Source organism: Butyrivibrio sp. WCD3002 (assembly GCF_000424265.1).
Taxonomy (GTDB): domain Bacteria; phylum Bacillota; class Clostridia; order Lachnospirales; family Lachnospiraceae; genus Butyrivibrio.
In genome coordinates, this window is record NZ_AUJO01000003.1 from 230,686 (window position 1) to 277,092 (window position 46,407).

Here is a 46,407-nt window from a genome sequence, read left to right on the forward strand (position 1 = left end):
TTCTTGCGCCCTCAAGGATTACCAGGGCCGGTGAAAGAGGAAGAAGTGCCTTGATCTTATCTCTCTCCATTCCTGCAAGGAGCATAGCCGTAAGTCCGCCCTGAGAATGACCTGCTACATAAATATCTGTCACAAAATCCAGAGTCTTTGCATAATCCATAACTGCCATTGCATTTGTAAGCCACTTATACAGTGTATGATTTTTGAATTCGCCGTCACTGTTACCATGTCCATACATTTCAACTCTGAGGGTAGCAAAGCCAACTTCATTCATAGCTTCCTGAGCTGCTATGATATGTCTCTCCTCCATGTGGCCTGTAAAGCCGTGAATTATGATGCAAAGCGGGCATTTCTCAGCGCCGTTTTTAGGCATATCGATTTTCGCATTAAGCCTTATTCCGTCGTCAGTAATATACATTTTCTGTCTCCTCCGTTTTAGTAAATTATTATCATGTGTATTTATAGCTTAAAGTCTTGCACACTCATAGGCTTCAAGTGGCTGCCCCATAAGTTCCATTATCTTCAGTTCATCCTCTGCATCCCTCACTGCGTTGTGGGTCTCGCAATAATTTGAGCCGTGGCCAAGCATCCTTAAAATCTCTTCCACGCCGTAGCCTCTCTTAAGTCTGCCTGTCTTGCAACACTCTGCGGTTGCAGGAATACTTTTATTATACTGCTTGTAAGCAGCAAGTCTCATAATGTCGAACCATTCAAAATCAGAAAGCTCCGGCATGTGACCATAGTCAAATCTGGCATTATAGGCAAAAATGGATCCTGCACCTTTTTCTCTAAGGTAATTGCCGATATCCCTCATCACCTTTTTCCTGTCACCCTTAAGCTGTGTGGCATCCTTGGCGATATAGAGGACACTGTCAAACATTCCTCCAACAAATATCTCAGGCTCTAGTATGTAATATCTTAGATCAATACACCTGAAGGTCTTTGCATCAGCAAGGGCAATTCCTATTGACATTACTTCATCATGCCAGTTGGTTTCTGTGTCGATAACTGCGATTACAGATGATGGTGTTTTCTTTTCTGCCTTTTTTGAAGACTTTGATGATGTATTTTTTATCATCTCCAGAAAATCCAGGGATTTGTTATAACTCATAAAACTCCTTAACAATAATTATTCAGTACATTTCATTTTAACACCTGCCGGGCATATTAGCATTTTTGCGCCAAATGGTATATTATATAACAATATTAAGTATATCCTTTCCGGGATAAAAATGGGGAGAATTTTAACATGATGGAAAAAAGAATTCGCGACAGATTAAAGAGGGTCGAAAAGCTCGAGACAGAACTTTTATCCGACGAAGAGATTCTTGCAGAGAAAAAAGAGATTCAAATGCTAATTGATGCCATTCATCAGGAACTGCTTAGAAGAATCATTATTATGGCAGCGCTCATTGTAGGACTTACGATATGTGTAGTTGGAATTCTGGCAAATCCTACACCGCTTAATCTGATTACGGTTCTGATCAGTATACTACTCCTTATTATCTCAATTCTTCAATACTGTCAGAAGTTCCATATACTTGGTGATTTGTTCAAAGCAGCAGACAAACTGAATGTGGAATAAAATGCATAAAAAGCTCTTGATATAATAAAATATCGTTGACAAAATGAAGCATAATAGATAGAATAACTATTGTTGTTTGCAGGAATGGCGGAATTGGCAGACGCGCACGGTTCAGGTCCGTGTGATAGCAATATCATGAGGGTTCAAGTCCCTTTTCCTGCATCAGTTTTCAACTAAAGCAACTGAACTTAATATGTTAAATGCGGAAGTGTCGGAATTGGCAGACGAGCAAGACTAAGGATCTTGTGATGTTTACATCGTGAGGGTTCAAGTCCCTTCTTCCGCACTGTAATACAAAAGATGGTCAGCATAAAGCTGACCATCTTTTGTATTACAGTGCGGAAGCGAACATTGAACCCTAGGTTCAATCTCCGCTTCGCTCCGGTCGTTGCTAAACGCGTGCCACAGGCACGCAGCAACCCATCTTCCGCTCTTGCAACGATTTAGCTAATATTGATTTTCCGCTGCTTCCCCCTATCCAATGAATTATTCACTTAATTCTGATCTTATCAGTTTTTTGATTGCATCATAGTTTTCTTCTGTTAGAGAGTGAAGAAATGCCATATTTTGCATTTTTTATATTCTACTACTTTCATTACGAAGGTATGACCACCCTGACATTTTGGTCTGTTGTGAAGCACTAATAGAGATATTTCAACAGGTTATGTAGCCCATTTTAGCCTGTTTGAAAGTTCTAATCGCACCATTTCAACAGATCAAATGCATTTTAGGTAACAAACCCCTAGAAAAATCAGGGGTTTTGAATCTGCAGCTTCCTGCGATTCGTCATTAGTCTTATTCATGAAAAGTTAAACTGCATGAAATTACCATTATGTTTAAATCCATATGATTCATACAACTTAACACCCATATCCGAAGCTGTGATATAGATTGTTCCGCAGCCATAGGCTTTTGCTTCATTTACAACTCTATCCAGGAGGTTTGTGGCAATTCCCACTCTCCTGTAATCGGGATCTGTATACATGCTTGATAAAATCCCCAGTTTACCTGATGGGCAGGCAAAGTATGGTGGTTTCTCTGCAAAAGACATTCCGCTTGTCCCAACAATTTTGTCCCCATCGAAGGCAAGCCATGAAACATAAGTGCCGGCAGCCATATTTCTTTTGTAAAAATCAAATAGAGCATCCTCAAGGTCTACGCCTTCCGGAACAGTCCTGCCCTGTGATGTGTATTCCTCCGTCAACTGGTCTATTCTCATTTTGACGATTCTGCTTAATTCGTTCTCAGTTAGTCTTTTATATACTATATCCCGTTCTGGCTTCATTGTGCTAATCTCCTTCTCATATTGAATATCTTTGAATCTGATTCGTTTCTTTACTATGATCAGCGTAAATTCACGTTTATCCGGATAACATCAAAATCTTGCCACCATCTCTTTAAAATGAAAGTGGCTCAATCATTCCTGCCGGTGCATGCTTCTGAACAGTCCTTGTAAGACTAAACAGCATGTATTTAGCATCACGTTCTGACATCTCATCTATAAACTTATGTAGCTTTTCATCATTCTTTTCCATCAAAATACTTGCAAACAATTCTGATCTGTTCATAGCTCTCCTCCACAAACTGCGATTATTATCTTACCTTTCATTCAATAATATCATCTCTGTGGAATTATGTGATATCCCACAAAAATAATGTTTAATCTTTTATTAAAAAAAATATAATAATATGCGTGGGATTTTTAATTAGTAATCATATATATATGTATGAAATAAAAAAGTTAACGGTTCAAAGTGCCGAATAATAAAATTTCAGGAGGATAAAATAATGCCTAAGCGTTATGCTGCAACAAATTTAGTAGAAGACATAGAGGAAGCAGACAGAAAGAAACTATGGGATACTGCCACATCAACCGATAAGGAAATACAGCGCGGCAATGGCTACCAAAACATAATCAAGGCCGGAAACCAATTATCTAAATACAAGGGCGAGATGTGTAGCCAGATGATCTATGACACCTTTGAGGGTGTGCCCGGAATGAGCGATGAGATTTCTGATCAGCTATCAACAAATATGCTGAATTATCTCCTTAAAAATGTGATCGTTGAGAAAGACGGCCAGAAGATGAATTATGCAGCCGCCTATGGAATACCTTTTGGAACTTCACGCGACTACAGTTATTTTGGTGACGGAAATGAGCAAAAATATATCAATTCAGTATTAGCACATATGGCTATCAATATGACAGATGGTGACCTGGCTCAAGGCAAGATCAAGATGTCTGTCATGATTAATAACGAAATGCATGAGATTATTCCGGCCACACCGGAGGTTATTAAGCAGAGAGAGCAAGAGCAGGCAGCCGCTGAAGCTGAGAAAGCTCAGAAGGAAAAAGAAGAAGCCATAAAGAGCGGCAAGATCAAAGAAGATCCCGCTGATAATCCGATGATCGAAGCCCTTGATCCTGATCAGAGATCTGCAGTTGCTGCTCTCAGGGATAGCCTTATGAAGAAAAAGAAGGCTCTCGAAGGTACCTATACAAACAGAAAAAGAGAGGACAACTCACCTGAGTACAATGCCATGAAGGACGCTCTTGACAATGCTGTCAAAGCCACAAACCTCAATAACGGCAATACCCTGAATGAACTTCTCTCAGCTTTATCAGAGGCTGACAGAACTGCCAAGGCCTATGAAAAAAAGGATAACATCACAAGAGGCTGGTCAATCGGTAATGGACACACCAGGCTTTCAAATTCCAGGAGTATACAGAAGGCTATCAGCTCCTTCAAGAAAAATCCTCATATTGGAGTAGTAAATGCCACTAATCTGGATGGTCTTATGAAACTTGAAGGTGTGGCAGATAAACATGAATCCAACAGGCACTCAAGAATCAGGCAGAACTCAACCAGCAAGCAGATTGCTACCGGAGAGAAAATCGAAGGTCCTGAAATAAAAAGCAGTAACATCATGAAATAATGAGCTAAGCAAAGAATTTGAGATTACATAATCATCAAGCTCTTTTTATCGATTCCTGTATCTGCTTTTTGTAAGATACAGGAATATCCTTAAGATCCTTTGGAATCGAGAGGATAATGCGAAGCATGATACTATTATGGAAAATATCTGCAGTGTTTCCGCCTCTTCTACAGCTTACTACTGACGCACCCACTTTCCTGTTTCGCTGCATTTTCCGCAGGAAATGCATCCTCGGATATCTTTTGTTCCCACTTGAATCAGCTCCGTCTCGATGCCTTCCTTCTCAAACACTTTGATCATTTCATCCAGTGCAGTCGCCGTACAACCGTGCTGGTGCGCGCTTCCATTCAGCAATAGTACCTTACTCATTTGGTCCACCTCCAATACTTTGTATATTACTTAATCTGACACTATCAAAAACCATTATTTGAGAAGGAACTTCTGCTGCTGTTAAAGCTTTTTCTTATGTCATCTTCCTTCATAGGATTAACTCTTTCTTTTGCATTGTCTTTTCGTTTGCTGCCGGTATTTTTATTCTGACTGACACCATGCTTATTTAGCATATCATTATAGGATAACGAATTAACAGGACCATCCTTTTTCATGCCTCTATCAATGATGATGGATCGTTCAAGACCAAGTTCTTTGCGCATATCAGCAAGGAGCTTTACAGAATCCTGCATTACGCCGATACGTCTCTTAGACTTCTCATCGGTTTTATTTGTAAATGCTCCATTCTCGGTCAGCTCCTTCCTATCCATCTTTCTGTTGAAATATGACTGAATATTCCGCTCCGCTTTTTCAATATCACTTCTCAATTGGTTCTTATCAATAACAAATCCTTCTTTGTGGAGCTCATAATTCTGTTTTAATTCTTTGATAGCAGTTACAGAATCATCATACTGTCCGCTTCCAAACCATACATTTTTCTGTGCTCCATCTGCTCTTCTGATAATGCTATCCAGCTCACTGATTCTTTCAGCCCCATTCTTAGAATCCGTTTTCTCTTCGCCTGCATTAGTAATGCCATTGATATTACCGGTATGCTCAATAATGCCATGCCTACTCAGACTGCTATAATCAATTTTGCTCTTGGTATCATTACTTATTTGACCCGGATTATTGACGGAATACTTTCTGTCAAGCTTTTCATGGAAACCTTGCTGACCGGGGCTTATCTTATTCGCTTCTTTATTCGAAATTAGTATACCCCTCTTTATTTCCGTCTGAAGATATAAATTGTTATCCAGCTCATCTACAAGAGACTCTCCATTATTGCCGGTCACTTCCATTAGTTTATTTATGGCCAGCATAATTTCACTTGAGCCTTTGATTCTTGCTTCAAGCCTACTGCTTTCAGACTCTTGATATTTAGGGTCTGTCTTTGCCTTTTCCGTTAAATATTGCTTAATGATATTTCTCTTCTCGGTAGCATTCAAGCCGGCAAAATCTTTATCTTTGATCTTGTTTCCTAATTCTTCTATTTTCTTCTGCCTATCGGCTTGTTCTTTTTCACGCTTTTCTGCTTCCCTTTTCCGGCGTTCTTCATTCTCTATCTTTTCGCGCTCTTCTCTCTCCTTACGTTCTTTTTCCCTGCGCTCTTCATTCTCCTTTAGTTCTTTTTCCCTAAGTTCTTCCCTCTCCTTGCGCTCTTTTTCCCTGCGCTCTTCTTCCAGGCGCTCTTTTTCCCTGCGCTCATTATCCTCTTTTTCCTTTTTATCACGCTGTGCTGCTTCTAACTTTTCGCGCTCTTCCTTTTCCTTCTTTTCGCGTTCCTCTCTCTCCTTACGCTCCGCTTCCCTCTTTTTTTCTTCTTCGGCTTCTTTTTTCTCCTGCTCTTCTCTCTCCTTGCGTGCTTCCTCTTCCTGCCTTTTTAGTTCTTCCTCTTCTTCTTTTCTTCTCTGTTCTTCTTTAATTCTGCGCTCTTCCCGCTCCTTTTCCTGCTGTTCTTCTCTTTTCCTGTTCTCAGCATCAGCTACTTCCTGCGCAGCTCTCTTATCGCGGGCAGCCTGAATTTTCTTTTGACGATTTTCACGCATCTGGGTGACCTGCCCCTTTTCAATGCCATCATCATATTCTCTGGCATTGATCTTACCCAAATCGATCATATCCTGAGTGCTTACTCTGTCTCTATAAGCCATCTTCATCCATATCGGATCCTGAAGCTCCTTAAGACATTCCTCACCTGATGTAACATACTGGGCAAGCCTGCGATATGAACTCCCAAGCATATGATGATTTATCTGTCTGTGCAAAGAAAAATCATCGCCTTGACCGATTATCTGAATTCCCTGAAAATACAGATAATCTGCAAATAGCTGCATCTTCTCATCAACTTTCATTTTTTCAAAAGCCGCCTGATCTTTCATTTTGCTTTCCAGCGACTCTAACATTTCGGTAGGATTTTTTCCCTGTACACTAGTAAAATTTGCCATATCCTTCTCCTCATAAAAAAACAATGTCAACAGTGAAAAATTCTATTTACCTTTATATATGAATTATGAAACAAAACACCATTCAATATCTATTAAGAAAGTATAAAAACTCCCGAACCCACATTTTTCTGTGAGTCAGGGAGTTTGAACCATCCTATTTATTTTCGCCGTAATACTTAAAGCACATCATCGTCATATCATCAAACTGAGAGGTTACACCGACGAATTCTTCCACATTCTTTTTAACATTTGTAAGTAGCTGTTTGGCGTCTGCATCAGGCTCGATATTAAGAGCATCAAGAAGTCTCTTAGTTCCATAGAGATCATCAGCTACATTTGTCGCTTCCACTACACCATCCGTATAGACGAATATTGAATCACCGGGCATAATCTGAAATTCATGCTCTTCAAACTTTGTCTCAGGAAATACCGCAACTGCCAGAGAGTGCTTGTATTCCTTAAAGCTGTATTGTCCGCCCTCATGCTTTATCGCCGGATGCTCATGACCTGCATTAGATGCAATTCCTTTTCCTGTGGACAGCTCAATGATACACAGCCACACAGTCACAAACATATCCGAATCGTTACCTTCACAGAGCTGATTGTTTACATCATACAGTATTTGGGCGGGAGACATCTTCTCATCCATCATACTTCTGTTTTTAATAAGGGTCTTCGCAATAACCATGAAAAGCGCTGCAGGTACACCTTTTCCGGATACATCCGCCATAACCATTGCTATATGATCATCATCTATAAGAAAAAAATCATAAAAGTCACCGCCCACTTCCTTGGCGGGAGACATTGTAGCATAGATATCAAAAGCATCTCTGTCGGGAAAAGGAGGAAAAATACTAGGCAGCATATCAGCCTGAATTCTTGTTGCCACGTTCAGCTCAGCTCCGATTCGCTCCCTCTCTGCGGTAATGCTCTTAATATCATCGATATAGTTGATGATCTCCTTTTCCATATCATGGACGGATTTTGCCAGATCCTCAATTTCATCACCGGACTTTATTTTATTAAGAGAATCATCTGCCTGTGCGCTGCCTTTAGCAAATTTCCCGACGCTGTCTCTTATCAGCATTATGGGATCAATAAAGTTTTTACGCATGACTATCCAGTTCAAGACGCAGAAAATCACAAGCAAAACAAGCGTAATAACCGTAATGTTAAAAACATATTTCAGAAGAGTGGATATGATCACATCCATATATGTATCAACAAATAAAAGAGCAGCCACCTGTCCGGTACTGTCCTTAACAGGAAGACAGCTCGATGTGAGATATCCGTATTTTTTGGATCTTCTAACAAGATAGCTTGATGGTCTCTCCCCCTCGGTATACGCAGTCCATATCTCTTCAAAGGATGCCGCGATTGGATCCATATCTCCGATAAAGGTATCAGAATCGTAGACATATCTCATGGTCTTATCTTCATAAGGAACAGCTATATAGATAAAAGCAGCACCCGAATATTCTTCTATTCTTCGAAGGTACTCTTCCATCCAATGGTAATAATCATCCGCCTCCCAGGTTCTGGTATACTCGGCAATCTTGTCATGATCGATTTCATTCAGGATAATATTTGCCAGCACATATCCCCTGTCGTTGTACATTTTCTCGATGGCCCTGTCAAAAATCCAGGTACCTGCTGTGCAGGTAAGAGCCCCAAAGAAAAGCGTAAAAACCACGATTCCGGCGATGGCCTTTTTATTAATATTCCATTTGATTTTCATTACGAATGCTACCCCTCAAAAGCTTTATAGATTTATAATATCAGACATTTATAGGTTTTGTTACGATTTTTTATTGACATACTACGACAGTCGTATTATATTTACTATGACAGTCGTAGTAACGATGGTCGTAGTAATACCAAATAGCAACATAAACCGCAAATAATCGCATTTCTACAAAAGGGATAGATCATGCAGGAAATCAGCAGTGATGTTATTCGCGGGTATAACGACACCATAATCTTATTTTTTCTGATAAAAGAACCATCTTATGGTTACGAAATATCCAAGAATATCAAAACTCTCTCCGACAACAAATATCTGATAAAAGAAACCACGCTCTATTCTGCTTTTACCAGGCTTGAGAAAAACGGATATATAACATCCTTCAGTCAGGAAGCTGAAAATGGCAAGCGAAGGACTTACTACAGGATAACGGATTCAGGGAAGAGTTATTACAAAGAAAAATGTGAAGAATGGCAATTGACCAAAGATGTAATCGAACGATTCATATCGGATGCACAATAGGGAAAGGGGTTCATATATATGGAGACAATAAAAAATTATTTAGAGACAATGTTTACAAATTTTCCTGACACCATGGAGATAAGGAAGGCTAAATCTGAGCTTTTATCTATGTCAGAGGATAAGTACAACGAACTCATATCAACGGGGATGCCCAAAAACGAGGTTATAGGAACAATAATAAGTGAACTTGGAACACCCGAAGAGCTGGCAGAGAGCCTCAGCCTTCGTACTACGAAGCAGCCGGAAAAGCCGGTAGGTATAGTGGAAACAAACACTGTATACAGACGTCTTGTATCTTTTGATGAAGCAGCTGACTACGTTGGTGACTGTGCCCTGTCCAAAATGATTCTGGCACTCGGAATACTGTTTTGCATAATATCACCTGCAGGCCCTGTTATTGGTGAGAGCTTCCGTTATATATTTGGAAACAACTCCTTCTCTGAGATGCTTGGAGGACTTGGCGTTGGATTTCTTTTCCTGTCAACCGCAATAGGCGTCGGACTTATCATTCTCTCCGGCCATAAAATGAAGGAATGGAAATTTCTTAAAAGAGAGCTTTGCGCAGTAGATGGAGAAACCGAGAACTTCCTTAAAAACAAGCTTGAACAGTCCCGCCTCAAAAAGACCTTTTCACTGGTTGTGGGAATCGGCCTTTGCATTATAAGTGTAGTACCTGTCAGCGTATTTGGTTCAATGTCCGCTCACTTATTCTTAACTGCAGGCCTTGGCCCCGCTATGATCTTCAACCTTACAGGTCTTGGAGTTTACTTTATTATAACTGCCGGAAGCAAAACCCATGCCTATGAGCACCTGCTTTCACTTAACAACAAAATGGCGGCATAACTGAAAAGTCAGTTTTCCGAAAAAACATCGCATATCATTTGATTTACACGGTTACTGGATGCTACGCCCTGCTCAGTGAACAAATCCTCTGAGTCAGGGGTACATTCGCCGCAAACATCAACCGCAAGTATTCTGCCCTCGAACCTGTTTTTCAGGTCTTCCAGGGCCTTTTTTAATTCATCTATGGTCATCTCGCCCTGATCCCAGTTGGTTGCAAGCTCATCCCGGGAAATCACATCCTTATCTACCGATATATAGACTTTCCTGACGGTCTCTTCATCTGCCCGGGAATCTGCACCGTTACCATCTGATGCCTCGTTATTATTTCCTCTGGCAGCCCAAAAAGACTCCATATCCCGCAAAAAGGTCACTCTGTTCTCATACTCCGGATGTTCATCCTGAACTTCTTTTATGAGTTTTTCATCAGCGCCTATGATATACACATTTCTGAGCGAACTGATATCCTTAAGGGCATTCAAAACCCAGCTTCCGCAGGATAAAATCTCACCATAGGATGTCCACTTCATATCCGGGTGGTGATCAAACATTACGAGGTCAAATTCCGGAAGCTTTTCCATTTCATTCATTACATCCATCAAAACCTTGGACATGTAATGATAATTCCCCGAGTCAAAAAAACGAATATATGGCAGCTTATCAAGCTCCACGAGTCTTTCCTTTATTTTTTCCCATGCAAAATCGTCACAGATACAGTTGGTCCCTGTGACATCATTTAAACGCAAAAGAGAACGAGGGTCTCCTTCTGCATGAAAAGTAAATCCCTCGTTCTCATAAATTCCTGTGAAATCAATTATCAGCATATCATATCTCTAAGGTGTAACAATGCATCCTCTTTGATAATGCATTTACCTGTCTCCTCAACATGTGTCTGTTCTGCAGAATTCATCACAAGATCGTCTGCATACTCAAGTCCGCTTCTTCTAAGATCATATACTGTATTCTCATTGTCAGGCTCAAGCACAAAGGTCAGATAGTAGGAATCATTCTCTTTGTAAAGCTTTGACGCTGTAATGGGCAGACTAAATGCAATTTTGGAAAAGCGTGCAGCAGAATTGATATCGGAAAACTTCGCCATGTAGCGCTCAGTATTAACGATGTGCTTAGCAATAGCCTCGATCTCAGGCTCCTGAACCTCATCCTGATCATAAATCTGCTCGATAAGCTCAGATACCTGGCCTATCATCTCATTAAGAGCCTGTCCCTTCTCCATACCGGTCTTACGCTTGATCGCATCAACTCTCTCCTGGGTCATCTCTCTGAGAATCGCCTCTGCCGAGCCGCGGATCCTGTCTGCGGATTTCTGGATATCTTCATTGGACATCTTAATTGCAAAAATGCGGACACTTCCGTCCATCATCATGTTCTTGCTCATCATTAGAACTTCTGTTTCGGGATTAAATCCCAGCTGTTCACCAACTTCCCTGTTCAGCTGTGCCATGAAAGGTACGGTTTTCTTCTCACCATTCATGATTGCTTCAGGGGTGAGGCCGATTTCACGAAGTTCTGATGCAGCAATACTGCATTCAACTGTAGTATTGTTCATTTTAACGATTACCATATAGCCTCATCTCCTTCCTGCGTATAGCTAAAAATGATATGCTAATGATTATATCCCCTTTTGTTAGCACTGTCTAGTACCGAGTGCTAATTGTCGCAATATTCACTTTTCCTATACTTATTGTACTATATATTTCGGTCTATGTCCCCTATTTTATTACACATTTTCTGTACGATTATTTATAAATATAAAACCCGAAATAAGGTTTTTTTGTTAAAAAAGATCTTATTCCGGGTTTATTATCAATGTTCAATTTTGCAGGTTTTATCAGCGTTTCAGCTGTCTAAGCTCATCGAGCAGAGTGTCTGTGACAGTAATAACGCGACTGTTTGCCTGGAAACCACGCTGGGTGGTGATCATATCCGTAAACTCTGTGGAAAGATCCACATTACTCATCTCAAGGGTTCCGGATGTCATGTATCCGCCGTCATCTGTGACGAACATGAGCTGTGCGGCACCTGAGTTTCCGGTTGCGGAATAGAGGTTTTCACCTTCCTTCGCAAGACCTGTAACGTTGGCAAACTCTGCAACTACTATCTTACCTGCAAATCTGGTCTGTCCATTACTGTAATATCTTGTGATAGTACCATCCTGACCTATTGAAAAGTTCTTCATCATTCCTTCAGGATAGCCCTCGTAGTTACCTTCAATATCACCTCTGTGAGCTTCAAGACTTGAGCTTGTTGCTCCGTTTAACGGTGCATAATTGGTTGTACCTGAAAAGTCCAGTGTGATGGTTCCTGCTGCCGCTGCATCGCCAAGGAAGGTGAGCTCAACCTGTCCGTTGGCTGCACCGTTTGCTGATACAAACTTTCCTGTTGCAGGATCATAGTTAAGGGCAACACTCATATCTTCAGGAATACCGCCTTCTATACGTTTGTGGTTTTCATCATAGATAGCAGTAAGATTAGCCTGATATGTAGTATCATTGTCATCTCCCGCATTGGTAAACTGGAATCTTGCAGTATAGGTCTTGCCGTCAGTTCCATAGAACTCAAGATTCAGTGTACGTCCGTTTTCTGAAGCAAGCAGATTATCTGTTCTGCTTATATTTCCTGTAATTCTTGCATAGGTCGTAGCCTGTCCTGCAAGATTTATGAGATTTCCGTCATCATCAAGAGGAAGCACCTGTATTCTTTCAGTATTTGTGGCGTCTCCGCCTTCCTGTGTGATGCCTCTTACATAATATCCATTGGATCTTGTAACCAGATATCCGTTGGCATCAACGGAAAATGAACCATCTCTTGTGTAGTTCATCTGTCCGCTGGCATTTTCTACCATAAAGAAGGAATCGCCGGTGATACTTACATCCAGTGCATTATCTGTGGTCTGGATTGATCCCTGTTTTCCTACATTTGTCATTATGGCACCGGTTCTTACACCAAGACCTACCTGTCTTGCATTGGTTCCGCCTCTTACAGCTGAAGCGCCGTTTGCTCTTCTGCTTGTCTGATATAACAGATCACCAAAGGTGGTCTGCTGCGATTTATAAGATGTAGTATTTACGTTAGCAACATTGTTACCTATTACGTCCATCTTCTGCTGATGTGTCTTAAGTCCTGCTACTCCTGACCATAATGATCTAACCATATACTCACCGCTTTCCATGAAAAAAGAATATAGTTTTACCTACATCTATATTATCGGTAAGCGTGTTTAGATACTTTAGTATAAAAAAGAACTTCGCCCATAATTTATTTAATGAGCGAAGTTCGTTATTATAATTCAAGTTCCTGTTTTTTCATGCTGACGCGGGACCCGGGTTCGATTGAATATGTGATGAAAGCATTGGAGCCTACCACACTGTCGTGACCAATCACGGTCTCACCGCCAAGTATTGAAGCACCAGCATAAATCGTTACATTATCCTCGATGGTGGGGTGTCTCTTTGCTCCCTTAAGGGACTGACCACCTCTTGTGGAAAGCGCACCTATGGTAACACCCTGATAGATTTTTACATGCTCTCCGATGATCGAGGTTTCACCAACAACTATGCCTGTACCATGATCGATCATGAAATATTTTCCAATGGTTGCACCGGGATGAATGTCGATTCCCGTCTTTGAATGAGCATACTCTGTCATGATCCTAGGAATAAGCGGAACCTCCAGAAGATAAAGCTCATGGGCCATTCTGTTAATGGTACTTGCCAGTAGTCCCGGATATGAAAGTATTATTTCCTCCTTGCTGTAAGCAGCAGGATCGCCATCATAGGATGCCTGCAGATCTGTATCAACAAGCTCTCTTATATGTGGGATTTTCTTGAAAAACTCAAGGGTTATGCATCTTGCGCCGCAGCTAAGTGTGTCGTCTGTTGCATTCTCATAGTCTTTAGCATGTCTGAAGGCAATGGCAATCTGCTTCTGAAGATTGTAGATGACATCTTCAATGATGATACCCATTCTGTTGTTATCGCTATAGCTCCTGTAGACCTTATCCCTATAATATCCCGGGAAAAGAATACGAAGAAGCTTATTAACAATATCGATTACCGCATCTCTGTCAGGCTGATTAAAAACATCAATCTGATCCACATCTCTGCCCTTTTTATAGTCATCCAGAATAAGTCCAACTATGTTCTCTATTTCATTCCTTAAATTCTGGTTTTCCACTATATCCATTTCTTCCTCCTGCCTGCGTATCAACCTAGCGTGTCTTAACCTTTATCACATCTGACTTTTTGCCATATACATAAGTATCGTGAGATATTCTGTATGGCACGACGTAATAGTAATACTTCTTTTTAGAAGATAACTTTTTATCAGTATACGTCAGTTTGTCCTGTTTGCCGATACGTTTTATAAATTTGTACCCTGTTTTTTTCTTTTCGGAGCGATATATTTCGTAGCCCTGCGCGCCCACAGATCTAGTAAAAGAAAGCGTTACCTTCTTCTTTGCAGGCTCTGCAGCCACTATCTGCGATTTTGTCGGAGGATAATCCTTATATTTTACAAGTATGGGCTTAAGTGCCTTTTTATAGCTTGAAAGATCCTCAGATGCTATCTCCATATCTACCTTAAGAGTGGCACTCTGAGTCTTGGTATAATCGGAATCCTCTGTGGTATTGGCAAACTCCTGAACCCAGTAATGAACACCGTTTACCTTGACGTGACCTATGGCACAGACATTGTAATCCTTGTTAAGCATGTTTCTTCTATGTCCCTGCCCTATATACTTGTTGTCATTTTCCTGAAAAGCAGCAAAGGCAGCCTTCGCCGTCTTAAAACCGTAGGCAATGTTTTCACCGGCTGCTGTGTATACGTAACCGGCTTCGTCCAGAGCAGAAAAGCAGTTTCCGCCATTTGGTCTCTCATGTGAAAAATTTACTGCAACCTCGGCAGCTCTTGTCATGGCTATTTTTTCAAGAGCATAGTCATAGGACAGTCTGCTTAGTCCTGATATATACACCTTTGTGGTATTGGTGGCATTCCACGCCCATGCATCAGGACCTCGTCTGAAATCATTTATCATCTTAAGCATTTCTCTGGCGCTTTTTTGCTTATAGGCCACCTTCACCCTGGCAAGAGTGATATTTACCCTGTTAAAGGTTTTAGGTGCGGATTCCTTTGAAAGAATTGTTCCGTTAAAGGCCTGAACCATGTAGGTGTACAGTCCTCCATCCTTCATGGTGTCGTTATCCTTATAGGAAAGTGTCCCTGCCGGAACGGTGGCAAGAAGTGTCCAGGGCTGCGTGGATCTGGTCCTTCTGTAGACATTATAGCCTTCAGCATTTTCAGCTTCGCTCCACCTTATGATCATACCGTCATATTTGTTGTCACAGCCCTTTATTACAGGCTGAGAAACCTTTATTTCATTTTCCTTTGCATGCACCACAAGTGCCGCCTTATTTTCTGAAAAAATCATGCTGCCACAATCAGAACAACAAAAAGTGCCCAGCATGGCTGTCAGAATAACAGCTGATAAAAACCTTTTCTCTCCCCTACTCTTTTTCATATCGGCTCCTCAATTATCTGATAATTGTTCTTATTACTATATCATATTATAAGCACCAAAGCGAAAGAGATAATAAAATAGGATTCTACAAAAAAACCTTGAATCCATTTCTGAATTCAAGGTCTAGTAGTCGGAGTGGCGGGACTCGAACTCGCGGCCTCTACCTCCCTAAGATAGCGCGCTAACCTACTGCGCTACACCCCGGCGACAAATGGTATATTACCACGCCACGAGAACAAAAGCAACCATTAATTTTATTTTTTTTATTTTTTCTCAAAAATATTTCTTTTAATGTTAGAATAAATCTCATGGAAAACGATACAAATACTACTAAACACTTAAATATTGGCATATATGCACACGTTGATGCAGGTAAGACAACCTTGTCCGAAGCGCTGCTTTTTACCTCCGGAGCCATAAGAAAATCCGGCAGGGTAGATCACGGCAATACCTTCCTTGACACCTATTCTCTGGAAAGGAGCCGTGGTATCACAATTTTTTCAAAGCAGGCTGAGCTGACCTTACAGGGCGGAACAAGGGTGACTCTTTTGGATACTCCCGGGCATGCGGATTTTACAGCTGAAACTGAGCGCACAATGAAGGTTCTGGATGTGGCAATTCTTATAATAAGCGCAGCAGACGGCGTCACATCACAGGTATCCCTGCTCTGGAGACTTTTGTCCCACTATCAGGTTCCTGCCTTTATTTTCGTAAATAAAATGGATCAGACAGGGACTGATAGGAGCCGCGTATATGAGGACATAAGAAAAAGATTATCCTCCCATGCACTGGACTTTTCAGGGGATTTAAGCCCTGATGATTTTCAGGAGGAGCTGGCTCTTTGCGATGACGAGCTTCTTGCGGAATACCTTGAGAGCGGTCGCCATGTTACGGATGAAGAAATATCAAAGCTTATCGCAGACAGAAAGCTTTTCCCCTGTGTCTTTGGCTCTGCCCTAAAAATGGAGGGTGTAGCTGAGCTTACAGAGCTGATTGAAAGGTATGCTACGGAGCCTGAATACGGCAAAGAGTTTGGAGCAAGGGTATATAAGATTTCAAGAGACAATCTTGGTGCCAGAATCACCTGGATGAAAATTACGGGGGGTTCTCTTCATCCAAGAGATATGATCTTTGATGAAAAAATAGACCAGATAAGGGTTTATTCAGGAGAAAAATATGAGCTTCTTCAGGAAGCCACCGGCGGCAGAATTGTAGCTGTCACCGGGCTTTCCAAAACCCGTGCAGGTCAGGGCCTTGGAAATCTCCTTGGAGAAACTGCAGAGCTTTTGCAGCCTATTCTTTCCACTACGATTCTGCTGCCTGAGGATGCCGACAAATTCACAGTTTACAACAATCTCCTTACTCTTTCTGAGGAGGAGCCGCTTTTATCCGTCCACAAAAATGAGCAGACAGGCGACATATCTGTTCAGATTATGGGCGAGGTTCAGATGGAGGTGTTAAAGCACCTTTGCAAGGAACGCTTTGATATCGACATAGACTTTGGTCCTGAAACCATCGTCTATAAAGAGACCATAAGAAATGCCGTTGAAGGTGTGGGACATTTTGAGCCTCTCCGCCACTATGCAGAGGTGCATCTTTTGCTGTCCCCTGCCGAGCCCGGCAGCGGCCTCGTTTTTGATACAGACTGCAAAACAGATATCCTTGCAAGAAACTGGCAAAACCTCATTATTTCAAATCTTGAGCAATTAAATATAAGGGGAGTCCTCACCGGCTCAGATATTACCGATATGCGTATAACCGTAATCGGCGGCCGTGCCCATGATAAGCACACTGAAGGCGGCGATTTCAGGGAAGCTACACTCCGTGCCGTACGTCAGGGTCTTATGATGACTGACAGTATTCTTTTGGAGCCTGTATATGACTATGAAATTGAAGTTCCGGGGGACTGTGTCGGAAGAGTTTTAAGTGATATGAGCAGAATGAATGGCACCAGCAATCCTCCCGAAGTAAAGGAGGATGGTACTTCTGTAATAACAGGCACTGTTCCTGCTTCTGAGCTCTCGGGATATTCAGCTTCGCTTATCTCCTTCACCCACGGACAGGGAAGAATTTCACTTAACCTTCGTGGTTACGAGCCCTGCCATAATGCAGAGGAGATCATAGCAGCAGCTGATTACGATCCGGACCGCGACATAGAGCAGCCGACAGGCAGTGTATTTTGCTCACACGGCGCAGGAACGCTTATTCCCTGGGATGAAGTACGAAATCATATGCATGTGGATACAGGCTGGTCAGAGGCCTCATCAGACTCAGATAATGGCATTAACCTGAATGCCCCTGAAACGGACCTTTCACTTTACGGCGATGAGCTTAAGAGCTTCCGCTCATCCGATATTAAATCCGCAGGGCAGGAGCTATCCTACGAGGAAAGGGAGAAAAGCTACAGCGCCACCATAAAGGAGCTTGATCAGATTTTCGAGCGAACCTACGGTAAGGTTAAACCTCGCTATGACGCCAAGGCAGATGAGGAGCGAAAAAGAAAGGCCGCAAATAAAGCTCCCGAGAAAAAGTACAAGGCAAAAAACGAGTATTCTCCCGAGAACTCTTATCTTCTGGTTGATGGCTACAATATTATTTATGCCAATAACGAGCTGAGAAATTTAGCAGAGCATGACATAAAGTCTGCCCGGGATAAGCTGATGGATATTTTGTCCAATTTTCAGGGTTATAGAAGAGAAAATGTGATTCTAGTATTTGATGCCTACAGAGTGCCCGGCGGAACTGAGCATGTGATTAAATACCACAATCTTGATGTTGTTTTCACAAGGGAAGCTGAGACTGCCGACCAATACATAGAGAGAACGGCTCATGAATACAGTAAAAAAAGCCGCGTAACAGTAGCGACTTCAGATGCAATAGAACAGGTAATTATTTATGGCGCAGGTGCCATCCGCATGTCCGCTAACGATTTCTGGCTTGAAGTAGACAGAACCGAAGCGGAAATACGCGATAAGCTTTAACCCATATTATGAGTTGTGCTGTGCAAGGTAATCATTGAGAGCATCTGTGATCTCATCACCATCGATGCCATGTACTGCACAAGCCTCTGCAAGAGACTCCATCTGTGAAGCGGGGCAATGGATACAACCCATTCCACACTCCATAAGGAACTGTGCTGCAAGAGGGTGCTTTGTAATGATCTCTCCAACGAGCATGCTTGAATTAATGATGTCCTGATTTACTGTTTCGCTCATTTTGTCCTCCTATGTCAATAAAAACTATAAATTACATTTTATACACTCGATTTAAGTGTGATAGAATTTTAACCCGAAAAATATATAAATACAAGTCCTATTAATCGAAGACAATGATATGAGTTTCCTATAACGTAAAAGAGACTACTTTTTTGTAGTCTCTTTATTCTATGCTTTCTTCACTTATTGTGGCTGATCCTATTGAATTGTTAAGCGAAGGTCTTTTCATAGCGGTCATGATTACCAAACGAAGGTTACTGCGTTTGCAACATCCTGGGATATGGTGTTGTCCTTAACCAGCTGCTTAAGCCAATTCTCAAGATCATCTGCCTTGTGGTTGGTTTCAACAAAGTGTATGCTCTTTCCATTTACATCTTTTGCAAGAAACAATTCGTACATATACATTAGCTTTTCCTCCGTTATATATCATTATTTGTTTCATGCTATCGGCCGTTTTGCATGTAATTTGTTTGTTCACTTTTATTATCGTGCCGATATTAAATTTACTTTAGAGGAAAATCAAATGTATTTAACTTTCATTTTTCCGCATAAATACTGAAAATTTCATGCGTTTTATCTTATCAGCTGAACCTCGTAGGTAACCTCAAATTTCTCCGAAATCTCCTGTTTTTTCCAGCTATCAAGCACTCTTTCAAGTACCATCTCGCAGTACAGGGCTTCCGCTTCAAGAAGTATGAGTTCTACCTTGTCCTTGCCGTTTAATGTGACAACATCACTGTTTCTGAGAGAAGCACATAAACTGTCAGCAAATTTAGAAACCGCATCTCCGAGCTTTTTAGCACCTTTCTTGGACGTAATAGTGAAGATAATAAAACGGTTCTCCTTTTGATAATTCTGGCCCACTCTTGTAAGAAATCTGTATATTGTCTTAAATTCGCCTGCAGGAACCTTGTAGGCACCCTTGCCCATACTGCTCTCGCCAAGAACCTGCATCTCCTGTTCAATATTTGAAACAGGAACTCCCTTACCGTTCTTATCCTTCTTATCCTCAACATAGAGATTATAGCCGTGCTTACCCTCCTGCTTAGCAGCAGTCAGAGCCTTATCTGCCTTTCTGTAAAGTGTAAGAAAATCCGTGCCCTCTGCAGGAGCCATAACCGCACCAACGGAGACGCCAAAGGAAATATTCAGATCCTCTCCCACGAACTCTCTGGCTGACTTTAAAAGTTCTTCGTTCATGAACCTTACTTTTCCTGCGATGATCTCTTCATCCGTCACATTCTGGCAAAAGGCTATAAACTCATCTCCGCCCATTCTGCCTGCAATGTCATTATTTCTTACGGCCGCTCTTACAATCTCTGCAAAACGGATAAGAATCTTATCGCCCATATTGTGACTGTAGTTATCATTTATGAGCTTGAAATTGTCTATATCTATCATCATGAGGGTGCCCTTTACCTCCTGGCACATATCCCCGATTTCAAGCTGTGATGAAGCCTTATTATACAGTCCGGTCATCGGATCTGTTTCTGTAGGAACTCTGTTACCCTTTACCTTTTTTACTCTGGCAAAGACCTCTTCAACTTTATCCGCGAGAACATCCGCTCTGAAGGGCTTTCTGACAAGATTAACACTCTTAGCATCAAAGCCCTTTATTTCCTTCTCTTCGTCCTCAGAAGCCGTCATGAAAATTGCAGGGATACGTTCCGCATACTGATGCTGCAAAGTGCTTAAAAGCTCAAATCCGGACATTTCCGGCATATGGAGGTTTGTCAGTATCATGTCCGGTCTTTCCGCCTTATAAATCCGGATAGCATCCTTTCCTGATGTTGCACAGAAAGTCTCGTAGTCCAAATCAAGAATATGCTTGCTCATTCCAAGGGTAATCTTCTCATCATCAACAATAAGTATTTTTTTCATATAGAACCTCTTTGTGGGTTGTCCCCTCACCTGAAAAAATACAACAATCTGCTTTGTGCACTATCTTTAAGGCACCCCTTGGCACCTTTTTACAACATTATACGAAATAAAATAAAAAAAAGCTTAAATATCCGAAGATTTTAAGCTTTTTTTATCATTTATTTATTTGCTTGTAGTTGAAGGCGTTATCCTGAAAAAGTGACACAGCTTTCCTGTAAGCTTCTTGTTTCTGAGCTTAACATGAGAGGTGTCGGAAAGGTTGGTATAACCTTCCACAAAGCCCTGATTCCAGTCCGTCATCTTCTCGTAATTATTTATATGAGTACCGCATACTCCGATACACAGGTCGGTATAACCTGTCGGCACAGTAACTGTATAGGTCTTAGCATAGGATACGTAGTAATTGTATGTACTACTGCCTATTTTAGCTTTCTGAGGCTTGTATCTCTTCCACTCATTTTCTTCCTGAACTACAACCTCCTGATAATTCAGTCCCTTTTCGCCGTCTGTTTCGACACTCTTTAGGTTTTCACCTGTCTTGAAATCGACGATGCAGATGTCCACATAATCAATAAATTCGTTACCGACAGTCAGTCCACTACTAATTCTTGTCATAAACTTTTGGGCAACCTTCCTATTTATTTTACTTGGCATCTGGATCTGAATAGTGATCTTATAGTTTCCGCCGCCGGAACCACCACCGCCGCCACTCTTACCGCCTGTGGAGAACTTGGTGATCTTGGCATAGAGCTTTTGATATTTACTTGTACCCGGAAGCTTGGTGTAAAAAGAGGTCCAGTTTCCCTTTTTCAGGTCGACCTTAACACCGTGCCTTCTCAGATCATTGAAGGCTGCTTCTGATGATATTGGCATAGAAGAAAATGAAATCGAAAAGATAAGTGCAATTGCAAGAAGTACTCTGAGTATTCTCTTCATAATTATTTCCCCCGTAAGACAATAGTTTCATTTATTATATCGGCAGATTCAAATAATAAATTAGACTAAAGAATCTCAAACTTCCAATATCCCAAACCTCTAAAACATCAAACCTCCAAAATCTCGGCAAGAATATCCTGTCTTCTGTCTCTTAGAAGCAAAAGCTTATTAAATTTATAATATTCCTCAGAGCCCTCATTCTGAATGAATTTAAGGCTGTAGTGACCGCCATCAAGCCTTGTAAGGAAAAGAACAAGCTCCTGCTCCTGACCATATACACTCTCAAGGAAAACAAAGGCATTCTTAAGATGAGCCGATGTAACACCCGCAGCCTTTCTTCTTGCCTGCTCTCTATTTGAAAACCATTCCTTAATAATCTTCTTGGAGTCATCTCTGTTGACGCTGCCGGCCTTAGTCAGCTCGCCACATAACTCAGTAAGAGCCTTCGATGTCTGTACAAGCACAATCTCGGATTCCTTATCCATGAGATGCTCACCGGCCTTTTTCGCAACTTCATCCTCCAGCTCACGGGTTCTCTCAGAGAGCTTCTCCAAAATAGATTTACTCTCATCCCCTGCGATTTCTTTAATCTCACCCTGAAGCTTTTTCTGAATTCCAAGGTCTCTGTCATAGTCGACAAATTCCTGGGTAAGTCTGTCCATAAGAAGGTTAAGGATACTAAGCTTTTCATCGAAGGGAGCCTTCTTAAGCTTATCCTTCTCAGCAGGAATTGTTCCCTCAAGGATATCCGCTATGTTATATACATCCTCATATTTTCTGTAAAGAGCATAGTACATGGCAAAGTCGCGGGATATCTCAGGCTCCTGCAGATACTGCTTTGTGACATTCTCATCCACATCTATTCCAAGCTTCTCGTATGTTCTTATCAGCTGTGAAAGGTCCTCCCATCCACGGGCTGTAACAAAACGCTTTCCGTCAATATCGCTCTTTATTCTGTAGAAATTGTCCTTATGGATATCAAGATAAGCCCTGATAGAGCCATGAACACCGGTAACATCCGCATATTCGAAAAAGGCTTCAAGATCCTCTTCTATGTCGATTCGCTTTACACGGTCAAGTGTTACTATATCGAAATCCCTTACAGCCTTGTTGTACTGAGGCGGGTTACCAGCAGTTACGATAATGAATCCATCGGGAACCTTGTGGGCACCAAAGGTCTTATACTGAAGGAACTGCAACATGGTAGGAACCAGAGTCTCAGATACGCAGTTTATCTCATCAAGGAAAAGGATGCCCTCCTCAACACCTGTCTGGGCGATCCTGTCATAGACAGATGCAATGATCTCACTCATGGTGTACTCGGTAACAGATACCTCTTTTCCGCCATATTCCTTTTTTGAAACGAAAGGAAGTCCGATAGCACTCTGCCTTGTGTGGTGCGTAATTGTATATGAAACAAGATTCACGGAAAGCTCCTCCGCAACCTGCTCCATAATGGCAGTTTTACCGATACCCGGAGGCCCTATAAGAAGTATTGGTCTCTGCTTCTGAATAGGAATCAGGTAATTCCCCATCTCATCCTTTTCTCTGTATGCTCTTATTGTGTTTATTATCTCTTTTTTGGCGTCTTTGATGTTCATGTACTTTTTCCTTTGTTTTAAATTTCTATACCCATATAGCTGCTGATATATAACATCAGTCCCTGCTAAATATACAGCATAATAGCCCATTCAGGCATCTTATCCGAACCGTTCTGCTTATCCTCAGGAAAAACAAACGCAGTGTCATAATCTGTGGGTTCTTCCGGATAATCTCCAAAACCGTCCGTAAAATACATAAGTCCGCGCAGATTTTTTAACTGCCCCTTTTTCCTAAGGTCCCTTACATACTCAAACACAGGTCTAAAGTCTGTTCCATAGCCACCGGAAACCTCAAAATGTTCTGCATAATGCTCCATCTCCTCCGGCTTGTGGATCACTATATCCTTTTGAATCCTGTTGTCACACTCTATTATATGAACATGTATCTCTCTGAAAAAGTTATCACTGCTTCTGAGTATCCCTGCTGTCTCATTAAGAAAGGTCTGCACCAGCTCATCAGAGCAGGATGCAGATGTATCAATTGCAATGACAAATTCATCCACCTTATGAGTCTCGCTGTATTCATTCTCCTCTATGAGAGGCATATTGCCATATAGCTCCATACCATAATTATACAGCCCGTAATCAAAGCTGTCGGGATCTATTCGTATCTCTTCCCTTACCACCGCTATCTGCTTAAGAAACTCCGTATAATAGACCTTCTCGGCAGTCTCAGCCTTCAGATAGAAGGAAAGGCCTCCGCTCTCGCTGCTCTTATCATCACCGATACTGGCCAGATCACTCTTTATGCGCTTAGCAGTATTCTTCCAGAATTCTTCAAGCTCCTGCTTATTGGCTTTCCTCATTCGAAGCTGCATCTGCATATCGATGTCAGGCTTATCCTTACTGTCACTGTCATCCTCTTTATCTTCGAGTCTGTCCCAAAAACCGTGATCATCTAATTTGAATTCACGACAAAGCCTGTCGAATTCACGCTCCTCCAGTGCCGTCTCGGGATTCTTTTCCAGCTCCTCAAGATATCTGCATATCCTCTCGGCTGTAAGAACCTGTACATCACTTTTTAGTCTGTCGTACCATCTGTCACGAAGATCTGAGCTGACTCTGTATATGCACCTGTAATCCATGGAATCAAGGATATTCTCAACAGCGATATCGCAGGCAAGATTCCACAGTTCCCCGTTTTCAAACTCATAGCTTCTGTACATGTGTCTGAACATACAGTGAAGAAGCATGTGCAGATAGGTTCTGTTAAGCTTCGATGGCTCCTCCACATAGGTTCTTCTGACATAGTCAGGATTATAAAGAACACTCTCCGCATCGGTTCCAACTGTTGTTGTGGACAGCTCAGCCCTTTGCTCAAGCACAGACAGAGCGGGAGCCATAAACTTCATATCAAGCAACAGCTCTGTTTTAACAGCGCTCCATATTTTATTTCCAATTGTTTCAAGTTCTGCTTTTTTCATATATCCAGCTCTAAAAAGTTATCCTGCTTCTCATTGCCGCTCTGATACTCCATCAGCATGCTTACAAGCTCTGTTCTGTCAAACTCTGCTGCCTCTGCGATTATAGCAGAAGTATCACCATCCGGTATAAGCTTCTCATTTATATAATAACTGACCAGATCGGTCACAACTCCGCTAAGCTCTGAATTGGTATCTGTAACACCTTTGCCCTTATTACCCAGTGATCTGACAGCCCTTATCAGATTCTTTTTAGCATTTTTAAACAGCCAGTCCCTGTACTGAGTCTTAGCATCCTCTGCAAGTTCATAGGGATATTGAAGACGTGACACGGCTATCATTTCAGCGATGACACTATCGTCAGCAGATACCTTTGTAAAGAAGCTGTCATACTCTCTGAAGTTGATATTATCTGACTTAACGCACTCGCGATAGGCATAGCCTGTTCCCTCTATGGCAAACTGGATAGTCCTTGCCATTGTGTTCTCCACAAAGTCATAATTGAATCCGGGGAATACAAGAACCGCTTCGCCATCAGAAAGATGCAGTCTGAATCTAAGCCTTCTGTCATTGTCTTCAAGAATTCTTCTGACCACGTAATAATTCTCATGCTCAAGAGTCACATCTATCTCTTCAAGGCTCTCACACTGTCTGGTACTGCCATCCAGATATTCATTAACTGAATCAGTCAGCTGAATTCTTCTTAGCCTGCCACAGTTATGAAAAGCAAACCCCAGGATAGTATGTACGGAAGAAGGTATAATAACCTCCTCCAAATCCTTCCTTGAAGAAAAGGCATGATTTCCAATGATTTTCACAGGGAGGCTGACAGAAGCTTTTCCATCATTGGACTGAACTTCCTCTGCAGAAGCTTCGCCATTTACATCTGACTCCAAAACCTCAATCGAATCCGGTATCACCAGCTGTCTGCAGGGTTCATCCAGCCCCTTTAACACTATGTATTTTGCATGAGAGTCATTTCTCTCACATTCTACTTCATACTTATATTTCATTCTATCGGTCCGCAAACTGAATCTACATATTCAGCTATATCATTAAAATCTATCTGTAACTTACCCTCATACACACCTATAGGTATATTATCATCAAATCCATAAATAGTGATGTCATCATCGTCATTCTCATCAAAGCTATAGACTATGACATTCTTTTTTCTCGGATCTACAAGCCAGAATTCTTTAACTCCGGCGTATTTATACTTCTTGGCCTTGATGAATCTGTCCTTCCGAGATGTTGAAGGCGAAAGTATCTCCACAACAAAATCGGGATTACCGTAAATTCTTTTCTCAGTAACCTTATCCGGATCACAGACTATGAAAACATCCGGCTGAAGTATGGTCTTATCATCCTTATCCAGCTGAACATCTGCCGGTGCCATAAAAGGAATGCACCTACCCTTATTCCCTCTGATAAAATTCCGGATCTGCGCATACAACTCGCCTATTATCAGCTGATGTCTCATGGATGGCGACTCCAAATAGTAAAAATATCCATCTATAAGTTCTACCCGAACATCATCAGGAAGCATTTCGTAATCCTCAAGGCTATATTCACCCTGCCTCTTACCATTAAAATGTTCCAAATCCACCTTCTTACCACCGCCAAATATAAATGCCGGTTCCTCGCAAAGCATTCCGCCTCGTCCTTCATCCGATATGGAAAACTGAGGTGATACGCCATTTGCAGAAGGCGCCAGCACCCTCTGAAGCATAACAAGGGTGTCGTGTCTGGGGGATTTAGTCTCTCCGTTAAATATCTTCTGAATAGTACCAAGCGGAACTCCTGATTTCTCGGATAACTGCTTATATGAATAGCCAAGCTCACGCTTTCTATCTCTCATCTCATCTATGGTCAACTCGGTTACCTCCATATGAACTCACAAAACCACCCGCGAATTATTAGTTAACGGTTATATTTCGGGTAATTTGCATGATAACATAAAAATAACCGAATTACAACCTTTTATTTAAAACGGTTATAATTCGGTTATACATCCATTTTATTGGATTGTATGCTCATATATGGCACATTGTCAGTCGGTTATTATGTCAGCCATAAAGAGCCTATCCGGAGGTTCCGGTAATAGGTGAATTATAGTTACTGTGCACATCTAAAGGTGCAAGAAGCAACGAATTATGAAAGTACCATAGCGTCGTTTACTTCATCATTTCCTGCTTCTTCAAACTTCTGAAGAAGATCAGCAACCTTGAGGTTCTTCTTTTCCTCGCCTGATACATCGTAAATGATCTTTCCTTCGCTCATCATGATAAGTCTGTTGCCGTGAGCGATGGCATCCTTCATATTATGAGTAACCATAAGGGCTGTAAGATTATGCTCCTTAATAATGTTCTCAGAAATCTCAAGTACCTTCTTGGCTGTCTTGGGGTCAAGGGCTGCTGTGTGCTCATCAAGAAGAAGCAGATCAGGCTTTTTAAGAGATGCCATAAGAAGAGTTACAGCCTGTCTCTGTCCACCTGAAAGAAGTCCTACCTTACTTGTAAGTCTGTCCTCAAGACCAAGATCAAGAGATTTTAAAAGCTCTTTATACTGAGCTCTCTCGCTGTTGTTGATACCGCTCTTTAATCCTCTGCTCTGTCCTCGTCTTGCAGCAAGAGCAAGGTTCTCCTCAATCTGCATTGTTGCTGCTGTTCCCATCATAGGATCCTGAAAAACACGACCAATGTACTTCGCTCTCTTATATTCAGGAAGCTTTGTTATATCATGTCCGTTGAGTACGATGGAACCTTCATCGATAGGCCAAACGCCTGCAACAGCATTAAGGATAGTTGATTTTCCCGCACCGTTACCACCGATGACTGTTACAAAATCACCGTCATTAAGAGTAAGGTTTACGCCGTTAAGAGCGGTCCTTTCGTTGATTGTACCTTTATTGAAAATTTTAACTAAGTTCTTAATCTCTAACATATCTTATCCACTCCTTATCTCTGCTTAACCTTGATTCCAAGATATCCCTGAATAGCAGGAATTCCAAGGAATACAGCAACAAGTACTGCACTGAGAAGCTTAAGGTATGTTGAAGGAAGACCAAGCTGAAGTACTACGGCGATTACGATATAGTAGATGATGGCACCCACTACGGAAACGCCCATACGTACTGCAAAGTTGTGTCTTGAACCGAAAATAACCTCGCCGATAATAACAGCTGCCAGACCGATTACGATAGCACCACGACCTGCATTGACATCGGCGTTACCCTGATACTGTGCATAGAGGCCGCCTGCAAAAGCAGTAAGTCCGTTACTTACAATAAGTCCAATTCTGATACATCTTCCTGTGTTAATACCCTGGGCTCTTGCCATGTTCTGGTTACAACCTGTTGCACGAATGGCAGATCCAATCTCACTTCCAAAGAACATATAGAGAAGGAAGATAATGATTCCCACGATGATAACACTCATCAGAATTGAGTAATTGATAAATCTGAGACTTACAATAAGCGCATACTGGTCAACGCTGATTGCCTGGTTCGATTTTCCCATAATAGCCAGGTTCACAGAATAAAGACCCAGCTGTGTAAGGATACCTGACAGGATCGGAGGTATTCTGAGCATTGTGTGCAGAAGACCTGTAACATAGCCTGCCACCATTCCTGCAAGGAATGAACACAGAAGTGATACATATACGTTGTGGCCTGAGAGCATCATCATTACGCATGTTGCTCCGCCTGTGCAGAATGAACCGTCAACTGTCATATCCGCATAATCAAGGACTTTAAAAGTAAGAAAAACACTGATAGCCAGAATTCCCCAAATAAGTCCCTGTGCCACGGAACCCGGCAGTGCATGTAATAGTGAAACCATGTTACTCACCCATCTCTATTGCTACAAGACCCTCAAGAAGGCTCTGATCAAACTCGATTGCTTCAGCTGTCTCAGGGTTGTACTCGTTTGTGATACCCTCTGAAACATACTCGATAGGCATCTCTGCAGGGTTCTTACCGTTTACAAGAATCTCGTAAGCCTGCTTACCTGCTGTTACGCCAAGATCGTAGTAGCTGATTGAAAGTGTAGCAAGACCGCCGTTCTTACACATGTTCTCCTCACCGCAGATGATGGGAAGCTTTGCAGGCCATGCTGCATTCTTTACGATTGACATGTTATCAGCGATTGTGTTGTCTGTAGGAATGTAGAGACAGTCGCTGTTAGCAATAGCATTTGTTACAACTGACTGAATCTCGTTTGAATCAGCAACTGTGTACTCCTTGTAACCAATGCCTGCTGCGTCAAGTGCAGCTGCTGCAAGGTCAACCTGGAACTTTGAGTTTGCTTCTGATGAGCAGTAAAGGATACCAACCTGCTTTGCATCGGGAACGAGCTTCTGAAGAAGTGCGATCTGCTCATCAACGGGAGCAAGGTCAGAAGCACCTGTTACGTTTGTTCCGGGTGCATTGTTATCGTTGATAACACCTGCTGACTTATAGTCTGTGATTGATGTTCCAACTACCGGAATATCACCTGTAGCTGCTGCAACTGCCTGAAGTGCAGGAGTAGCATTAGCCATGATAAGGTCATCCTTGTCATTTACGAACTTTGTTGCGATGGTAGCGCAGTTAGCCTGCTCACCCTGTGCATTCTGATAATCGAATTCTACTGAATATCCATCAGCCTCAAGTGCTGCCTGAAGTCCTTCTTCAAAGCCCTTGGTAGCAGCATCAAGTGCGGGATGCTCAACGAGCTGAATTACACCAACGTGGAATGTTTTGCCTGCTTCAGCCTGTGCTGCATCAGCGCTCTCCTCTGCAGCTTCCTCTGTACTCTCCTCAGCAGCAGCTGTCTCAGTAGCTGCCTCTGTCTTAGTCTCCTCAGTAGCTGTAGTGTTGCCACCAGCTGTGCGGGCACAACCTGCAAGGCTGAAAATCATTGCGCCGCTAAGAACTGCGGCAAGAATCTTCTTTTTCATATCTGTCCTCCTCGAATAATGATACACGCCTCAAAACCAGCAATCATGTGGCTTTGCATAGCATGTTCAAGTAAAATGTTTTTCTTTGACGCTTTAAACCGTCAAAGTGAATATTTATTATAATATCTCAAACCTTTGATTTGGTCAACAAAAAGCAGTGATTTTTATCACTGCTTTTTAAAAATACTATTTCTTATTTTCTCAACCCCTTCTGTAGGTTCTGAAGGTGTAGGTTGTATCAAAATATGCCTGCTCGTCGCTCTCTTCTGCAAGCTCCCACTCAGGATCTTCGTCGAGGTTGGTGAAGAATCGGTCTGCCTCAAAGGTGCGGTCAATCTTGGTAACAATGCAGGTATCACACATGGGAAGAAGCTGCTCGTAAACATTGGCTCCGCCTATGCAATACACGATGTCTGTATCATACTCTGCAATTGCCTCCTTAAGCTCATCCAGATTGTGAACCACTGTGGCATTTTTTACCACGTAGTCAGGATTAGTTGAAAGGATAATGTTTTTCCTGCCTTCAAGGGGCTGCTGTCCCGGGAAAGTTTCAAGGGTCTTTCTTCCATATACAAGGACCTTGCCCATGGTCTCTGCCCTGAAATTCTTCATATCATTGGGAATTCTGATAAGGAGCTGTCCCTTGTTGCCGATTCCCCAGTGCTCATCTGCCGATAAAATAATTTTCATATATTCCTCCGGGTTATTATTCTGTCTTTTATTTTGATGATACTCAGAATTGCTGCGCTGTTCCAGCTCCCGCAATTCTACCAACATCATCATATCGCTATCGGAATATCTTTTATCTGATCTCCTGCTACCTCGTAGTTCTCAAGAGATACGTCATTCCTTGTGAATTCATAAAAATCATGAACATCAGGGTTAAGCCTGAAGGTTGGTGCCGGCTTGGGTGTGCGACTTATAAGCTCTTTTATGAGATCCACGTGTCTGTCATAGATATGTGCATCTGCAATTACATGAACAAGCTCACCCACATTCATATCACATACCTGTGCAAGCATGTGAACAAGAACAGAATACTGAACAACATTCCAGTTATTTGCGGCAAGAACATCCTGTGAGCGCTGGTTAAGAACAGCATTAAGAGTGAGTCTGTCCTCTCCCTTTTTCTGAGTTACATTGAAGGTCATGCTGTAGGCACAGGGATACAGATTCATCTCTGAAAGATCCTGGTGCACATACATGTTAGTCATGATTCGTCTGCTGAAGGGATTGTTCTTAAGGTCATAGATAACTCTGTCAACCTGGTCAAACATGCCTTCCTTATACTGATGCTTTATGCCCATCTGATAGCCGTAAGCTTTTCCGATGGAGCCGGTCTCATCAGCCCACTCATCCCACACATGACTGTGTAGATCGTGAATGTTGTTGGACTTTTGCTGCCATATCCACAGCATCTCATCCGTTGCACTTTTAAGGGCAGTCTTCCTCAGTGTCATTATCGGGAATTCCTCTGCCAGGTTATAGCGATTAACTACGCCAAACTTTTTGATAGTATATGCAGGGGTTCCATCCTCCCAGTGGGGACGAACCTTTTCTCCTTCGGTACTTGTACCGTTTTCAAGGATATCCTTGCACATATTTATGAAAATCTCATCAGCTTTACTCATGTATCTCCTCCGGGTAAAACATTATAATGTAAAAATTTATCGATATAGTTATCCTACAGTATATTTTGCTCCGGAAACAGACTTGTTTTTAAGAAGCTTTTTGTTTTTCTTGTTAAGGGCCTTTGTGGGACTCTTAAACTTAGCCTTATTGTAAATTCTTGTAAACGCGCCTTTTCCGACCTTTTTAAGGTTTGTGGATCTGATTGTAATATTCTTAAGTCCTGTGCAATTATCAAAAGCGTTTGCTCCGATATTTGTCACATTCGGACCAATATCTACTGTTGTAATTTTCTTGTTTCCTGCAAATGCCTTACTTGCGATAGCGGTAACTCTGTAGCTTGTGCCCTTAATTGTTACGTTTGATGCGATAGTTACCTTCTTTGCGGCCTTTTTTTTATCTGCAAAGCCAAGCACTGTAACTGTACCTGTTCCATCGCCTTTAACCTTTGTGATCTTGTACTTAAGGCCTGAAACATCTGACTGAGCGGCCTTTTTAACAACCTCTGTGTGGTAAACCTTATCTGAATAGATGCATTTTGTTACAGAATAAGAATCCTCAAATACAGAACGATATGTCTGCAAACATCCCAGTCGGATTCTTACACTCTTGGCAGGGTAGCCAAGCGCAACCAAGTCACTGTCACTACCAGATATTGAACAAGATTTTAATCCTCCATTACCCAGATATTTAATTCTAGTGGAATTACCTGAAAAGAGTTCTAACTGAAATCCATCAAAAGACTTGAGTGAATCGTATTTATTCGCTTTCTGAACATTGTTCCAACTAAAATCAAGAGTGTTGCCACTGTTTTTCATTTGAAAACCATCTGCAGGTAGGAAAGAAATATATGCTACAGATATTCTTGTTGTAATATCTATTTCGTGAGCTGGATCGCCATCATTCGAATTTACACAAACATAATAATATTCATTTTTGGCCAAACCACTTATCGGCATTAAAATGTCCGATGTTCTTACACCATTTGATGTTCTGTAATTAGCACCTGGACCTCCTGCACTAGCACTATCAACAGCACTGCCATATCGGTCAACTACCGTAACCGTTACCTGTCCATTTGAAGTTGCACTCTTAACTACAGAAGCTAAACTAAGCAGATAGATGCCTTCTTCAGAACCAGTTTTAAATTTATAATAATAATTCTGATTCTCAATAATACCCGTTTCATAATAAAATGCCTCATTTTTCATCTCGCCGGCATTCTGCTGCATTGTGTCACCGTGAATACGATAACCTTCCTCAGCCTTTACACTAAATGGCATAGCTACAATCATAGCTGCACATGCAAAGGCCATAATAATGCCTTTTCTCATACTTTTTTCTCCTCTCATAATGAAATCTGTTCATAATGCTTAGATCAATAATAAAATCCCCATTTCAGATTATCCGAAATAGCGCAAAGAACCTAAACACCATTTAGTTTACCATATCTTGAGCCAAAGTGTTAGTCCTAAAACATTTAACCCCAAAATATAGTAAGCCCCATTGTCTTACGACAATGAGGCCTGTTTTATCTACTATTTGCAGAAGATCATTCCCATTTATCACACAGAGCGATTATCTGATCTGCAAACTTTGCCTTATCCTTATTGGTCATGCCCTCGCTTCTTGCAATAATTGCAGTAAGCCTTGCACCTGCTGCCTTAAGTCTCGTAAATACATCAGATACAAGCTTTGCCTGCTTTTTAACTGCTTCCTTCGGAATGCCTTCCTTAATTATCTGACCTGAAATCAGATCAAACTCTGTTCCGCTATAGGGTGCATAGGAGCTGTATCCGTACTCATCCCTAAGACAATTGGCAAAGGATGTGCACACTCCGTCTTCGCCGTGGACTATGAATACCTTTTTCGGCCTCTCCTTAAAGCCCTGTATCCAATTTATCAGTCCGCCCTTGTCGGCATGTCCGGAAAGTCCTGTCAGCTTACATATCTCAGCCCGTACATCCACAGTTTCTCCAAAAAGCCTTACCTCATCCACACCGTCTATAATGGCGCGTCCTGTTGTTCCAACTGACTGATATCCGACAAAAAGTATGGTGGATTCTTCTCTCCATAAGTTGTGCTTAAGATGATGTCTTATTCGTCCCGCCTCACACATGCCAGATGCGGAAATGATTACCTTCGGCGTATCCTCTTCGTTTATTGCTCTTGATTCCTCTGTGGTAATTGCAAGGTTCAGCCCGGGAAAAGAGATGGGATTGATGTGATTTTTTACAAGCTCCATTGCCTCTTCGTCGTAGCATTCCATTGCATGGTCCGTGAAAACTTCAGTGGCTTCAACGGCCATAGGCGAATCCACATAAACAGGAAAATCTTCCACTGCTGTTACCAGATGCTCCTTTTTTATGGTCCTAAGGAAATAAAGCATCTCCTGAGTTCTGCCAACTGCAAATGAAGGAATTACAACATTTCCTCCTCGCGCAAAGGTCCTGTTAAGAATCTCTGTCAGCTCCTTTATATAGTCAGGGCGCTCCTCACCATGATATCTGTCACCATAGGTGGACTCCATAACCACATAGTCGGCACTGGAAGTAAGCGCAGGATCCTTGATAATAGGCTGATCATAATTACCGATATCTCCGGAAAATACAATCTTCTTATCCACATTTTTTTCCTTAAGCCACACTTCTATGCTGGCTGAGCCAAGAAGGTGGCCGATGTCGGTGAACCTTATCTGTACGCCTTCGCAGATATCGATCTTTATTCCGTAGTCGCAGGCCACGATATGGCGTAGCGTATTGTCCGCATCTTCCATGGTATAAAGGGGTTCTATCTGCTTGATATCCTTATTTCTTTTGCCCTTACGGCTTCTCCATTCAGCCTCCTGCATCTGTATATGAGCACAGTCTCTTAGCATTATGCTGCAAAGATCAGCAGTTGGTCCTGTCATATATATTTTTCCGCGAAAACCCCTGGCGTACAAAAGCGGTAAATTTCCGGAGTGATCTATATGTGCATGGGTCAAAAAAACATAGTCGATCTGCGCTTCACTAACCGGCAAATCGACATGCTCAAAGGATATCCTTCCCTGCTCCATTCCGTAGTCAACCAATATGTGTTTTCCGCAGGCCTCAATGTAATGGCAGCTTCCTGTAACTTCATGATCTGCACCGATGAATCCAAGTTTCATAGGCACCTCCTCTTCTAGCAAACTACTCTGTTTCGTCCGCCCTCTTTTGCTTTATACAGCTTCCTGTCTGCTTCCTGAAGAAGTCTTTCAAGACTCATTCCCTCAGCGTAACTGGCTGAACCGATTGAAACTGTAACGGGTATTGTCTGCCCTCTGAAAACAAAATTATGCTCCTCTATACTGCGGCAAATCCCTCCGATTGACATACAGAATGAGGGATATGGGTACTCCTCGGGATTTATCAAAATGAATTCCTCACCGCCCCATCTGCCAACAATCATCCCCTGATCTATTGCGGGCCTTAGTATCTTAGACAGTTCTTTTAATACAAAATCCCCGGCCAGGTGTCCATAGGTATCATTTACATGCTTGAAAAAGTCCACATCCATTATAGCTACGCTTAAAGGGAGCTTTCTCTCTGCCTGAGCTTTTATCTCATTTTCAAGAATTCTCTGGGTACGCTGCCTGTTGTAAAATCCTGTCATCTGGTCATATTCTGCTCTTTTCAATAGAGCTTCATTCCTGCGCCCCACGCGGCTTGTATACATTCGTGTGTAGACCATAACAGAGAAGAAACCAATAATTGAGTTAATACAGTAAATTACTCTCTGAGCAATTTCGCTTGGATGAAAATGCTTGGGAAATATGTCTTTCCATGTTAAAACAACAAGCGCAATATATGTCAGAACAAGAAGAACCGCATAAATCTGGCTTCCTCTTCGCTCTTTTTCCTGAAGAATAGGTGAAACAAATGGAACAAATATGGCACAGAAAAGCCCGAAAAGCCACTGATAAAAGCCGCACTCTCCGCCCATAAAAACAGTTGCACAAACTGCGTGTACATAAACCTCCCACAGGCAGATCCACGCTGCCACAAGCACATTACCTTTTCTGACAAAGTAATTTGCCACAGCATAAGTCAGCATGCTGAAGATATTTATGATCACCATGGGGTTATTCTTAAAGCCTATATAACATAATTCGAGCACAAAATGTATCCAGAAGAAGTTAATGACTATGCTGTTTACCACCAGCATATCCTGAAAATCACCACTTACTTCATCTTTATACACGCGCCTGATTTTGTTTTTATCAATCTCGGATTTCGTCATGAAATCATCTCCCACTCATACATTAATTTTAATTCCATGTATCAGTGTATGCAAATAAATAAACTATAAAAAGACTTAATAAACAGGCTTAGCTTTTCTGCGAAAATACAATAGCTTTGAGTTCAGGGTTGCCGAAGTGCCTACACTTTTCAGGGGGTGCAGCTTCCTATCCGAGGCATTGCCAGGCTTCCATTAAGATGTTACAGCTTCCTATCCGAGGCCATAAGAATACAGTTGCCACCTCCGGGGCATCTGACAATTCTTGTATGGGCAAAGATTGTTTTAAGACTCTCGTTTGTCATATGCGTCTCCATGGAAATGACATCATGAGCCTCGTTAATAAGATTAAGCGCATAGATGCCATTTGGTCTTAGCATAGAATAGACCTGCCTTAGCGCGTCTCTTGATAAAATTGCCTTCGAAGCAGCGCTTCCGGTATAAGCATCAAATATTACAAGATCGTAGGCTGCGAAATTGCTGTTCTGCCTGATGAATTCCAGACCGTCCTGAATCTTTATGGTCAGCCTTTTGTCAGTTGTATCAAGACCAAAGTATTCCTTTGCAAGATTTACATATCCTGCATCTACCTCCACAACTGTCATTTTTCGCTCAGGATGGTCCTTTAAAAATATCTTTGGAAATACGAAGCCTCCTCCGCCTATCAGTAAGGCGTTGTTCAGCCCTTTGTGGTGCTCTGTTATAAGCTTCAGCGTCCGCATGTATTTAAACAACGGATCCTTATCACCGTGCTCATCCAGATACATCCCGGATTCTCTTACGCCGTCATAGAGCAAAAGCCTTACTGCTCTTCCATCTTCAATTGTGTCCTTAATCTCTATGTGCCTATCCTTTGACCTGAATCTGGTTCTCGGAAACAGGAACAACATGAACTGTTCAAACAGAGTCATTTTAAGCTCCTATGATGTGTTGCCATATGTGATATGTCCACTTCTAATCTCATATTACGATTATTGCACATGAGTCACGGCATATCAAAAGCTTTGCACTTTGATGAAGATTCCGCAGCCCTTTCCCAGCTTTCCAGAGCTTACTCTCGCTTATATTCTGCTTTTTTACGACAATTGTTCTCCTTGTCGCTTCCAAAAAGGCATACAAAACGAAATTACGATGGCTCTGGCATGGACCTGTCTGCTGCTTTTTCAATTTTTCAAATTCCAGCAGGTCGAATTTATACTATTATGATAATTCGCAGACTGTATTACGTTATTCAAACGATTCGATGTTCTTTTTCAATGAAAAATACGATATTTCGTTAAAAAACACCCAAAAATGCCTGCTGTAATTTCGATTTTTTCAAATTCCGGCATGTCAGCCTATCATATCAGCAATCGATTCATCACACGACTTCTGCGTTTCCAAAATGAATTTCAAAAATCCCCCATTTAAGAAAAGTACTTCTGTCATGATCATGATTCATTCCCTATGACAGGTGATAATCGTATAGCTGCTTGCATTGACTGTAATTACACACCCATCGATGTGAACGTACCAGTTTTTGCCCTGTCTTTCTATAACTGCGTTTGTATCAAGGATCTTCTCCTTACACCACGCAACTACATCAATATCTCCAAGTCCAAGGTTTCTTCTGATTCTGTCCACTCCCATTTCAGTGGTATGTATGCTATCTAAATTTTCAATCAGTATATTCTCCATAACCTGTATTCCTTTATCTAAGACAAACATTTCCGAAAATAGACTTAAAATAAGCCGAAATAAAATTGACGAGCAGCCCAACCATAGAGTATATTATAACAGTTAGCAGAAGTGATGGAATTGGCAGACATGCAGGATTTAGGTTCCTGTGCCGCAAGGCGTGTGGGTTCAATCTCCGCTCCGCTTCGGTCGGCGCAAAGCCAACGGTCTACGTTCCACTTCGGTCGTTGCTAAGCGTTCGTCCCCCGGACGAACAGCAACCCCCGGACGTTGTGCGCCCCATCTTCTGCATTTTGGTTATCAATTTAATATGTTTGCTTGCAGAAGTGATGGAATTGGCAGACATGCAGGATTTAGGTTCCTGTGCCGCAAGGCGTGTGGGTTCAAGTCCCATCTTCTGCATTAATTAATATCAGTGTTTGTGTAGTATTATAGATGTATAAATACTATATGAATACTGATTTTTTTATAAGTCTCTTTTTACATTAGTCTAGATGCAGAAAGACAGAATCGAGATTTGTGGAGGATGTTATGTTAAAAGATTATGAAATAGATAAACCAATTCTTGAAACGAACAGATTGATTATTCGTGTGCTTAACGAAAATGATGTGCCTGATTTAAAAGAGTGGCTTGGGAGAGATGAAATCTATACATATTGGGGCAGAAAAGCAAGTAAGAATGAGAAAAATCCTGAGCTTATGTTTATTGATCCCCGCCCTTGGGTAAAAAGAAAACCTTCTCCTGATTTTGATTGGGGAATTGTACTAAAAGAATCCAATAAAGTGGTGGGTATGATTTCGGTATTTAATATCCAAAATTCCAGAATGGGTGATATAGCATACAGAATCAATCCTGAGTACTGGCATATGGGAATTACTACAGAAGCTTTAAAGGAAGTGGTACGGTTCATATTTGAGAACACAGAAATAGACCGTTTGAATGGAAATGCGGATGTAAGAAACATTGCTTCAAATAAGGTTATGGAAAAATGTGGTTTTATAAAAGAAGGGACCGTTCGCCAAGGAAAAATGGTTTCTGTTTATTGTGATTATAATATTTATGGCATGCTCAGAGATGATTACGCGAGCTTGCAAGGTATAACCAAATAAATTAATCCCAGGAATTTCCTGGGATTCTTATTACTCAAAAATATTCACCATAATGATCTCGTCGCGGTAGGTGCCGTCGAGGAGTTTGAAGGCTCTGGGATTGATGCCGTACTCTTTAAAGCCGCTTTTCTCGTAGAGGTGGCGGGCTCTTTCGTTGTCACTGTAAACGCCAAGCTCTAGCTGCTCGAAGCCGTTGAGTTTAGCCTGCTCTATGGCAAGAGACATCATGTAGCTGCCAAGGCCCAGTCCTGTATATTTCTGGCGAATAGACATTCCAAGATAACCTCTGTGCATATATTTAAGGTGAGGACGAACCATGGTCACACCGAGGTCGCCGATGATCTGGTCTCCGAGAAAAGCATTAATCATGAAATCTGTCTTACTGTTTTCCAGTGAAGTAAGAACGCCTTTCATTATCTCCAGATTGAAGGGTCCATCCTCCGGTTCTCTTGCAAGAAAATGTGACTCTGCCGCAGTGGCTTCTCTAAGATCTTTTAGAAGCGGTGCATCTTCTGCACGAACACTTCTTATTAACGCTTCTTCCCCATTTGGAAAAATAAATTTTCTTTCTTCAATCAACATCTCTTATTCTCCCATTCCTTCACCATTCTTGTGTAATGTTCCGTCGCTCTTTCTATATTTTAATATTATCCAATTAATTAAAAAAGACCTATACCCACACGGATAAAGGTCTGTTTTTCACTTATCGGTAGTTAATCTGCCAAGGGCTTTGGCATCCTCAACCTCTTTAAACGGAACTGCTCCCGGCTCGTGTTCAAGATACGGAAGTTCATCCGGATTCCCGCTGTATTTACCTGCGTAGTGAAATTTCATAATTTTTCCCCCTCATCTTTTTCATTTCACACCTAAATGTAATATATCATAAAGAATGCAGCACTGCATTTGCCGAATTCTTTTAAGCTGCCTAATTCCTTAGATATCCCACCACATCAATGAGACTTTCAAGCACTGTTTCAGAAAGCTCCTCCATCTCTTCATTAGAAGGCAAAAGATCAGGCACCATGATGGGTCTTAAGCCGCCAGCGTTAGCAGAGCGTATTCCGTTGTAGGAGTCCTCTATGGCATAGGCATCCTCAGGCTTTACGCCAATCTTCTCACAGGCAAGAAGAAAAATCTCAGGGTCGGGTTTACTCTTTGAAACCATGTCACCTGTCACCAGCTCATCAAAATAGTCCAGTATTCCGGCATCCCTTAGCTGATTCTCCACGGTCTGCCTTTTGGTGGAAGAAGCAAGCGCAATCTTCTTTCCTTCATATTTAAGAAAATCCAGAATCGCATGTACGCCGTTTTTCATAGGAAGACGGCCGCCATCATATTTTTCATGGTACATCTTGGACGCTTCCTTAGCGTAAACGTCGTATGGAAAATCGTCGCCATAGGCTTCAAGCATTATTTCTCTGGTTCTCTTATCCGTAGTACCTGTGCAGGCAAGATATGGCTCTTCCATATTTTCAATACCATATTTTTCTGCCAGTTCAAGCCAGCAATTCATAGTTGCTCTTTCTGAATCGAAAATAACTCCGTCCATATCAAAAACAACCGCTTCAAACTTCTTCACAACTTTCTCCTCCCATCTATCATGTAAAAAGAAAAATGATTTTTGTATCCGAAAATTGGGTATCAAAAATCATTTTCCAAACATAATCTGAGCTGGTCCCGCCAGGTCCTTAGAACCTCGCTAAGCACTTCTTCTCAAATCAAAAATTGTTGCCGTTCCAGCCCCAGTCGTGGGAAGCTGCGTACTTGATATACATGTGATCCGGAGCCACTCCCAAAACTTCACCGTAAATCTTGGTGAGCTCTGCTGTCATCTTCTCAAAAGCTGCCGGATTTGGATCGCCATAAATATTCACCGCGATAAAAGCAGTGGGTGCATCTCCCTCACCTCTGAAAAACATGTTCTGATCATCTGCAAGATCGATCATGAGCCAGCTCTCGCTCTTCCCGGGGATAAGTGCTATTGCCTGACCAAGTCTCTCCTTAAGCTCTTTTCTCTGCTCGGGTGTTGTCTTAACGCTTACCTTAGAATCAATAAATGGCATAATCTCGTCCTCCTGTAATCAACTCAAACCTCATCTTTTTATTCAAAAAACAACTACATCTAATGTAAATCAATATTCATGAATAAGTAAATACATAAATCAAATATCGAGAGCCTTTGCAACGGCACCTTCAGGTATAGGACATACATATCCTGAAGCTGTACGTTTCTCAAATTCTTCCCTTGCTTCCTTCAAAAGATCACTGTTCTCATACAGATCGATTGCAGCAGCACACAGAACCTTTCCGGCATGAACAGCTGCTTTGTGACCTATGGAAGATCCTGCAGACGACACATTCTGCCAGCTGTGACCGGGACATCCGTTGGGCCAGGACGCCACATGAATCTGTGCTGTAGGGCAGACCCAGCTAACATCTCCAACATCGGTAGACCCCGGTTCAAAAGCATTCCCCATAAAGTGCGGTAGCAGAAAATCGTTCATAGGACATCCTACATCGGCAGTACTATTCATAGCGGCATCTACGCTGCCATCAATATTTTCGCCAAAACCAGAAACACTAGCTCCATCACCTTCAAGCTTCAGCTTTGCGCATAATGTTTTTCGAAGCCCACTTACACCGGCTGCATACTCTTCGTCAAAATCAGAACCAATTCCCGGCACTTTCCCAAAGCCTTCATAGGTCCTTCCAAGCCTTCCTGCCAAATCCAATTCTTCCGGAGTATGCTCAGGGACTCCCAGCTCCTCAAAGTTTTTATACAGAACCTTCTCAAGACTTCTGTTTGTAACAGTATTTGAAAGGCCGTCAATGAACTCTCTGTCGAAGGTGGTCTCTGTCATCAAGGCAGCGCCTTCAGCAATTTTATCAACTCGCTTTTGAAGCTCCACAGCTTCTCCCACATGATTGGATCTCACCATATAAAGAACCTGGGCTCTTGGCTGAACCACGTTTGGACTCACACCGCCGCCATCTGTAATAGCGTAGTGGACACGGGCTTTTTCGCTCATGTGCTCCCTTAAAAACTGCACTCCAATGTTCATCAGTTCAACCGCATCAAGGGCACTTCTTCCCATCTCCGGAGCTCCGGAAGCATGGGATGCTTTTCCATGAAAAGTGTACATAACCTGAATGCAGGAATTTGACGAACCCGTTACAACCTCGTTGCAATCAGCGGGATGCCAGGTAAGAGCAGCATCAAGCTTTTTCCACTCGCCATCCCTTGCCATAAAGGCCTTGGATGCACAGCCCTCTTCTCCGGGACATCCGTACAAAATCACTGTGCCCTCAGAGCCTGACTCACTGAGATACTTCTTTATTCCGATAGCCGCTGCCATGGCTCCCGCTCCAAGAATGTTGTGTCCGCAGCCATGTCCGGTATTTCCTTTTTCCAATGAACTGTCGCATGAATCACCACCGCAGCCAGTTCCTATAGCTGATATCTCACCTTTAATCGGAACAAACGCCTTTTTCTCGGCAACACCTCGCTCCTGAGAAAGACCTGAAAGAGCATCATACTCAGCAAGTATTCCGATGACCGGCTTTCCTTTTCCAAAGCTTGCCTTAAATGCAGTAGGAATATTGCAGATACCCTTCTCCACATCAAAGCCCTCCTGCGTAAGCTTTTCACAGTACAAATCGCAGGACTTATATTCCATAAGAGAGAGCTCTGCGTACTCCCAGATTTTATCTGCAACCTCACATATCAAAGATGCCTTATTGTCGATTTCTTCAATTGCTGTCTTTTTATTTTCCTTCATCCTATTTCCTGTTCCTTGTAGGATTTTCTAATTCATATTACTGAAAAAGCAGTGTACTTATCCCACTGCTTTCTCTTTTCATAAATCAATTATATATACGATTACAGAACCTTACTCAAAAACTCTTTGAGTCTTGGATGCTGCGGATTGTCGAATACCTCTTCCGGGGTACCCTGCTCAAGAAGCTTACCGTCTGCCATGAAAAGGATGCGGTTTCCAACCTCTCTTGCAAAGCCCATCTCGTGAGTAACAACAACCATAGTCATGCCTTCCTCAGCAAGCTGCTTCATAACATCAAGAACTTCACCTACCATCTCAGGGTCAAGTGCTGATGTGGGCTCATCGAAAAGCATAACCTCCGGCTCCATCATAAGCGCACGAACAATAGCAATACGCTGCTTTTGTCCGCCGGAAAGCTGGATAGGATATGCATCAGCTCTATCCTCAAGGCCAACTCTCTTAAGAAGCTCAAGAGCCTTCTTCTTTGCCTCTTCCTCAGGAACCTTCTTTACCTTAACGGGAGCAAGGATCATATTTTCCATGATGGTCTTATGCGGGAAAAGATTGAAATGCTGGAAAACCATTCCCATCTTCTGTCTGTGAATATCCATGTCGACCTTCACCCACTTGCCATTTTCATCTTTAAATTTTTTCTTGGTGATATCCACGTTGTCAAAAATTATGGCACCGCCTGTAGGCTCCTCCAGCAGATTAAGAGAGCGGAGGAAGGTTGATTTTCCGCTGCCTGAAGGGCCGATTACAACCATTACATCACCCTTATCGATATCTACAGTCACACCATCAAGGGCTTTGATGGCACCGAAATTATAATGTTTTTCAAGATCTGTTATCTGAATAAGCTTATCTCTTGTCGCCACGGCTCATCCTCCTTTCAAAATATGCAATCAGCTTACTTGTAGGGAAGCACAGACAGAAGTAGATTGCCGTTGCCACAAGCAGAGGCTCGATTATGATGAAGGTTGCACCGCGAACAGCATTTACCGCTGACATAATATCCTGAACACCGATTGTGTAGGTGATCGCTGACTCCTTGATAATTACAACGAACTCGTTTGCAATTGCAGGCAGAATATTCTTAATAGCCTGAGGTAAAATGATGTATCTCATATTCTGGAACTGGCTCATACCAAGGGATCTTGCAGCCTCAGTCTGACCACCGTCAATTGACTGAATACCGGATCTCATGATCTCGCAAAGATATGCACCGGAGTTCATTCCAAGAGCAACTACGCCGGGGAAAAATCTCTCAAATTTGATGAATCCCAGGAAAGTAAAGCTGGGAAGCTGAATAAGAGTACCGAATACGCCATAGTATATGATGGCAACCTGAACAATTACAGGCGTTGATCTTAAGATTTCAACGTATGCCGTCGCAAGAAAACTAATGGGATTAAATTTACTAATTGTAACACCAAATCCCTTTTCTCTTTTATGTCCTTCCTTATCAAGGCCAAGAAATGCCAGCGGATAAAATCTTGACATCCTCATGCTTGATAAAATAAGTGCAAGCACAAAACCGATTGCCACTGTAAAAAGTGAAAGCATTACGGTTACTACCATGCCCTGCCAGAAAAGGCTGGAGTATGATGATATTTTCGGGAAATTTTCCCATTTAATAAAACTGTCCATAACGTATTTTTCTCTCCGAAATTTTGTTAATAGTTAATACTTAATATACCATAAAAACAGACCCGGAAATACATACATTTCCGAGTCCGCATTTTATCTGCTTCAGGTTCTTTTGAAATTACTGCTGATCAAGAAGACCCTCAATGATTTCACCGCTTGCCTGCTCGTTAGCTGTAGCAACAAACTCATCCATTTTACCTTCTGAGATAGCCTTGGCGATAGCTTCGTTAACGCCTGCCTTAAGAGCATCATTACCCTTGCTTACGCCGATAGCTGAACCCTCTGCTCCGTCATAGGGAACATCAAGTACTACGCAAAGCTCAGGATAATTCTTAGCATAGCTCTCAGCAACTGCTGTCTCTATATATGCACCGTCAAGCTTTCCTGCGATAAGCTCAGCAACGATGTCTGTAACCTTTGTGAGCTGAATGATATCAGCATCAGGGCTGTTTGCCTGTGCAAGATCTACCTGGATGGCACCTGTCTGAGCACCGATCTCATACTCAGCATTGTTGGTATCCTCAAGGCTTGTGAACTTGTCCTTGTTAGCCTGTGTGCAAACAAATGACTGTCCGCCTTCATAATAGATATCTGAGAAATCCATGATGGACTCACGCTTCGGGTCAGGTGAAAGTCCTGCAACGCCAAGGTCAACTGCCTTAGTCTGAAGCTCCATGAGAACACCGTCGAAATCAACAGGCACAACTTCAAGCTCAAGTCCAAGATAATCAGCAATGTACTGAGCAAGTGCGATATCAAAGCCTGCAAGAGTGGGTGTTCCATCCTCACCTACTGCATAAAACTCATAGGGAGCAAAGTCAGGAGAAGTTGCTACTGTGAGCTTACCGGGAGTAACTGTTGTGATCTCAGCTGCTGCCTCACCTGCTTCTTCTGTCTCTGCAGCATCACCTGCTGCCTCTGTCTCCTGAGCTGTATCAGCTGCTGCCTCTGTAGAAGCCTCTGTGGTAGGTGCGGTATCTGCTTTTGAACCACCACATGCTGTCATGCTGAATGTCATTGCTGCTGCCATAATAACTGCCATAATCTTCTTTTTCATAATATGCCTCCTTCTTGGTTATGTTTATTCAAAACCGTGATGTATATTTATTCAATTAATCTTGCATAATATACATACTAATACATAAATAAAATTAATTCAATACCTAATTTGTTGATATTTTATTTATTTATAATTTATGCCAAAAAGGGCATAAAAAGAGCACTCTGCATATCACTAACCCGCAGAGTGCTCTGTATTTTATAAATTATTTATTTTATGTATGCAGCTTTTTCTATTAAAGATTATTTCTTAATCTTCACTTTCTTTGCTGCGCACCAGTCGCCATAGACCTTTTGGCCATGTGAATCAAATGCATAAGCTCTTATTCTGAAGTAGTAGGTCTTACCCTTCTTAAGCTTCTTTATTGTAGCTGATTTAGCACTTCCGGAATTTACATCCTTGGTCTTTCTGGTCTTGGTAAACTTCTTATTGAGTGCATACTCAATTTCATAACCGTCTACGCCATTAAGCTTATTCCACTTAACTGTGGTTGTTTTTGCCTTGCTGTTCTTTACTGAGCTGAGCTTAACCTTTGCAGGAGCTACAACTGGCCTTGTTACTCTTACAAGGCAGGTTGCTGTCTTTCTACCATCTACTGTCTTAACAGTTATTGTCGCACTACCTTCACTAACTGCTGTTACAAGACCTGTATCACTTACAGTTGCTATTGAAGCAACGTTGCTTGACCACTGAACTTCCTTGTTAGTTGCATTCTTTGGCATAACGCTTGCTGTAAGCTGATATTCATCTCCGACTTCAAGCTCTACAGATGTATAATCAAGTGAAACTCTGGTAACCTTGATTGCCACACCTGTATCTATAGGATCCTGCTCCTGCTGACCGGGATCTTCAACTTCTTTATCCGTCCAGTGCGCATAAATAGTGAAGTCATCGATAAACTCTGAAACTGTATCCTTAGTTATCTTGTCTCCGCCATTTTTCTCAGTAAACCATCCATCGAAATCTTTACCGTTAAGAGTAGGTGTAGGCAGCTGCCCAAACTTATCACCTGAAGTGATGAGTGTTGATCTGTCTGATAAAACTCCGCCATTAGCATCAAAGGTTCCCTTTACGGTAGCTCTTACCTTGTCATAGCATACCTTTGGTATATCGAAATTGGATATTCCGCAGTCTATAACAAGTGTAGATATCCTTCCGTTATCGATATCTAACGTAGCACCTTTAGTCAAAAGTTCAAGAGTACCGATGTAGCATCTTCCGTTTTTCGTGCCCTGGGTAACATCGCCTTTAACCTTCCAAGTCGCAGCATTGAGCTGTGTACCGGATGTTGAATTATATAAAAAATCTCCACTAATACTTACTGTTGTAGTTACATCGTTATTCCAAATAGCACCACTATTGATTACCGAAAAGCTTCCATCAATTTCTGCTATTACATCAGTTCCCACTGGCTCGAAAACACCGTTTTTCTGCAAATAGTCGCCTGTTACACGGAGTTCTGCCCGATTATTTACTTTTACATCCCCTTCTGCAGTAAAGTCTCCTTCAAAGTTTACCTTCTTGCCTTCACTTATTGTCATTTTATTTATTACAGTGTCTGCTCCGGCTGTAATATCAACATTACTGCATATGACCGCGTTCAGATTTGCTGGAACCTTAAGCTTATTACTGTTTTCCATATACAATG

46 protein-coding genes and 4 tRNA genes (1 of these 50 only partly in view) are annotated in these 46,407 nt (G+C 41.9%); 9 read left to right on the plus strand and 41 right to left on the minus strand.

The window, feature by feature from the left end:
• Window positions 1–418: the 5' portion of an alpha/beta hydrolase gene (locus G608_RS0106375; protein WP_026495339.1), read on the minus strand. Its footprint begins 335 nt before the window's first position; the window shows 418 of its 753 coding nt (coding positions 1–418); its start codon is at window positions 416–418; the stop codon falls past the left edge of the window.
• A gap of 48 nt (window positions 419–466) precedes the next feature.
• Window positions 467–1,111, minus strand: coding sequence for a hypothetical protein (locus G608_RS0106380; protein WP_242829348.1), 645 nt, complete (start codon window positions 1,109–1,111; stop codon window positions 467–469).
• A gap of 138 nt (window positions 1,112–1,249) precedes the next feature.
• On the opposite strand from G608_RS0106380, the gene G608_RS0106385 reads away from it, so the two are divergent.
• From G608_RS0106385 to G608_RS0106395, 3 genes are all read left to right on the plus strand, one after another.
• Window positions 1,250–1,585: a hypothetical protein gene (locus tag G608_RS0106385; protein ID WP_026495341.1), complete on the plus strand. Its 336-nt coding sequence runs from the start codon at window positions 1,250–1,252 to the stop codon at window positions 1,583–1,585.
• 78 nt (window positions 1,586–1,663) lie between these two features.
• Window positions 1,664–1,747, plus strand: a tRNA-Leu gene (locus G608_RS0106390).
• Between the two features lie 40 nt (window positions 1,748–1,787).
• Window positions 1,788–1,871, plus strand: a tRNA-Leu gene (locus G608_RS0106395).
• 513 nt (window positions 1,872–2,384) lie between these two features.
• Here the strand turns inward: G608_RS0106395 and G608_RS0106400 are convergent.
• Both G608_RS0106400 and G608_RS23185 read right to left on the minus strand, forming a co-directional pair.
• A complete protein-coding gene (locus tag G608_RS0106400) occupies window positions 2,385–2,870 on the minus strand; it encodes a GNAT family N-acetyltransferase (protein WP_035794851.1) in 486 nt (161 codons plus the stop codon).
• A 112-nt stretch (window positions 2,871–2,982) separates the two neighbouring features.
• Window positions 2,983–3,153 (minus strand): hypothetical protein, encoded by a 171-nt coding sequence (locus G608_RS23185; RefSeq protein WP_155833231.1) that lies wholly within the window; start codon window positions 3,151–3,153, stop codon window positions 2,983–2,985.
• Window positions 3,154–3,373: 220 nt separating this feature from the next.
• Here G608_RS23185 and G608_RS0106410 point away from each other — a divergent pair, with 220 nt between their 5' ends.
• A complete protein-coding gene (locus tag G608_RS0106410; protein ID WP_026495343.1) occupies window positions 3,374–4,522 on the plus strand; it encodes a hypothetical protein in 1,149 nt (382 codons plus the stop codon).
• A gap of 34 nt (window positions 4,523–4,556) precedes the next feature.
• Here G608_RS0106410 and G608_RS23560 read toward each other — a convergent pair whose 3' ends face one another.
• The 4 genes from G608_RS23560 to G608_RS20175 all read right to left on the minus strand — a co-directional run bounded on the left by G608_RS23560 (window position 4,557) and on the right by G608_RS20175 (window position 8,695).
• The gene (locus G608_RS23560; protein ID WP_207637685.1) at window positions 4,557–4,733 is read right to left on the minus strand and encodes a hypothetical protein; all 177 of its coding nucleotides are present in this window, start codon (window positions 4,731–4,733) and stop codon (window positions 4,557–4,559) included.
• The gene (locus tag G608_RS0106415) at window positions 4,700–4,891 is read right to left on the minus strand and encodes a flavodoxin family protein (protein WP_026495344.1); all 192 of its coding nucleotides are present in this window, start codon (window positions 4,889–4,891) and stop codon (window positions 4,700–4,702) included. Before G608_RS0106415 ends, G608_RS23560 begins: the two co-directional genes overlap by 34 nt.
• A gap of 44 nt (window positions 4,892–4,935) precedes the next feature.
• Window positions 4,936–6,957: a hypothetical protein gene (locus G608_RS20170; protein WP_035794853.1), complete on the minus strand. Its 2,022-nt coding sequence runs from the start codon at window positions 6,955–6,957 to the stop codon at window positions 4,936–4,938.
• Window positions 6,958–7,111: 154 nt separating this feature from the next.
• Window positions 7,112–8,695, minus strand: coding sequence for a SpoIIE family protein phosphatase (locus tag G608_RS20175; RefSeq protein WP_051208933.1), 1,584 nt, complete (start codon window positions 8,693–8,695; stop codon window positions 7,112–7,114).
• Between the two features lie 192 nt (window positions 8,696–8,887).
• On the opposite strand from G608_RS20175, the gene G608_RS0106430 reads away from it, so the two are divergent.
• Together G608_RS0106430 and G608_RS0106435 are read left to right on the plus strand one after the other, a co-directional pair.
• The gene (locus G608_RS0106430) at window positions 8,888–9,223 is read left to right on the plus strand and encodes a PadR family transcriptional regulator (protein ID WP_026495345.1); all 336 of its coding nucleotides are present in this window, start codon (window positions 8,888–8,890) and stop codon (window positions 9,221–9,223) included.
• Window positions 9,224–9,241: 18 nt separating this feature from the next.
• Window positions 9,242–10,066 (plus strand): hypothetical protein, encoded by an 825-nt coding sequence (locus G608_RS0106435; protein ID WP_026495346.1) that lies wholly within the window; start codon window positions 9,242–9,244, stop codon window positions 10,064–10,066.
• 8 nt (window positions 10,067–10,074) lie between these two features.
• Here G608_RS0106435 and G608_RS0106440 read toward each other — a convergent pair whose 3' ends face one another.
• From G608_RS0106440 to G608_RS0106465, 6 genes are all read right to left on the minus strand, one after another.
• Window positions 10,075–10,887: a hypothetical protein gene (locus G608_RS0106440; protein WP_026495347.1), complete on the minus strand. Its 813-nt coding sequence runs from the start codon at window positions 10,885–10,887 to the stop codon at window positions 10,075–10,077.
• Window positions 10,881–11,645, minus strand: a complete 765-nt coding sequence (locus G608_RS0106445) for an adaptor protein MecA (protein WP_026495348.1) — start codon at window positions 11,643–11,645, stop codon at window positions 10,881–10,883. Before G608_RS0106445 ends, G608_RS0106440 begins: the two co-directional genes overlap by 7 nt.
• Window positions 11,646–11,912: 267 nt before the next feature.
• Window positions 11,913–13,235, minus strand: coding sequence for a flagellar hook protein FlgE (locus G608_RS22295; protein ID WP_051208935.1), 1,323 nt, complete (start codon window positions 13,233–13,235; stop codon window positions 11,913–11,915).
• 128 nt (window positions 13,236–13,363) lie between these two features.
• Complete coding sequence (locus G608_RS0106455; RefSeq protein ID WP_026495349.1) at window positions 13,364–14,266, minus strand: serine O-acetyltransferase; 903 nt, start codon at window positions 14,264–14,266, stop codon at window positions 13,364–13,366.
• A 25-nt stretch (window positions 14,267–14,291) separates the two neighbouring features.
• Complete coding sequence (locus G608_RS22300) at window positions 14,292–15,599, minus strand: CAP domain-containing protein (RefSeq protein WP_051208936.1); 1,308 nt, start codon at window positions 15,597–15,599, stop codon at window positions 14,292–14,294.
• Window positions 15,600–15,729: 130 nt separating this feature from the next.
• Window positions 15,730–15,803: transfer RNA gene (locus G608_RS0106465), tRNA-Pro, on the minus strand.
• A 104-nt stretch (window positions 15,804–15,907) separates the two neighbouring features.
• Between G608_RS0106465 and G608_RS20190 the strand changes: the two genes are divergently transcribed.
• Window positions 15,908–18,580, plus strand: a complete 2,673-nt coding sequence (locus G608_RS20190; RefSeq protein ID WP_035794855.1) for a translation factor GTPase family protein — start codon at window positions 15,908–15,910, stop codon at window positions 18,578–18,580.
• 6 nt (window positions 18,581–18,586) lie between these two features.
• Here G608_RS20190 and G608_RS0106475 read toward each other — a convergent pair whose 3' ends face one another.
• The 18 genes from G608_RS0106475 to G608_RS0106560 all read right to left on the minus strand — a co-directional run bounded on the left by G608_RS0106475 (window position 18,587) and on the right by G608_RS0106560 (window position 37,160).
• The gene (locus G608_RS0106475; protein WP_081677329.1) at window positions 18,587–18,814 is read right to left on the minus strand and encodes a DUF1858 domain-containing protein; all 228 of its coding nucleotides are present in this window, start codon (window positions 18,812–18,814) and stop codon (window positions 18,587–18,589) included.
• 240 nt (window positions 18,815–19,054) lie between these two features.
• Window positions 19,055–19,219, minus strand: coding sequence for a hypothetical protein (locus G608_RS23190; RefSeq protein ID WP_155832692.1), 165 nt, complete (start codon window positions 19,217–19,219; stop codon window positions 19,055–19,057).
• A 168-nt stretch (window positions 19,220–19,387) separates the two neighbouring features.
• Complete coding sequence (locus G608_RS0106485; protein ID WP_026495351.1) at window positions 19,388–20,695, minus strand: diguanylate cyclase response regulator; 1,308 nt, start codon at window positions 20,693–20,695, stop codon at window positions 19,388–19,390.
• Window positions 20,696–20,857: 162 nt separating this feature from the next.
• Window positions 20,858–21,631 (minus strand): hypothetical protein, encoded by a 774-nt coding sequence (locus G608_RS0106490; RefSeq protein WP_026495352.1) that lies wholly within the window; start codon window positions 21,629–21,631, stop codon window positions 20,858–20,860.
• A gap of 107 nt (window positions 21,632–21,738) precedes the next feature.
• Window positions 21,739–23,232 (minus strand): ATP-binding protein, encoded by a 1,494-nt coding sequence (locus G608_RS0106495; RefSeq protein WP_026495353.1) that lies wholly within the window; start codon window positions 23,230–23,232, stop codon window positions 21,739–21,741.
• Between the two features lie 65 nt (window positions 23,233–23,297).
• Window positions 23,298–24,656, minus strand: a complete 1,359-nt coding sequence (locus G608_RS0106500) for a vWA domain-containing protein (RefSeq protein WP_026495354.1) — start codon at window positions 24,654–24,656, stop codon at window positions 23,298–23,300.
• Window positions 24,653–25,666, minus strand: coding sequence for a leucine-rich repeat protein (locus tag G608_RS22305; RefSeq protein ID WP_051208938.1), 1,014 nt, complete (start codon window positions 25,664–25,666; stop codon window positions 24,653–24,655). The genes G608_RS0106500 and G608_RS22305 overlap by 4 nt, the downstream gene beginning before the upstream one ends.
• Window positions 25,663–26,529, minus strand: a complete 867-nt coding sequence (locus tag G608_RS0106510) for a Uma2 family endonuclease (protein WP_026495355.1) — start codon at window positions 26,527–26,529, stop codon at window positions 25,663–25,665. The genes G608_RS22305 and G608_RS0106510 overlap by 4 nt, the downstream gene beginning before the upstream one ends.
• A 278-nt stretch (window positions 26,530–26,807) precedes the next feature.
• Window positions 26,808–27,599: an ABC transporter ATP-binding protein gene (locus G608_RS0106515; protein ID WP_026495356.1), complete on the minus strand. Its 792-nt coding sequence runs from the start codon at window positions 27,597–27,599 to the stop codon at window positions 26,808–26,810.
• Between the two features lie 14 nt (window positions 27,600–27,613).
• Window positions 27,614–28,495: an ABC transporter permease gene (locus G608_RS0106520; RefSeq protein WP_026495357.1), complete on the minus strand. Its 882-nt coding sequence runs from the start codon at window positions 28,493–28,495 to the stop codon at window positions 27,614–27,616.
• 1 nt (window position 28,496) lies between these two features.
• On the minus strand, window positions 28,497–29,594 hold the full coding sequence (locus tag G608_RS0106525; protein ID WP_026495358.1) for an ABC transporter substrate-binding protein: 1,098 nt from the start codon (window positions 29,592–29,594) through the stop codon (window positions 28,497–28,499).
• 201 nt (window positions 29,595–29,795) lie between these two features.
• Window positions 29,796–30,284 carry a dihydrofolate reductase gene (locus G608_RS0106530; protein WP_026495359.1) on the minus strand — a complete coding sequence of 163 codons (489 nt, stop codon included), beginning with the start codon at window positions 30,282–30,284 and terminating at the stop codon, window positions 29,796–29,798.
• 89 nt (window positions 30,285–30,373) lie between these two features.
• Window positions 30,374–31,225: a thymidylate synthase gene (gene thyA, locus G608_RS0106535; RefSeq protein ID WP_026495360.1), complete on the minus strand. Its 852-nt coding sequence runs from the start codon at window positions 31,223–31,225 to the stop codon at window positions 30,374–30,376.
• A gap of 48 nt (window positions 31,226–31,273) precedes the next feature.
• Entirely contained in the window at window positions 31,274–32,557 is a 1,284-nt protein-coding gene (locus G608_RS0106540) for a leucine-rich repeat protein (protein WP_026495361.1), read from the minus strand.
• Window positions 32,558–32,775: 218 nt separating this feature from the next.
• The gene (locus G608_RS0106545) at window positions 32,776–34,374 is read right to left on the minus strand and encodes an MBL fold metallo-hydrolase RNA specificity domain-containing protein (protein ID WP_026495362.1); all 1,599 of its coding nucleotides are present in this window, start codon (window positions 34,372–34,374) and stop codon (window positions 32,776–32,778) included.
• 14 nt (window positions 34,375–34,388) lie between these two features.
• Window positions 34,389–35,486: a GGDEF domain-containing protein gene (locus tag G608_RS22310; protein ID WP_051208940.1), complete on the minus strand. Its 1,098-nt coding sequence runs from the start codon at window positions 35,484–35,486 to the stop codon at window positions 34,389–34,391.
• Window positions 35,487–35,686: 200 nt separating this feature from the next.
• A complete protein-coding gene (locus G608_RS0106555; protein ID WP_026495363.1) occupies window positions 35,687–36,394 on the minus strand; it encodes a spermidine synthase in 708 nt (235 codons plus the stop codon).
• Between the two features lie 526 nt (window positions 36,395–36,920).
• Window positions 36,921–37,160, minus strand: a complete 240-nt coding sequence (locus G608_RS0106560) for a DUF3781 domain-containing protein (RefSeq protein ID WP_026495364.1) — start codon at window positions 37,158–37,160, stop codon at window positions 36,921–36,923.
• A 320-nt stretch (window positions 37,161–37,480) separates the two neighbouring features.
• Here G608_RS0106560 and G608_RS0106565 point away from each other — a divergent pair.
• Window positions 37,481–37,562, plus strand: a tRNA-Leu gene (locus tag G608_RS0106565).
• 129 nt (window positions 37,563–37,691) lie between these two features.
• A complete protein-coding gene (locus G608_RS0106570; RefSeq protein ID WP_035794857.1) occupies window positions 37,692–38,270 on the plus strand; it encodes a GNAT family N-acetyltransferase in 579 nt (192 codons plus the stop codon).
• Between the two features lie 30 nt (window positions 38,271–38,300).
• Here G608_RS0106570 and G608_RS0106575 read toward each other — a convergent pair whose 3' ends face one another.
• The 9 genes from G608_RS0106575 to G608_RS0106615 form a co-directional block, all read right to left on the minus strand.
• Window positions 38,301–38,852, minus strand: coding sequence for a GNAT family N-acetyltransferase (locus G608_RS0106575; protein ID WP_026495366.1), 552 nt, complete (start codon window positions 38,850–38,852; stop codon window positions 38,301–38,303).
• A gap of 117 nt (window positions 38,853–38,969) precedes the next feature.
• Window positions 38,970–39,104, minus strand: a complete 135-nt coding sequence (locus G608_RS24120; RefSeq protein WP_255345318.1) for a hypothetical protein — start codon at window positions 39,102–39,104, stop codon at window positions 38,970–38,972.
• A gap of 91 nt (window positions 39,105–39,195) precedes the next feature.
• The gene (locus G608_RS0106585) at window positions 39,196–39,849 is read right to left on the minus strand and encodes an HAD family hydrolase (protein WP_026495367.1); all 654 of its coding nucleotides are present in this window, start codon (window positions 39,847–39,849) and stop codon (window positions 39,196–39,198) included.
• Between the two features lie 139 nt (window positions 39,850–39,988).
• Window positions 39,989–40,333: a phenylpyruvate tautomerase MIF-related protein gene (locus G608_RS0106590; protein ID WP_026495368.1), complete on the minus strand. Its 345-nt coding sequence runs from the start codon at window positions 40,331–40,333 to the stop codon at window positions 39,989–39,991.
• A gap of 99 nt (window positions 40,334–40,432) precedes the next feature.
• Window positions 40,433–42,049, minus strand: a complete 1,617-nt coding sequence (locus G608_RS0106595) for an amidohydrolase (RefSeq protein ID WP_026495369.1) — start codon at window positions 42,047–42,049, stop codon at window positions 40,433–40,435.
• Between the two features lie 101 nt (window positions 42,050–42,150).
• Window positions 42,151–42,927: an amino acid ABC transporter ATP-binding protein gene (locus G608_RS0106600; protein WP_026495370.1), complete on the minus strand. Its 777-nt coding sequence runs from the start codon at window positions 42,925–42,927 to the stop codon at window positions 42,151–42,153.
• Complete coding sequence (locus G608_RS0106605; protein WP_026495371.1) at window positions 42,911–43,699, minus strand: amino acid ABC transporter permease; 789 nt, start codon at window positions 43,697–43,699, stop codon at window positions 42,911–42,913. Before G608_RS0106605 ends, G608_RS0106600 begins: the two co-directional genes overlap by 17 nt.
• A gap of 118 nt (window positions 43,700–43,817) precedes the next feature.
• Window positions 43,818–44,756 (minus strand): transporter substrate-binding domain-containing protein, encoded by a 939-nt coding sequence (locus G608_RS20205; protein WP_051208942.1) that lies wholly within the window; start codon window positions 44,754–44,756, stop codon window positions 43,818–43,820.
• Between the two features lie 245 nt (window positions 44,757–45,001).
• The coding region (locus tag G608_RS0106615) for an Ig-like domain-containing protein (protein ID WP_196810150.1) at window positions 45,002–46,407 on the minus strand (1,406 nt) is incomplete at its 5' end.

Bases quoted from the DNA above. Each gene is read 5' to 3' on its own strand.
- G608_RS0106380 (WP_242829348.1), bottom strand. From the start codon at position 1,111: ATGAGTTATAACAAATCCCTGGATTTTCTGGAGATGATAAAAAATACA.
- G608_RS0106385 (WP_026495341.1), top strand. From the start codon at position 1,250: ATGATGGAAAAAAGAATTCGCGACAGATTAAAGAGGGTCGAAAAGCTC.
- G608_RS0106400 (WP_035794851.1), bottom strand. From the start codon at position 2,870: ATGAAGCCAGAACGGGATATAGTATATAAAAGACTAACTGAGAACGAA.
- G608_RS23185 (WP_155833231.1), bottom strand. From the start codon at position 3,153: ATGAACAGATCAGAATTGTTTGCAAGTATTTTGATGGAAAAGAATGAT.
- G608_RS0106410 (WP_026495343.1), top strand. From the start codon at position 3,374: ATGCCTAAGCGTTATGCTGCAACAAATTTAGTAGAAGACATAGAGGAA.
- G608_RS23560 (WP_207637685.1), bottom strand. From the start codon at position 4,733: ATGCAGCGAAACAGGAAAGTGGGTGCGTCAGTAGTAAGCTGTAGAAGA.
- G608_RS0106415 (WP_026495344.1), bottom strand. From the start codon at position 4,891: ATGAGTAAGGTACTATTGCTGAATGGAAGCGCGCACCAGCACGGTTGT.
- G608_RS20170 (WP_035794853.1), bottom strand. From the start codon at position 6,957: ATGGCAAATTTTACTAGTGTACAGGGAAAAAATCCTACCGAAATGTTA.
- G608_RS20175 (WP_051208933.1), bottom strand. From the start codon at position 8,695: ATGAAAATCAAATGGAATATTAATAAAAAGGCCATCGCCGGAATCGTG.
- G608_RS0106430 (WP_026495345.1), top strand. From the start codon at position 8,888: ATGCAGGAAATCAGCAGTGATGTTATTCGCGGGTATAACGACACCATA.
- G608_RS0106435 (WP_026495346.1), top strand. From the start codon at position 9,242: ATGGAGACAATAAAAAATTATTTAGAGACAATGTTTACAAATTTTCCT.
- G608_RS0106440 (WP_026495347.1), bottom strand. From the start codon at position 10,887: ATGCTGATAATTGATTTCACAGGAATTTATGAGAACGAGGGATTTACT.
- G608_RS0106445 (WP_026495348.1), bottom strand. From the start codon at position 11,645: ATGGTAATCGTTAAAATGAACAATACTACAGTTGAATGCAGTATTGCT.
- G608_RS22295 (WP_051208935.1), bottom strand. From the start codon at position 13,235: ATGGTTAGATCATTATGGTCAGGAGTAGCAGGACTTAAGACACATCAG.
- G608_RS0106455 (WP_026495349.1), bottom strand. From the start codon at position 14,266: ATGGATATAGTGGAAAACCAGAATTTAAGGAATGAAATAGAGAACATA.
- G608_RS22300 (WP_051208936.1), bottom strand. From the start codon at position 15,599: ATGAAAAAGAGTAGGGGAGAGAAAAGGTTTTTATCAGCTGTTATTCTG.
- G608_RS20190 (WP_035794855.1), top strand. From the start codon at position 15,908: ATGGAAAACGATACAAATACTACTAAACACTTAAATATTGGCATATAT.
- G608_RS0106475 (WP_081677329.1), bottom strand. From the start codon at position 18,814: ATGAGCGAAACAGTAAATCAGGACATCATTAATTCAAGCATGCTCGTT.
- G608_RS23190 (WP_155832692.1), bottom strand. From the start codon at position 19,219: ATGTATATGTACGAATTGTTTCTTGCAAAAGATGTAAATGGAAAGAGC.
- G608_RS0106485 (WP_026495351.1), bottom strand. From the start codon at position 20,695: ATGAAAAAAATACTTATTGTTGATGATGAGAAGATTACCCTTGGAATG.
- G608_RS0106490 (WP_026495352.1), bottom strand. From the start codon at position 21,631: ATGAAGAGAATACTCAGAGTACTTCTTGCAATTGCACTTATCTTTTCG.
- G608_RS0106495 (WP_026495353.1), bottom strand. From the start codon at position 23,232: ATGAACATCAAAGACGCCAAAAAAGAGATAATAAACACAATAAGAGCA.
- G608_RS0106500 (WP_026495354.1), bottom strand. From the start codon at position 24,656: ATGAAAAAAGCAGAACTTGAAACAATTGGAAATAAAATATGGAGCGCT.
- G608_RS22305 (WP_051208938.1), bottom strand. From the start codon at position 25,666: ATGAAATATAAGTATGAAGTAGAATGTGAGAGAAATGACTCTCATGCA.
- G608_RS0106515 (WP_026495356.1), bottom strand. From the start codon at position 27,599: ATGTTAGAGATTAAGAACTTAGTTAAAATTTTCAATAAAGGTACAATC.
- G608_RS0106520 (WP_026495357.1), bottom strand. From the start codon at position 28,495: ATGGTTTCACTATTACATGCACTGCCGGGTTCCGTGGCACAGGGACTT.
- G608_RS0106525 (WP_026495358.1), bottom strand. From the start codon at position 29,594: ATGAAAAAGAAGATTCTTGCCGCAGTTCTTAGCGGCGCAATGATTTTC.
- G608_RS0106530 (WP_026495359.1), bottom strand. From the start codon at position 30,284: ATGAAAATTATTTTATCGGCAGATGAGCACTGGGGAATCGGCAACAAG.
- thyA (WP_026495360.1), bottom strand. From the start codon at position 31,225: ATGAGTAAAGCTGATGAGATTTTCATAAATATGTGCAAGGATATCCTT.
- G608_RS0106540 (WP_026495361.1), bottom strand. From the start codon at position 32,557: ATGAGAAAAGGCATTATTATGGCCTTTGCATGTGCAGCTATGATTGTA.
- G608_RS0106545 (WP_026495362.1), bottom strand. From the start codon at position 34,374: ATGAAACTTGGATTCATCGGTGCAGATCATGAAGTTACAGGAAGCTGC.
- G608_RS22310 (WP_051208940.1), bottom strand. From the start codon at position 35,486: ATGACGAAATCCGAGATTGATAAAAACAAAATCAGGCGCGTGTATAAA.
- G608_RS0106555 (WP_026495363.1), bottom strand. From the start codon at position 36,394: ATGACTCTGTTTGAACAGTTCATGTTGTTCCTGTTTCCGAGAACCAGA.
- G608_RS0106560 (WP_026495364.1), bottom strand. From the start codon at position 37,160: ATGGAGAATATACTGATTGAAAATTTAGATAGCATACATACCACTGAA.
- G608_RS0106570 (WP_035794857.1), top strand. From the start codon at position 37,692: ATGTTAAAAGATTATGAAATAGATAAACCAATTCTTGAAACGAACAGA.
- G608_RS0106575 (WP_026495366.1), bottom strand. From the start codon at position 38,852: ATGTTGATTGAAGAAAGAAAATTTATTTTTCCAAATGGGGAAGAAGCG.
- G608_RS24120 (WP_255345318.1), bottom strand. From the start codon at position 39,104: ATGAAATTTCACTACGCAGGTAAATACAGCGGGAATCCGGATGAACTT.
- G608_RS0106590 (WP_026495368.1), bottom strand. From the start codon at position 40,333: ATGCCATTTATTGATTCTAAGGTAAGCGTTAAGACAACACCCGAGCAG.
- G608_RS0106595 (WP_026495369.1), bottom strand. From the start codon at position 42,049: ATGAAGGAAAATAAAAAGACAGCAATTGAAGAAATCGACAATAAGGCA.
- G608_RS0106605 (WP_026495371.1), bottom strand. From the start codon at position 43,699: ATGGACAGTTTTATTAAATGGGAAAATTTCCCGAAAATATCATCATAC.
- G608_RS20205 (WP_051208942.1), bottom strand. From the start codon at position 44,756: ATGAAAAAGAAGATTATGGCAGTTATTATGGCAGCAGCAATGACATTC.